This window comes from Nonomuraea sp. C10 (genome assembly GCF_008017515.1).
GTDB classification, from domain to species: domain Bacteria; phylum Actinomycetota; class Actinomycetes; order Streptosporangiales; family Streptosporangiaceae; genus Nonomuraea; species Nonomuraea ferruginea.
This window is the reverse complement of the sequence record NZ_VPFF01000003.1, coordinates 2079104-2134729: the sequence shown is the minus strand read 5'-3', so window position 1 is coordinate 2134729 and position 55626 is coordinate 2079104. Positions and strand designations below refer to the sequence as shown.

The window sequence follows — 55626 nt, the reverse complement described above, 5'->3', positions numbered from 1 at the left end:
AGGGCCTGAACGTCGCCGATGTGCAGGTCCTGCGTCGCCTTGGTGACCAGGCCGGGCTCGATGGCGATGAGGTGCGGGCCGTCCTGGCCGGCGACGGCTACGCCGACGAGGTCCGCGCCGACCGGCGCCGCGCGGCCGAACACGGCGTCACCGGCGTGCCCAGCCTGGTGGTCGACGGCCGACCGCCGGTCCCCGGCGTCCAGCCTGTCGCTGATCTGTACCGGTTCCTGGAGCATGGTCTCGCGGCCCTTGACTGGTCCGGCTGATCGGCGATCCGAGCGCCCAATCTGCCCTTGTCCCGCGCTCCGGCGGATCTCTGCAATGGAGAGCGCTGAGCTGGGCCGCACGGGACAAGGCGCTGAACTGGGCAGGGACCGTGAGCCGCTGAACCGGGCCCCACGGGACAGAGCGCCGAACTGGGCAAGGACCGGGAGCCGCTGGGCCGCACAGGACAGGGCGCTGAGCTGGGCAAGGATCGTGAGCCGCTGAACCGGGCCCCACGGGACAGAGCGCCGAACTGGGCAAGGACCGGGAGCCGCTGGGCCGCACAGGACAGGGCGCTGAGCTGGGCAAGGATCGTGAGCCGCTGAACCGGGCCCCACGGGACAGAGCGCCGAACTGGGCAAGGACCGGGAGCCGCTGGCCCGCACAGGACAGGGCGCTGAGCTGGGCAGGGACCGGGGAGCGCGAGGGGGCGGTAGCCCTCTCGCCCGGGGGCGCGGGGGCTTGCCCCCGCACAACATGCCTGAGCTGATCGGCGCGAAGCGCCACCCACCGCGAAGACCACGCCCTTGACCCAAGGACGCGAGGGCTCGCCCCCGCGCAACACAGCCCGAGCTGGGATCGCGCGGAGCGCGTCTGCCGCGAGGGCCATGCAGTTGGGCCAGGCCCCGGCTGAGGACCCCCTAGGGAGGGTCCTCAGCCGGACGTCACTTGATGGACCCCGCCGTCAACCCGCCGACCACCTTCCGCTCGATCAACGCGAACAGGATGATCACCGGGATGGTGGCGATGACCGACCCGGCGAACAGGTTCTGCCAGTCGACCTGGTACTGGCCGATGAACGAGTTGAGCGCCACCGTCAGAGGCTGGTTCTCCGGGGTGGTGGTCAGGGTCAGGGCGACGACGAACTCGTTCCAGGCCGCTATGAACGTGAAGATCAGCGCGGTGATCACCCCGGGCATGGCCAGCGGGAGCGTGATGCGGAACAGCGCGCCGAACCGGCCGTTGCCGTCAATGAACGCGGCCTCCTCCAGCTCGCGCGGGATCGAGGAGAAGTACGCGTTCAGGATCCACACCGCGAACGCGAGGTTGAACCCGCCGTTGACCAGGATCAGCGACCAGATCGAGTCGACCAGCCCGAGCTGGGAGAACTCGCGGTAGATGCCCACGAGCATGGCCGTCGGCTGGAACATCTGGGTGATCAGCACGAGGATCAGGAAGAACGTCCGCCCCCTGAAGTTGTGCCGGGCGGAGTAGTAGGCGGCCGGCAGCGCCACCAGGAGCACCAGGACGGTGGAGCCGGCGGCCACCTGGAGGGTGACGACGAGGTTGCCCGCGAGGCCGCTGCTCCAGAAGTTGACCAGGTTGGCCCATTCCCACTGCGTGGGCAGGATGGTGGCGTCGCGCAGCGTCTCCTGGGGACGCAGCGAGGTCAGCAGCATCACCAGGTACGGGAACAGGAAGATGAACGCGACCACGTAGGCGACGGCCGCGGTCACCGTGGTCTTGAGTCTGGGCATGGCGCGGTGCCCGACGGGCGCGGGCCGGCGGCGGGCAGGGCGGGCGGGCGCCTTCGGCGCGGTCTCGACTGCCATCACGCCACCGCCCTGTTCCAGCGCGAGATCTTGAGGAAGACCGCGGTGATCACCAGCACCATTCCGAAGTTGACGACCGACATGGCGGCGGACTCGCCGATGTCGGAGCTCTTGAGGATGAACATGAAGATGGTCGAGGTGGCCGTCGAGTATCCGGGCTGGCCGTGCGTCATCGCCCAGATGATCGGGAAGCTGTTGAAGACGTTCATCATGTTGATCAGCACGGCGACGGTCAGCGCGGGCCGGAGCAGCGGCAGGGTGATCGACCAGTAGGTGCGCGGCCGGGAGGCGCCGTCCATCTTGGCTGCCTCGTACACGTCACCGGGGATGGTGGCGAGGCCCGCGAGCAGCGCGTACGTGGTGAAGGGGACGGACACGAACACCGCGACGAACACCAGCCACGGCATGGCGGTGGAGGCGTCGCCGAGCTGGTCGGCGGAGGCTCCGCCGAGCGCGTCGATGAGCCCGAGTCTGAGCCTGATCTGGTTGATGACGCCGACCTCCGGGTCGAGCATCCACCGGAAGACGATGGCGGTCATCAGCACGGACGCGGCCCAGGGCGCGATCAGCGCCCAGCGGGCGACCTTGCGGCCGGGGAAGCGCTGGTTGAACAGCTGGGCGAGAGCGAGCGAGATCACCACGGTGAGGACGACGACGGCCACCACCCAGACCACGCTGCGGACCATGATGTCCGCGAAGTCCTTCTCGGCGAACAGCTTGTCGTAGTTGTCGAAGCCGTTCCAGCCTCGGACCACGCCGACCCGGCTGATCTCCAGGAACGAGGACCGGATCATCTCGACGACGGGCCAGAGCACGACGACGGCGATCAGCACCACCGCGGGCCCGATCCAGGCCAGCGGCTCCAGGGCGCGCAACCTTCTCATAAGTTCCTCCGTGGAGGTACGGCCGGCGCCTCAGGTGAGACGCCGGCCGTACGGGCCCCCGTCGTTCAGCCGGCCTCGGCGGTCTTCTGGAGTTCGCCGAGGACCGCGGCGGGGTCGTCCTTGACGGCGCCGCCGATGGTCTGCTTGATCGCCGGGTTCAGCTCGGCCCACTTCTCGTCCTGGAACGGGTAGAAGCTGGCGTTGGGCAGCGCGTCCAGGAACGGCTTGAGCTTCTCGTCGCCCGACAGCTTCTCGATGCCGCCGTTGGTGACGGGCAGCAGCTTGTACGTCTCGCTGATCTTCTCAGCGGCGGAGCCGGTGTAGAAGAAGTCGAAGAACTTCTTGATCTCCTCGGCGCGGCCGTTCTTGTTGAACGCCATGATCCAGTCCATGACGCCGAGGGTGGTGTCGAGCGGGCCGGTCTTGCCGGGGATGGGCGCGACGCCGTAGTTCTTCAGGCCGGCCGCGTCGAAGATCGGGATGGACATGGGTCCGCCGTTGACCATGCCGACCTTGCCGGCGCCGAAGTCCTCCCAGACCGTCTTGCGGTCCTTGGTGCCGGGGTTGGGGGTGGTGAGTCCGGCGTCGACGAGGCCCTTGACGTAGGTGAAGGTCTCGACGTTCTGCGGCGAGTTGATCGCCCACTTGCCGGCGTCGTCCTTGTAGCCGCCGCCGTTGCCGAGCATCCACAGGAACGACTCGGCCTGCGCCTCCTCCTGGCCGAGCGGGAGGCCGAACGGCTGGCTGACGCCGGAGGCCTTGAGCTTCTCGGCCGCGGCCTTGAGCTCGTCCCAGGTCTTGGGCGCCTCGGCGACGCCGGCCTTCTCGAACAGGTCCTTGTTGTAGAACAGGGCGCGGGCGGATGACACGAACGGGATGCCGTAGGCCGTGCCGTCGACCTTGCCGAACTCGGCGAACTTCTGCAGCATGTCGCCGGACACCTCGGGCGACAGGACCTCGTCGACCTTGTGGAGCAGGCCGTCGGCGACGAATCCGGAGTAGTCGCCGGTCTGCAGGATGTCGGGCACCTGACCGTTCTGGATCATGGTGGCGACCTGCTTGTCGATGTCGTTCCAGTTGATGACCTGGACGTCGACCTTGATGTTCGGGTTGGCCGCCTGGAACTCGTCGACCACGCCCTTCCAGAAGTTCTCTCCGGAGTTGGGCTTGCCGGGGCCGTCGCCGTAGTCGGCGGCGACCATCTTCAGCGTGACCTGGCCGCCGTCGGCCGCCTGGTCGCCGCCGCCTTCCGACGCGCCGGAGCCACAGCTGGACAGGACCAGCACGGTAGCCAGGCCGAGAGCGGCGCCGCCCACAAGTCTCATTCTCACCGTAAGTACCGCCTTCTCATCGGACAGGTCGTGCTGGTCCGTACCAGCTGCCAGACCCTGCCCAGGGGTATGGGGCCGCGAGCGTCACGGCCCCACGCGTTTGCGCAAGCGTAAGCCGGGGTTCGCCTGGCGGTCTATACCGGTAAATTGCAGAACGGCAACAGTAAGGGGAAGGGTTCTCCACTTGCGGTCTAGACCACTTGTCAGCGAATCTTCCTGCGGACGTTCTCGCCACCCTCCGGCCGGCCGATCCACGGTCCTTCGATGGACGGGTCGAGGATGCCCTCCTCCAGGAAGGAGTAACGGCCGTCGAGCACGTATCGGGCCAGCCGCACGTCGTGGTCGTCACTGTTGTCCCAGAGCCTGTCGAACAGCGTGTCCACCCGCCGCCTGGCCTGCCGGCAGAACGTGTCGGCCAGTTCCAGCGGCCGGCGTCCGAGGTCGCCCTCGTCCTCGGCGGCCTTGACGCAGGCCGCGGTCATGGCGAACAGCTCGGCGCCGATGTCGACGATCCGGCCGAGGAACGCCTGCTTGTGCTCCAGCCTCCCCTGCCAGCGGGACATGCCGTAGAAGGTGGACCTGGCCAGCTTGCGGCTGGTCCGCTCCACGAAGCGCAGGTGCGTGGCCAGCGGCCCGAACTCCGAGAAGGCGGTCGGCAGGTGCCCCGCCCCGGTGACCAGGGACGGCAGCCAGCGGGCGTAGAAGCGGCCGGCCCGCTTGAGCGCCTGGGCGCGCTCCTGCCGTGAGGAGTCCGGGTTGATCAGCTCGCCGGCGGCGGTCAGGTGGGCGTCGACCGCCTCACGGGTGATGAGCAGCCGCATGATCTCGGACGAGCCCTCGAAGATGCGGTTGATCCGGGTGTCGCGCAGCATCTGCTCGGCCGGGACGCCGCGCTCGCCGCGCGCCGCGAGCGACTCGGCGGTCTCGTAGCCGCGCCCGCCCCTGATCTGGACCAGTTCGTCGAGCGCCTGGTAGGACATCTCGGTCGCGTACAGCTTGGCCAGCGCCGCCTCGATGCGGATGTCGCTGCCCTCGCCGTCGGCCAGCCTGGCGGTCAGGTCGGAGACGGCTTCCAGGGCGTACGCGGTCGCGGCGATGAAGGCGATCTTCGTGGCGACGGCCTCGTGCTCGCCTACCTTGCGGCCCCACTGGACGCGGGCGTTCGCCCACTCGCGGGCGATCTTCACGGCCCACTTGGCGTGCCCTGCGCAGCTGGCGGGCAGCGACAGCCGGCCGGTGTTGAGCGTGGTCAGGGCGATCTTCAGCCCTTCACCCTCACGTCCGATCAGGTTCTTCGCCGGGACCCTGACCTGCGAGAACTCCGTGACCCCGTTCTCGATGCCGCGCAACCCCATGAACGCGTTGCGCCGCCTGACCGTGATGCCCGGCGAGTCGCCCTCGACCACGAAGGCGCTGATCTTCTTCCCCGTACGGGCCATCACCACGAGCAGGTCGGCGACCACGCCGTTCGTGGTCCACAGCTTGACCCCGTCGAGCACGTACGCGTCGCCGTCACGCACCGCGGTGGTCGACAGCCGGGCCGGGTCGGAGCCCACGTCGGGCTCGGTGAGCAGGAACGCGGAGATCTCGCCCCGCGCGCACCGGGGCAGGAACTCGCGCTTCTGCTCCTCGCTGCCGAACAGCTTCAGCGGCTGCGGCACCCCGATCGACTGGTGCGCCGACAGCAGCGTGGCCAGCGCCGGGCAGTACGAGCCGACCAGCATGAGCGCGCGGCAGTAGTACAAGTACGGCAGGCCGAGCCCGCCGTACTCCTCACCGATCGTGATCCCGAAGGCTCCCAGCCCGGCCAGGCCCTTGACGACCTCGTCCGGGATGACCCCGTCCCGCTCGATCCGGGCGGGATCCACGTGCGCGTCGAGATAGCGGCGGACGGCCCGGACGAACTCCTCGCCGCGTTTGGCCGCCTCGTCGGGCACGGACGGCACCGGATGCACCAGATCCAGCCGGAGATCTCCGAGGAACAGTTGCTTGGCGAAGCTCGGGCGGGTCCACTCTTGCTCGCGGGCCTGCTCGCCGAGCTCCCTTGCCTTGGCGTACTCGCTCATGGCATCCTCCCGCCGACAGTACGCCGAATCGACTCAGCGAGAAAGCGGCCGGCGCGGGAGCTCGACGACCAGGACGGTCGCGAGCAGGCCCAGCGTCGCGGGCACCAGCAGGTAGAAGCCGCAAAAGGCGAGCGACACAGCCGACAGGGCGGTGGCCGCGACTGCGATGGCGCGCTGCCTTCCGGCGGGCAGCAGCCGTACGGCGGCGGCCACCCCGACGGTGGTGACCGCGGCGAGGCAGGCGGCGGTGGCCCGCATGAGCACGTCCAGGTCGCCCGCGAGGAACAGCACCGGCACGCTCAGCGCGGCCAGCAGCGCCAGGCTGCGCAGCGGCGTCCGGCCGGGCTCACCTCCGCTGGCGAACCAGCCGGGCAGCGCGCCGGTCCTCGCCATGGCGGCGCCGAGCCGGGAGGCGCCGGCGATGTAGGTGTTGATGGCGCCGAAGGTGAGCAGCACCGCGACGGCGCCGGTCACCGGCCGGGCCCCCGGGCCGAAGCCGATCTCCAGGAGCGCGGCGAGCGGCACCGCCGTGGTGCCGGCCCGGTCGCCGAGCACGCCGATCGTGGTCAGGCAGACGCCCAGATAGAGCACGATGATCACTACCAGCGCCACGGCCGTGGCCCGCACCAGGCCGCGCCGGTCGGCGAACTCGGCTGACAGGTGGCTGGCCGCCTCCCAGCCGACGAAGGCGAACAGCAGCACCCCGGCCGCGCTCGCCACGCCCGCGGCACCGTACGGGGCGAACGGGGTGAAGGAGGTCGCCTCCGCGTGCGGCGCGGCGGTGACGACGGCGGCGGCGAGCAGCGCGACCAGCCCGCCGAGCAGGGCGAGCTGCAGCCGCCCCGAGGTGCGCAGCCCCGCCGCGTTGGCCAGGAACGCGGCGGCCAGCAGCGCGGCGGCGGCGGCCATCCGGTCGACCCCGAAGGCGTCGGCCACGTACCCACCGCCGACCAGCGCCGCGGCCACGGTGCCCAGCGGGACCGCACCGTAGAACCACCATCCGGTCATCGCCGCCCATCTCGGGCCGAAGGTGCGCGCGGCGAACGCGGCCACGCCGCCGCCGTCGGGGTGGCGCGCGCCGAGCGCGGCGAAGGTCAGCGCGACCGGCACGCTCAGCGCCAGCAGTCCCGCCCAGGCCAGCACCGACGCCGGCCCGGCCGCGGCGGCGGCGAGCTGGGGCAGCACGAGCATGCCCGGTCCCAGCACGCCGCCGAGGAGCATCGCGGTGCCCTGTCCGGCACCCATTCGCCCATTCATGCCGACAGACGCTACGCATCCGATCGGCACTCTCGGCGTTCCACCGACCGAACGTTCGATTCCGCTGCCAGAATCCCGTCATGGACGAACTTGATACGGCGATCGTAGGACTCCTTCAAACGGATGCGCGGCTTTCCAACCGCGAACTCTCCCGCCGCCTCGGCGTCGCCCCCTCCACGTGCCTGGAGCGGGTACGCGCGCTCACCCGCCGCGGTGTGATCCGCGGCTACCACGCCGACATCGACCCCGCGGCGCTCAACCGGAGCGTGCAGGCCATGGTCATGGTGCAGGTCCGCCCGCTGAGCCGGGAGGTGATCGACACCTTCAAGCAGTCCACGGCCGCGCTGCCGGAGGTGCTGAGCGTGTTCGTGCTGGCCGGCGGCGACGACTTCCTGCTGCACGTGGCCGTCCAGGACCTCGACCACCTGCACAACTTCCTGCTCGACCGGCTGAGCAAGCGGCGCGAGATCTCCGGTTTCCGCACCTCGGTGATCTTTCAGCAGGTGCGCGACCCGGCCCCCGCCCGGCTGCCTGACCCGGCCTAGCCGCACACGGTGCCCGGCGCGGGGAGGCGCAGGCTGATCAGGTAGCGGTTCACGTGGGCGATGACGCAGGAGTCGCCGCTCTTGTAGAGGCCGTGGCCGTACCCCTGACGCTGGACCGCGGCCGAGCCGGGCACCCGCCGTACGATGTCCGCCGACCCGTCGAAGTCCGTCAAGGAGCCGACGCCCAGGTAGGGCGGCAGTTCCCCGGCGGGCAGCGGCGCGGACCGGTTGGTCGCCGGGGCCGGCCAGCCGACGCAGGCGAGCGGGTGCCAGAGTTCGTTCCCCGCGAGGTTCGGCAGCAGGCGCTCGCCCTCCCGGCGCATCTCCTGATACTCCTCGTAGTCGCGGAAGCCGAGGCCGTCGAGGCAGTGGGTCATGTTCATCCCGGTGAACGCGGGGACCTTCGGGCTTTTCGTGCTCCGCCGGACGTAGTCGGCGAAGCCCGAGGCGTCACCGCCGGCGGCCCGCTTGATCGCGTCGGCGAGCTCCACCCATCGGGGGAACTCGGGATCCGGACCCGGTGAGACGATGCTGGGGGCGGCGGCCACCTGGAAGTCGAACCCGCTGTAGGCGGCCCGCGGCGGCTCACCCTTGACCGGCACAGGGACCCGGTCGGCCCGGGCCACCAGCGCCCGCCAGACCTCGCCGACGTCCTCGCCGTGCAGCGCGCACGTGGTGCTCGCCGCGCACCAGGCGGCGAAGCGGGTGAAGGACTCCTCATGCGGGAGCCTGCCGCGCACGCGGTCCAGGTACGGGCTGACCGAGCCGTCGAAGACCATCGCGCGCACCCGGCCGGGGAAGAGCCGGGAGTAGGCGATCCCCGGTACGCCGCCGTAGGAGGTGGCGATGAAGCTCAGCTTCTCCTCGCCCAGCGCGACGCGGATCGCCTCCATGTCCCGCGCCACGGAGGCCGAGTCCAGGTGGTCGAAGAACTCGGGGTCGGCGGCGCGGCATCGCTCCGCCGCCGCCCGGTTGCGCCTGCCCAGCTCGGCGTACTCCTCACGGGTGTCCGGCCGGGTGATCCAGGGGCCGGTGATGAGGCAGTCGTACGGCAGCACGCCCTTGTCGACGGTGTTGCGGGGCTCGACGCTGACCACGTCGAAACGGTCGCGCAGCTCGGCGAAGCTGCCCGCGCTCCTGCTCAGGTCCGCCACGCCCGAGCCGCCAGGCCCGCCGGGGATCGCAAACACCGTGCCCGTCCGGCGCTGGGCCCCGGTCGCCGGCAGCAGGCCGACGGTCAGCTCGATCTGCCGCCCGGCGGGCTCCGCCCAGTCCACCGGCACCTTGATCGAGGCGCAGCGCATCTCCTTGTGAAGGTTCTCGTCCGCGCAGTCCGCCCAGGCCGCCGCCGACGGGCCGGCGCCCGGCGGACCGGCCACGGCGGCGGGTGCCGCCGAGACGAGCACGGTCATGGCCGCACCGATCGCCAGCGCTCTGACCCGGCCCCGTCCTGGCGAGATCACCATGGCCCCCGCCGTCAGCGCGGCGACCACGTACGCGACCAGCAGCCCCGCCGCGACGGCGGGCGGCAGGACCCCGCCGCCGACCCCCGCGATCTGGAGCGGCAGGCTCTCGATCATGAACGAGCCGGCCTGCGCGCGCAGCGGCATGGGCAGCGTCCTGGCCGCCGTCGGCAGCACCACGATGATCACGGTCATGACGACCAGCGCGCCCGGGGTGGAGCGGACGGCGGCCCCCACGCCGAGCCCGATCAGCGCGACGGCGGCCATCGACAGTCCGGCGACGATCACCGAGGCGAGCACGCCCGGCTCCGACAGCGGCGTGCCCAGCGTCACCCCGTCGCGGAGCACCTGCCCGGCCCGGTCTCCGAGCACCGCCATGGCGGCCGCGTGCATGGCGAACGCCAGCGCCTGACCCGCCACCAGCGCGACCACGGCCAGGCCGGGCGCCTTGGCCAGCAGGAACATCGAGCGGCGCGGCACGGCCGCCAAGCTCGTCCGGATCATCCCGGTGCGGTACTCGGAGGTGATCGCCAGGGCGCCGAGCACGCCGAACACGAAGTAGGCGACCGCGATCCCGTTGCCGACGCCGTCGCCGTTTCCGGGGAAGGTCATCCTCTCTTCCATCGTCTGGTCGTCGAACCCGCGGCCGATCATGAACGCGATCCCGGCGCAGGCCAGGACGGCCGCCACCGAACAGGCCAGCAGGTAGAGGTTCGAGCGGAGCGAGCGGAGCTTCATCCACTCAGAAGCGATCACGTCGATCATCGGTCAGCGTCCTCCGGAGTGGTACTCGGTGCTGTCCTCGGTGAGCCGCATGAACGCCTCCTCCAGGGACGCGCCGCGCGGAGACAGCTCCGCCAGCGGGATCCCCTCGGCCAGCGCCAGCACGCCGATCTCGGCCGCGTCCAGGTCGTGGACGGACAGTGCGCCGTCGTCCTCGGTCACCACTTCCGCCCCCTGCGCGCGCATGACGGCGGTGAGGCGCTCCGGGTCGGGCGTGCGGACCAGCACGTCGCCACGGAAGAGCCCGGCCAGGGTGTTCATGGCGGTGTCCGCTATCAGTCGGCCCCGCCCGATGACGACGACGTGGTCGGCGGTGAGCGCCATCTCGTTCATCAGATGGCTCGACAGCAGGACGGTACGGCCCTCGCCCGCCAGCGACCGCAGCAGGTCGCGCAGCCAGCGGATGCCCTCCGGGTCCAGCCCGTTCAGCGGCTCGTCGAACATCAGCACCGGCGGATCGCCGAGCAGCGCCGCCGCGATCCCCAGCCGCTGCTTCATGCCCAGGGAGAACCCGCTGATCCGCCGGTCCGCGACCCCGGCCAGACCGGCCTGCTCCAGCACCCCGGTCACCCGTCCGGCGCCGATGCCGTTGCTGCGCGCCAGACAGCCGAGATGGGCGCGGGCGGTCCGGCCGCCGTGCACCGCCCCGGCGTCGAGCAGCGCCCCCATGGTGCGCAGAGGCCGGCGCAGCGACACGTACGCGCGCCCGTCCACCAGCGCCTCGCCCGCGTCGGGCGGCTCCAGCCCCAGCACGGCCCGCATGGTCGTGGACTTGCCCGCCCCGTTCGGGCCCAGGAAGCCGGTCACCAGGCCGGGTCTCACCGTGAAGGTCAGGTCGTCGACGGCTGGCGTTCTGCCGTACCGGATAGTCAGGCCCCTCACTTCGATCACATCGCTCCCTCGTACGTGAATTCAGACGTGATCGAGCCTGGTGGCCGGAAAGCCCGTCCTCCATGGGCGCCCGCCCACCGGAGCGGGTGGAGAATCCCCACCTTCGCCGGTGGGGCCGGCCCTACCGTCACAGACCGACGCACAGGGCAGACTGCAACCGTGACCCGGACACGACCCACGCCCGGCGACGCCCTGCGCAAGCCCGCCGGCGTGCCGTCGGCCCAGGCCCGGAACACGGCGGCCGGGCCGGCGGCCCAAGCCCTGACCACGGCCCGACCGGCGGCCCAAGCCCTGAAGACGGCCGGACTAGCGGCTCAAGCCCTGAAGACGGCGGCCGGCCTGGCGGCCAAGGCTCTGAGGACGGCGGCCGGGCTGGTGGACCTCGCGCTCAACGCCGTCACCGGGCTGGCCGCGCTCGCGCTGCTCGCGCTGGTCACGGTGAGCGCCGCGCTGGAGCCGGTGGCCGGCCCCCGAGCCGCGCCGCTGGCCCGCTCGCTCGGGCCCGCCCACCGCCTGGCCGCTTTCCAGCACCGCTGGGCGGGCCGGGTCCTACCCCGCGACGGGGACACGGACAGCAGGAACCGCGAAGCGGACCGCAGGGACCGCGACGCAAACGGCAGGGACCGCGACGCAAACGCCACGAACCGCGACCCGAACGCCAGAGACGGCGACGCGGACCGCAGGGACCGCGACGCGAACGCCAGGGGCGGTGTCCGGCGTTACCGCGGTGTCGGGGCCTCGCGTCCGGCCGCCCCGCACGGCTCGCGGCGGACGCTGCTGTGGCTGGCCGTGCACAGCGTCACGGGCCCGGCACCCCTTGCGGTGATGTGGGCGATGCTGGCCGCTCTGGACCACGTCTTCTTCAGGCTGCGCCCGATGGAGAACAGCAGCCTGAGCACGTTCGCCCTGTCCATGTCGGTCGCGTCCATCGCGGTGATCATCCTCATCTCCGTCCCCCTGTTCCGCACCGGTCAGGCGCGCCTGGCGCGGCTGCTCCTGGACGCCCGCCCGGCGCCGGACGCCAGGATCCGGGAGCTGGCCGCGTCCCGCGCCGCGGTGCTGGACGCGCGTGAGGCCGAGGTGCGCCGCATCGAGCGCGATCTGCACGACGGCGCCCAGGCCAAGCTGATCGCCATCCGCATGCACCTGGCGCTGGCCCGCGGCTGCCGCGACCCCGACGAGCTGCACCGGGCGATCGACGAGGCGCGGGAGGCCGCCGGGGAGGCCCTGACGGACCTGCGCGACCTGGTGCGCGGCATCCATCCCCCGGTGCTGGCCGACCGCGGCCTGGCCGGGGCCATCGAGGCGTCCGCGCTGCTCTGTCCCATGCCGGTCGAGCTCCACCTGGACCTGCCCGGCCGGCTGCCGCCGCCCGTCGAGTCCGCCGTGTACTTCGCCGCCGCCGAAGCCCTGACCAACGCGACCAAGCACAGCGGCGCCTCCCACGCCTGGGTACGGCTCCGCCACGTGGCCGGCGTGCTGCGCGTGGGCGTGGGCGACAACGGTCACGGCGGAGCCCGCCTGGACCGGGGCACCGGCCTGCGCGGCATCGAGAACCGCCTGTCCGCCTTCGACGGCTCGCTCACCGTGAGCAGCCCTCCCGGCGGCCCCACCGAACTGACCATGGAGCTTCCGTGCGCGTTGTCATCGCCGAAGATCTCGCACTGCTGAGGGACGGCCTGGTCCGCCTGCTGACGGCCCACGGCTGCACCGTGGTGGAGGCCGTCGGCAACGCTCCCATGCTGCTGCGGGCTCTGGTGCGGCACCGCCCGGACGTGGCCGTGGTCGACGTGCGCCTGCCGCCCGGCTTCACCGACGAAGGCCTGCGCACCGCTCTTGAGGCACGCCGCCGGGTGCCGGGGCTGCCCGTGCTGATCCTGTCCCAGTACGTCGAGCAGCTCTACGCCAGGGAGCTGCTGTCCGACCGCTCCGGCGGGGTGGGCTACCTGTTGAAGGACCGGGTGGGCGACGTCGACCGATTCGTGGACGCCGTCCGCCAGGTCGCGGGCGGCGGCACCGCGATGGACCCGGAGGTCGTCTCCCAGTTCCTGACCCACCGGGGCCGGGACGAGCCGCTGGCCACGCTGACGCGACGGGAGCGCGAGGTTCTCGCGCTGATGGCGGAGGGCATGTCCAACCTGGCGATCGCGGCCCGCTTCCAGGTGACCGACAAGGCGATCGGCAAGCACACCAACAACATCTTCGCCAAGCTCGGCCTGCCTCCGTCCGACGACCACAACCGGCGGGTCATGGCGGTCCTGGCCTACCTTCAGGCCACCCCGGGATCATTGCCGTCCGGGGGCTCCTGACGGCCACGCGATGTACTCCGGCGGCACCCGCTCGGCCAGCCACACCCCGTTGGCGCTGACCCGGAACTCGTGTCCGGCCTCGTGCATCGCCCCCGCGTCCACCGGCAGCACCACCGGCCGGCCGCGGCGGGCGCCCACCCGGGTGGCGGTCTCGCGGTCGGCCGACAGGTGCACGTGGTGGCGGTCCATCGGCAGCAGCCCCCGCTCCCTGATCGCGTCCAGGTTCCGCGCCACCGTGCCGTGATAGAGGTACGCGGGCGGCACGGTCACCGGAAGGCCGAGGTCGACGGTGACGGAGTGGCCCTGGTTGGCGCGGATCCGGTCGCCGTCCAGGGCGTAGCGCCGCTTGTCGTTGTCCCGTACCACCCGTTCCAGCTCCTCGCGGCCGATCGGGAAGCCGTGCGCCGCGGCGGCCCGCAGGAAGGTCTCGACGTCCACCCAGCCCTGCTCGTCGAGCGCGATGCCGATGCGCTCGGGCTGGTGACGCAGGTGCTTGGCCACGTACTTGGAGACGCGTACGAGTCGCCGCTCGTCCATGGGCACCCCCGTCGATAAATCGGTTGTGCCGCACCTTACGGGACATCTACCTTCGAGTCATGCGCCTTTACCAGTAATGCGCCGGGGCCGTCGAACGGCCCGGCCCACGAAGCCGATCCCTGCCATTACGTAAAGGAGCCTTCTTATGCGTGCCCATATTTCACGCAAATCCGATAAGTCGGGCAAGCGCCCTCCGGCCCCCAAGCAGATGCCGCGCATGCCGCAGCGCCCCATCGCGCCGCCCCGCCGCATCCCGCCCAAGGGCCGCTGAAGCCACTACCAGGATGGTGGTAGTCCGCGGCGTCGCCGCGACCCACGCGTGCCCCGCCTCTCCCGACAGGGGCGGGGCACGCGCCTTTCCCGGGACGTTAGGATCCACGGCATGTCTTGGCCATCGGACCCCAGTGAAGACACCCACTACCTGGATCAGGTCGTCGAGCGGACCCAGGCCGCGGTGCGCGACCTGCGCCGGGCCGAGCGCCTGATCGCCGAGGTCGAAGGCGTCGGCGAGGCCGCCCAGGGCATGATCAGGGCCCGGGCCGGCGGGCACGGCGCGATGCGCGGGCTGCACATCGACCCCCGGGCGCTCCGCCTCGACCCGCGCACCCTCGGCGCCGAGGTCACCAAGGCGATCCAGCAGGCGCAGGAGGCCGCCGCCGAGCGCACCGAGGAGATCGTCGCCGAGGCGACCGCCCGCGTCGGCGTCCTCCCCGAGCCGCTCGACGAGACGTTCGTCCGCCACCGGGTGGAGTCCGCCGCCCGCGACCTCTACTCGGGAGGGCTGTGATGTTCGGTTTCGACCTCGACCCGGGCGACATCCGCGAGCAGGACGTCGACAGGGCCGCCGAGCAGGCCGGGCGCCTGGAGGCGCTGCTCGCCGAGCAGGAGGAGAGGCTGGCCGGGATCGTCGGCACCGGCACGGGCGACCGCGTCCAGGTGAAGGCGTCCGCGGCGGTCGACGGGCGCGTGCTGGAGGTCGTCCTGGGCCCCCAGGCCGCCCGCGAGGGCAGCCACGTCCTCGCCGAGGAGATCCTCCTGGCCGTGCGGCGCGCACAGGACGACACCCGGCGTCAGGCCGAGGCGCTCCTGAGCGCGGCCGTCCAGGAGGCCGTCCCCGGCCTCGACCTCGCCGCGCTGGACGAACAACTGAACAGGCCCGGCTGACAACCGCAACGACTCACAACAACCACATAAGTCACCTTTCCTCGCTATCGTCACATCTATGAGTACGGGGTTCGAGATGGCGCCCGAGTCCCTGCGGCTGCAGGCGACGCGGGTGCACCAGCACGGGGAAGATTACGAGGCGGCGGTGGCGCGGCTCCGCGAGGGCGGCGGCCAGTGGGGCGACGACGGGCTCTTCGCCGCCCTGCAACTGGCCTGGACCGAGTGCCGTGAGGTCATACTCACCGCCGTGCCCGGCCTGTCCGGCTCGATCAACGGCGTGGGCGACGGCATGGTGGCGGCGTCCGCCAACATCGGGGCCGTGGAGACCGCGCTCACCGCACCGGAGCCGGACCGATGGGCATAGTGCTGCCGCCGGAGCTCCACTTCGCCCTCGATCTGGCCGGCGTCCCGTTCCCCAACGTCGACGAGGACCTGATCCGCGGCGACGCCGACGCGGTGCGCACCGTCGAGAGCGGGACGGCCACGGCCGGATCGGAAGCGGACGCGACCGTCCTGTCCTCCTCAGCCGTCTACCGGGGCGGCAGCGCCACCCAGTTACAGGGCTTCTGGCAGGCGACCGGCGCCGACTCCGGCCACCTGGCCCAGGCCGCGACGGCGATGCGGGTGGCGCCCGTGGCGCTGGACGGCATGGCGAACGTGGTGACCGCCACCAAGGTCGCGGTCGGCACGGTCGCGGCCGTCGCCACCGTGCGCCTGGCGCTGTCCAGGCTCACTCCCCCGCCCCACGGCAGCGTCATGTCCCTCGCCACGCTGCTCGCCACCAGGCGGGCCGGCACGAAGATCTACCGCGAGGCCTTCGAGGGCGCGACCAGGGAGCTCGCGCCCGGCATGGCGCGCCGCGTCACCGACCCGATGCGGCGCATCCTGGAGAACCTGCGCCGTCCCGGCGGTCCCGGCGGCACCGCCCTGGCGGGCGCCGGAGGGCCCGGCCGGATCCCGGTCTCCGGGTTCCGCAACCGCATGGACGACATGCCCGGCATCATGCAGATGGCCCGGGGCGGGCGCGGAGGCGGGCGCGGCCGTCCCGAGTCGCAGGCCAACCTCAACAAAGAGGAACTGGAGGCCGTGGAGGCGAAGGAGAACGGTCAGCCCTACGACCGGAGCGTCTTCAACAGGGCCGCCGGCAAGATACGCAAGGCCGAGAAGTTCGAAGGCGACAGGAACAAGCAGAAGAGAGGGCGAGGGAAATAACGATGGCAGACCGGGTCGGATTCGAGTCGCAGCACTTCTCGCTGAACAACCCGCGGGGCGAGGAGCAGGGCGACGTCCCCATGCTGCTGCGCCGGCTGGCCAGCACGCTGGAGGAGATGGGCGGGATCGAGATCCGCGACCTGATCCTGCACAGCGACACCGACGACGCCGGCGACCCCTGGCCCTACGTCACCGTCTACTACTCGCCCCTGCCCGACGACGGGGCCGAGCTCCCCTGACGCGAACGGCGCCCCGCCCCCCTTCGCGGGGAGCGGGGCGCCGTTCGCGTCAGGGCCGGGGGCGGGGTCGCCCGCCAAGGTCCCCGCCGCCTGCCCCGACGGGCCTCAGAGGCGCTCGATGATGGTGACGTTGGCCTGGCCGCCGCCCTCGCACATCGTCTGCAGGCCGTACCTGCCACCGGTGCGCTCCAGCTCGTTCAGCAGCTTCGTCATGAGGATCGAGCCCGTGGCGCCCAGCGGGTGGCCCAGGGCGATGGCGCCGCCGTTGGGGTTGACCTTGGCCGGGTCGGCGCCGAGCTCCTTGATCCAGGCGAGCGGCACCGGCGCGAACGCCTCGTTGATCTCCACCACGTCGATGTCGTCGATCGACAGCCCGGCCTTGCTCAGCGCCTTCTGCGTGGCGGGGATCGGCGCGGTCAGCATGTAGACCGGGTCGTCGCCCACGACCGTGAGCTGGGTGATGCGGGCGCGCGGGGTCAGGTTGTGGTCCCTGACGGCCTGCTCGGAGGCGATCAGCACGGCGCCGGAGCCGTCGGAGATCTGCGAGGAGGTGGCGGCGGTGATCTGGCCGCCCTCCTTCAGCGTCTTCAGCGACCCCATCTTCTCCAGCGTGGTGTCGGCGCGCGGGCCCTCGTCGTCCTCGACTCCGTTGATCGGCGCGATCTGCTCCTTGAAGTAGCCGTTGGCGATGGCCTTGGCCGCCCGCTGGTGCGACTCCAGGGCGAAGCGCTCCAGCTCCGCGCGCTCCAGACCCCACTTCTCGCACATCAGCTCCGCGCCGCGGAACTGGGAGATCTCCTGCTTGCCGTAGCGCTCGACCCAGGTCTCGCCGAACGGGAACGGCATGCCCTTCTCCAGCGCGGCGGAGACCGGCGAGCCCATCGGCACGATGCTCATCGACTCCACGCCGGCCGCCACGACCAGGTCCTGGGTGCCGGACATGACGCCCTGCGCGGCGAAGTGGATCGACTGCTGGGAGGAGCCGCACTGGCGGTCGATGGTGACGCCGGGAGTGGTCTCCGGCAGGCCGGCCGACAGCCAGGCATTACGGGCGATGTCCAGGGACTGGGGGCCGAACTGCATGACGCACCCCATGATCACGTCCTCCACCGCCGCGGGGTCTACACCGGTGCGGTCGATCAGTGCCTTGAGCGTGTGCGCGGCAAGATCGGTGGGGTGGACGGTGGACAGGCCGCCCTTCTTCTTTCCGACCGGGGTCCGGACGGCCCCGACGATGTACGCCTCTGCCACTGTTCCTCCTGTAAACCGAGCAATATTCGGTTCTCTCCCCGAGAGTACAGCAGAACGTTGCTCGGGTGCCTATGACGAAGGCGGCAGAAGATCCTCCGCCCGGTCGACGCGGAACCGCCACCGGTCCACGACCAGCCCGTTCAGCGCGTCCGACAGCGACAGCGCCAGCGTGGCCAGCTTCGCCTGGTCGTCGCCGCGCAGTTCGAGGGCGGTCAGCTCGGCCGCGAACGGCAGCAGCTCCTGGGCCGCGGGCGGCTGCCCCTTCTCCGGCACGACCAGGACCCGGACGCCGCCGGCGGTGAAGACGAACTCCTCCTCCTGCTCGACCTCACCCTCCAGCAGCTCCATCAGCTCTTCGGCGGCGGGCCTGACCGGCAGGATGACCGCGGGCCCGCCCGGCAGGCTCTCGTCGGCGGGATCGGTGACCTCGCCCCGGCAGACCGCGAGCCCGCCCAGCCGGAACGCCAGCCCCTCCGCCAGGAAGCGGTCGAAGTAGTCGACGGGCAGCGGGCCCTCCGCGGTCACCCGGCACGCCCACACCTGCTCCAGCTCGCCGCCGACCAGGCCGGGATCGGCCTCGACCGGCGCGTGCACCCGGACGTCGACGGCGACGACGTCGTCCCCGTCCTCCCGCGCGCCCGGGTCGGCCAGCCGCACCAGCCGCAGCAGCTCCGACCGGTCCGGCCTGGCGGGCAGAGCCGCCGTGGGGCCAGTACGTAGTCTCCGCTTCGCCATCCAGCCCATTGCGCGCCCTCCGCGATCAGCTTCGATAGGAGCTCGTCATCGTCGCGTACACGATGACGTTGTCGGTGTAGTGGCCGGTGTTGCGGTTGTAGACGCCACCGCAGGTGATCAGGTGGAGCTGGGCGTTCTGCTGCGGGCCGTAGACCCGCTGCGTCGGGAACGTCTTCTTGTCCGCCTGCTCGACGCCGCCGACCGTGAACACGGCCGTGACGCCGTCCTGCCGCTTGACCTCGATCTGGTCGCCGTTGCGGATCTCGGGCAGGCGGGCGAACACGGCGCTGCGCGTCCGGGTGTCCTTGTGGCCCAGCACCACCGCCGGGCCGGCCTCGCCCGGGGTCGACATGTTCCGGTACCAGCCGACCAGGTTGGGGTTGTCCGACGGCGGCACCTGGATCGTGCCGTCCTTGGCCAGGCCCACCGACTTGATCGGCGCGTCGATGCCCAGCCGCTTGACCTTCAGCCGCACCGGGCTCGACGGCAGCATCGCCGGGGCCGGCTGGATCTGCGGCAGCGGCGGCGGCACATCCGGGGCGGCCTGGAACATCGCCTGCTCCGGCTGCCCCGCCTTCCCCTCGGGCTGCGCGGTCAGGGCCAGCGAGTCACGATCGCTCGCCAGCCCGTACTCCTCGGGCGCGCCCAGCACGATCAGCATCCCCGCGACCACGGTCACCACCCCCGCGATCGCCGCGACCAGCAGTGTCGTGCGCAGCACCTTCCCGCCGTCGTCCGGCTGCGGGGGCGGCGGTACGGGTGAGCCGTACGGATACTGGTTGACCACGGCCGATCACCCCCTGGCGGCGCGGCGGCGCATCAGCAGCCCGCCACCCCCGGCGGCCAGGATCAGCATGGATCCGGCGAGGACGAACATCCGCCCGTCGGGCCCGGCGTCACCACCGGCCCCGGTGGCGACCCCGTCCTTCGGCGTCTTGGACGAGCGCGCCGTCGGGCTGGTGGTCCGCGTGGTGGGGGTCTCGGTGACGATCACCGTGGTCGTCTTGGTGGGGGTCGCGGTCGGCGTCGTGGTCGGGTCGTCGGTGGGATCGTCGGTCGGCGTGCCGGCGGCGACCTGGAACGTGAAGGTGGGCAGACCGGTCGTGGGAGCCGTGCACTTGAGGGCCGCCGCGGTCGCGCTCGTACCGAAGGCCAGGTCGCCTGGGGTGATGGTGACGGTGCCGGTGGTCGTGGGCCTCACCTTGATCGTCACGTTGGGCAGGGTCGTCAGGCTCTGCCCCGCCGTCCCGGTGATGGCCGCCTCGCCCGTCGCCGTGGCGGGCGCCCCGGCGCCGCTGGCCTTGACCGTGGCGAAGTACTTGCTGCCGGTCGGGAACCCGGTCGTCGGCACCTTCAGCTCGTCACCGGTCGTCTGGACGGCTGCCGCCCAGGTGATGGAGGCGTCCTGGTTGGCCTTGGCGCCCGTCGGCATGGTCGGCGTGATCTTGATGTCGACGGTGGCGGGCGTCTCGGTGCCGGCCGTGCACGTGTAGCTGACGATCTCCTCGGTGTTGCCGCCGCCACCCGTGCCGATCGTGACGTCGAGCGACTCGGTGGAGGTCGTGGTGCAGGTCGTCACCGTCGTCGCAGCCGAGGCGAGGGCCAGCGTCAGGCTCGCGGGCTTGATGGTGACCTTGCCGGTGGCGGCCGTTGTCACCTGGACGGGATATTCCACGTTCTTGGCCGGTACAGCGGTCTGGTTGACCGCGACGTCGGCGCCCGTCTTCGCGCCGGGGGTGGTGACCGTGCCGTTCGTGACCGTCAGCGTGGCGGCGGCCGAGACGGTCGTCGCGGTCGTCACCGCCTGCCTGAGGGTCAGGGCGGGAATGCCGACCGTGGCGTTGAAAGTGGTTCCCGCAGCCGCGGAATCAGGGGCGCTCAGCTTGACCGTGATCGAGGTGTTGCTGAAAGGCCCGCCCTGGCAGGTGTAAGTGAAATTCTTCTCGACCACCAGGGCCGCCGCGCTCGCGGGGGCGGCGCTGACGACCAGCGAGCCGGCAAGAAGGACGAATGTGCCCACCAGCCCTAAGGCCGAGGAGGTCTTCTGGACGAGGCGGCGCCTCGCCTGGGACGTCAGCACTGTCCTTCTCCAATACAGCGTGGTCTCATCGGTCACAGTTGGGGAAGAGCATACGGACTCATCCTGTCAGGCTTCTGTAAACAACCAAAACCAGCCCGTCAGCCCTTCTTCTTCGACAACGTCGCGTACACCACGATGTTGTCGGTGTAGCTGTGCGCCTTCTGGTTGAAGACTCCGCCACACGTGATGAGCCGGAGCTGGGCGTCGTTGGTGTTGCCGTACACCCGGTTCGTCGGGAACGTCTTCTTGCTGACCTGCTCGATCCCGCTCACGGTGTAGCGGGCCACCTTGCCGTCCGAGCGGTACACGTAGATGTGGTCGCCCTTGGCCAACTCGTTGAGGCGCTTGAAGACGGCCGCGCCCTTCTTGGTGCTGACATGGCCGTTGATGATCGAGGGCCCCAGCTCGCCCGGGAGCGGGCTCTTGTTGTACCAGCCCGTCACGTTGGGCTTGCTGAGCGGCGGGGTGCCGAGGGCGCCGGTCTTGGTCAGCTTGACCGGGTTGATCCGGGAGCTGACCTTGATCTTGGGGATGCGGATCCGGGTCGGCCGGGTCTTGGCCTTGGCCTTCTTCGACTTGACCGGCGGGATCGCCGCCACGGTCGGCACGGCGGCCAGGGGCGGCGGCGCCTCCAGGCGGGCCGGGGTGAGCGGCACGTTGTCGCCGCCGGGGCCGACGGTGGGCGCGAGCTGGAAGGCGCCCGCGTTCTGGAACTGCACCGGCGTGGGCTCGCCCTGCGCCAGCGGGACCGAGCCCGAGCCGTCGTCCACCGGCGGGATGAACGACAGCAGGCCGACCATGATGACGCCCACGCCGCCGAGCGAACCGGCGATCAGCAGCGCGGGCATCGCCCGGCTCGTCGGGGACTTCTGCGGCTGGGTCATCGGTCCATCCCTCCGGCATGCTCGGCCCGGCGGCGCCGCATCAGCAGGCCACCGGTGACGCTGCCCATCAAGAGCAGGCTGCCGCTCAGCAGCAGTGCTTGCGAGCCGGCCTCCCGTTCCGGAGCCTCACCCGTGTCCACACCGCCGGTGGGAGTCGCGACGACCTGCGCCTTGTAGTTCGTGACGGTGGGGTTGGCGGACGGAGTCGGCGTGGTGGTGCTTCCCGGCACCACCACGCTCACGTGACGCCCGCCGTCGTTCGGCAGGTCATGGTGGCCGGGCGGCGTGGTGCTGGGGGTCGTGGTGGGGGTTACGGTCGGCGTCCCGGTGTCCGTGGGATCGGGGTCGTTCGTGTCCGTCGGGTCAGGGTCATGCGTGTCCGTCGGATCGGGGCTGGCTCCGCCGACGTTGATCTCGACCGTGCCCGGGTTGTTGGTGATCGTGCAGGTCGATCGGTGCAGCGTCGGCGGGTTGATCAGATCCGCGGTGAGCAGCTTGAACGCGTCGAGGTGCACGTCCTTGCCGTCGTCGAGGGCCCGCACCGCCAGCCTGTGGTACCCGTAGGGGAGGTCGTCGCGCCGCCACAGGGTGGAGTTGCCCTCGATGACGTTGGTGGGCTCACCGCTCTCGGTCTTCGAGGTGTCCACGATCGCCGACTGGTCGTCGTCGATGATCACCCGGATCCTGCCGACGTCCGGCATCCGGCGGCCGATGACCTCGAACCCGGTGCCGTGGAACTTGATGACGGCCTCGTCGGTGCGGTTCGCGGTCGTGTGCAGGTCACGCCCGTAGTCGCCGTACTGCATCGGCAGGGAGCCCTGGTGGTACCAGCCGCCCTTGTACGTGATCCGGCTGACCTCGTCGTCGTTGACGATCTCCTCGCCCTCAGGCGGGACGAAGTCCACGGTGAGCCCCTGGGGCGTCAGCTGGATGACGCCTTCCTCGGTCATATGCGCCTCGGAGGACATGCCCTCGGGCACTTCCAGCCGCATGTTGGGCTGCAGGTCGCCCTGCTCCTCGACCCCGCGCGGCTGCAGGACGCCGTTCCAGGCGCCTTCGAGCTTGACGTTGCCGACGAGCGAGACCTTGGCCCCGGCCGGGAAGTAGTCGGGCGACATGAACCGGCGGGTGCCGGTGTACTCGACCGTCCAGCCGAGCGACAGCATGCTGCCCGTCTGCATGGTCGTCGGGATCTGCACACGAGCCCTGAGCGTCACCGGAGCACTGCCCGCGACCCCATTGGTGCAGCTGTAGTCGACGACCAGATTGAAGGTCTGCGCCTCCGCGGGCATCGTCAGCAGCCCGGCCGAAGCCGTTAAGCCGACTGATGCGGCTATCCATGCCCTACGCCACCGACTCACGGCGTTCTCCGATCACGCACACACGAAACCGAAGCTAGATCTTAGGGGCGGCAAGCCAGACAACAGGTGCATCTCATTGCACTTGTGATGAACCCGTGTCCAGGTCTCCAGAATCGTATTCTGGTGTCCGGAGAACCCACCTAGGAGGCGTCATGGAGCGAGACCTCTTCGACGAGGAACACCTGCTCTTCCGGGAGACCGTGCGCGAGTTCATGACCCGCGAGGTCGCCCCCCACCACGACCAGTGGGAGAAGGACGGCATCGTGCCACGGGACGTCTGGAAGAAGGCCGGAGAGGTCGGCATGTTCGGGTTCTCGGTGCCGGAGGAGTACGGCGGCGCCGGCATCAAGGACTTCCGCTACAACGCGGTCATCGTCGAGGAGCTCATCGGGAAGGGCGCCTCCGGCCTGGGCTTCTCGCTGCACAACGACGTCATGGCCCCGTACCTGGTGGATCTGACCGATGACGGGCAGAAGCAGCGCTGGCTGCCCGGGTTCGTCAGCGGGGAGCTGATCACCGCGATCGCGATGACCGAGCCGGGCACGGGCAGCGACCTGCAGGGCATCAGGACGACCGCGGTCCGCGAGGGCGATCACTACGTGGTGAACGGGCAGAAGACGTTCATCACCAACGGCATCAACGCCGACCTCGTGGTGGTGGTCGCCAAGACCGACCCGTCGGCCGGGGCCAGGGGCGTGACGCTGCTGGTGGTGGAGCGGGGCATGGAGGGCTTCGGCCGGGGCCGCAACCTCGACAAGATCGGCATGAAGGCGCAGGACACCGCCGAGCTGTTCTTCGAGAACGTGCGGGTGCCGGTCGCCAACCGCCTGGGCCCCGAGGACGGCCAGGGCTTCTTCCAGCTGATGAACAACCTGCCGCAGGAGCGGATGTCGATCGCGGTGGCGGCCGTGGCGGCGGCGGAGACGGTGCTGGCCGCGACGATCGAGTACTGCAAGAACCGCCAGGCGTTCGGCCGCAACCTCGGCTCGTTCCAGAACACCCGGTTCGTCCTGGCCGAGCTGGCCACCGAGACGGAGATCGCCCGCCACTACGTGGACAAGTGCGTCCTGGCACTCAACGCCGGCACGCTCACCGCGGTCGACGCGGCCAAGGCCAAGTGGTGGACGACCGAGCTGCAGACCAAGGTCATCGACCGGTGTCTCCAACTGCACGGCGGCTACGGCTACATGATGGAGTATCCGGTGGCCAAGGCCTGGCTGGACAGCCGGGTGCAGACCATCTACGGCGGCACCACCGAGATCATGAAGGAGATCATCGGCCGGTCCTTCGGCTTCTGACCCGCGCGGAACCCGGGCCGGCGGCGCATACTGGACTGCATGGACAGCGGCCTGATCCTCCTGGTCTTCCTGGCCCTGTTGTTCGCCTGGGGCCTCAACCGGGTGCGCCGGGCGATCCGGCTCGGACCCGTCGGCTACGCCGGAGTGGTGATCGTCTTCATCATCGTCATGCTGCTGCTGTGGGGGCAGACGATGCGCTAACCGCCGCTGCCCTCCAGCAGCACCCGCGTCACCAGCGCCGGGTCGTCGGTCATCGGCAGGTGGCCGCAGCCCTTGAGCAGCTTGACCCGCTGGCCCGACCACTTGGCGGCGCGCACGGCCTGGCGGCGCGGCAGCAGCCGGTCGTGCTCGCCCCAGGCGATGGTGATCGGCGACTTGGGCGGCGCGGGCGGCATCACGTTCGTGAACGACTCCAGCGTCTGGTCGAACCCGCTCGCCGAGGCGAGCGCCTGGGTGGCGGCGAGCAGCGCGGTCGGCGTCATCCGCGACGGGTGCGCGACCATCAGGCCGACCGACAGCGCCCGGCCGACGGGGTTCTCCGCCAGCTCGGCGGCCTGCTCGGGCGGCAGCGAGCGCGCCGTCTTCCGGGTCGCCCTGAGCACCGCCTGGCAGTAGAGCAGCTCCGAGCGCGACCAGAACCCGGCGGGCGAGAGCGCCGTCGCCGTGCGCACGGTGCCGCGCGAGGCCAGCTCCAGCGCCAGGTAGCCGCCGAGCGAGTTGCCCGCGACGTGCGGCTCGCGGACGCCCAGCAGCGCGCAGAACGACTCGACCGCGTCGGCCAGCGACTCCGGGGTGTACGGGACGCCGTCAGGCAGTCCGGGCGAGCGCCCGAACCCGGGCAGGTCGACGGCGATCACGTCGCGCGAGGCGGCCAGCCGGTCCATCACCGGCAGCCATCCCTGCCAGTGGTGACCGATGCCGTGGACGAGGATCAGCGGCTCGCCCGTGCCGCGGCGTTCGAAGGCCAGCTCCATGCAGGCAGTGAACCACTCACCGGCCCCTGGTGGGAATCTCGAACCAGACCGCTTTGCCTTCCCTGGTAGGACGCGAGCCCCAGCGCTTGGCCAACTGGTCGACGAGGTAGAGGCCGCGGCCGCCCTCGTCGTTCTCGCCCGCGCTGCGGATGCGCGGCAGCCGCAGGTCCTGGTCGAAGACCTCGACCCAGACGGACTCGTCACCGCGGCGCAGCCGGAGCGTGAACTCCTTGTCGCCGACCACATCGTCGTCGAAGCTGTCGAAGCCGGGCACGTCCCACGACTCCTCGAAGGGCAGCGGCGGCCCGTCGACGACCAGCTCCCTGCGCGGCACGGTGGCGGTCGAGGCGTGCAGCACGACGTTGGTGACGACCTCCGAGACCAGCAGGCAGGCCAGCTCGGCCCGCTCCTCGGGGACGTTCCAGTCGGCGAAGGCGTCGGAGGCCATCCGCCGCGCCTCCCCCACCATGATCGGCTGGGCCGGGAACGTGCGCTCCTCGACGTCGAGGTCCTCGTCGCTGGAGCGGATGACCAGGATCGCCATGTCGTCGTCGATCTCACCGGGCACGGCGACCGTGGCGGCCTCGGCGATGCGCTCGACCTCGGCCTTGGTCATCGTGGCGAGCTTCTCGCAGAGCAGGCCGAGCGTCTCCTCCTCGTCCTGCGCCGGACCGGTGCGGGTGGGGCGGCGGTCGACCAGGCCGTCGGTGTAGAGCAGCAGCGCGGCGCCGGGCGGGAGCGTGCGGGTCTCTTCCTTGTAGACCAGGTCGGCGTGCAGGCCCTTGGCGCGCACCCCCAGCGGCTGGCCGACCTCCTCTATGTCGAGCTCGACGCACTCGCCGTCGCTCAGCAGCAGCGGCGGCGCGTGGCCGGCGTTGGCGAACGACAGCTGGCGCGACCAGGCGTCGTAGACGAGGTACTGGCAGGTGACGATGGGCGGGATGCTGATGTCGGCGCCGGAGTCGTCCTTCTCCGGGGTGGCGATGATGCGGGTCCACTCGTCGAGCCTGGCCAGGATGTCGGCGGGCGACTTGTCGTCCTGGGCGAAGGCCCGCAGCGCGGCGCGCAGCTGGCCCATGATGGCCGCGGCCTTGGCGCCCCGGCCCTCGACGTCGCCGATCACGATGCCGACCCGGCCTGCAGAGAGCGGGATCACGTCGTACCAGTCGCCACCGACCTGGGTCTGGATGCCCTGACCGTGGGAGGCGAGCGGCGCGGCGGGGTAGTAGCGGACCGCGATCTGGAGCCCGTCGAGCTGCGGCAGCGCCCGCGGCAGCAAGTGCTTCTGGAACGACTCGGCGGTGTGGCGCTCCTCCTCGAACAGCAGCGCGTTGTCGATGGCGACCGCCACGCGGGTCGCGATGGCGCCGACGAAGTCGCGGTCGAAGGCGTCGTAGTGAGGGCTGCGGCGGTCGGTGAGGTTGGACAGCCCGAGGTACATCAGGCCCAGCGTCTCGCCGCGCACGGTCAGCGGCGCGACGATCGCGGAGGTCATGCCGATCTCGCCGCACAGCCGCGCGCTGCCCTCGCTCGGGGACGGGAAGCTGTTGCCGGAGAAGTCGTCGACCAGGATGGTCTCCTGGCGGCGCAGCGCGGCGTCGGCGTAGTGGCCGGCGGGGTAGCGGATCTCCGCGCCGACGGGCTTCCACGTGCCGGCCGGCGGCTCCCAGCCCTGCACGTGCTGGGAGATCCGGCGCACCAGCCGGTCGCCCTCCATCAGCTCGATGAAGCAGTGGTCGGCGAACTGCGGCACGAGCATCTCGGCCACCCGCTTGAGCGTCTCCTCGACGTACAGCGAGCCGGCCAGCCGCTCGCCGATGCGTTCCAGCAGGCCGAAGCGGTCCTTCTCGCGCTCGTTGCTGCGGAGCGCCTCGCGGGCGGTGATGACGACGCCGGTCACCGAGCCCGACGGGTGGCGCAGCGGCACGGCCTGGGCGCGGACGTAGAGGATGGCGCCGTCGCCGCGGCGCACGTCGAACGTGCCCTCCCAGACGTTGCCCTTGAGCACGTGTTTGGCCAGCTCGATCGCCTGCGGATGGTCCTTCTCCATGATGCCGAACGACAGCACGGAGGAGTCGCGCGCCGACTTGCCGGGCCGGCCGAACAGCTTCTCGGCGAAGGGGTTCCAGTAGAGGAGATTGCTGAACCGGTCCGTCACCACCACGGCCATGTCGGCATGGTCGAGAACGGACTCGGCGGCAAGGCGATCAGCCGCGTCGTGAGACAGATCCCCCCAGCGTGTCATCCGGAGACCACTCCTCGGGGAAGCGTGCGGGAAAAGACCACGGGCGCTCCTGCAACAGTGTTGGCCGGGGGGGAGTGGAGGATCTCCCGGATGGGATCAGCGTCTGGACACGAAGACGTGCACCGCCACATCACGCGGGATCTCCGCGAGAGAGTCGTTCGCGTCACCGTCACCTGTCACCCGCACACCGTCGTCGCTCGCCGCGAGCGTCACCTCGCGTCCGGGTTGTATCCCAACTTGCTTGAGTTTAAGCATGAGAGCGGGATCGCTTTGCACTTGTTCGCTAATTCGGCGCACGGTCACGGACACACCCTGAGAACCGGCGAGTTCGGTCATGGGGGTCAGCTGGGACTCGGTCGCGTCGGCGGCCTCCTCGGCGCCCAGCTCGGCCAGGCCGGGAATGGGGTTGCCATGGGGGCAGAAGGTGGGGTTGCCCAGCAGCTTGACGAGGCGCTGCTCCACCGACTCGGACATCACGTGCTCCCAGCGGCAGGCCTCGATGTGCACCTCCTCCCAGGGCATGCCGATCACGTCGATCAGCAGGCACTCGGCGAGGCGGTGCTTGCGCATCACCCGCGTGGCGAGGGCGCGGCCCAGGTCGGTCATCGCCAGGTGGCGGTCGCCCTCGACGCGGACGAGACCGTCGCGCTCCATGCGGCCGACGGTCTGGCTCACGGTCGGGCCGCTCTGCTGCAGGCGCTCGGCGATGCGGGCGCGGAGGGGGATGATGCCCTCCTCCTCGAGCTCGTAAATCGTCCGGAGATACATCTCCGTGGTGTCGATCAGGCCGTGTGCGGTCAAGGCTCCTCCCTCATGCCATGCTAGCCGGTCGTCTCGGGACTGAGCCCTTCCGCTTCGGGCACAGGATCAGGCTCGAAGCCTATGGGGAGAACGACCGGCGATGACAACCAACGTCAACAATTCCGCAGCCCGCTTCCTTCCCGAGAGTCACGATCTGGGATCGTTGCGTAGCGCGGCGGCCGGCTGTGAAGGATGCGATCTGTTCAGGAACGCCACCCAGACGGTGTTCGGCGAGGGGCCGGGACGCGCCCGTTACATGCTCGTCGGCGAGCAACCGGGCGACCAGGAGGACCGTCAGGGCCACCCGTTCGTCGGCCCCGCCGGGCGCATCCTGGACCGCGGCCTGGAGGAGGCGGGGATCGACCGCGACGAGGTGTACGTCACGAACGCGGTCAAACACTTCTCCTTCACCGAACGCGGCAAGCGGCGGATCCACCAGAAGCCGACGGCGGCCGAGATCGAGGCCTGCCGGCCGTGGCTGGACGCCGAGCTGGCCGCGGTGCGTCCCGGGGTGGTCGTGGTGATGGGCGCCACGGCCGCGCGATCGCTGCTCGGGAGGGCTTTCCGGGTGACCAGGCAGCGCGGCGAGCCGGTGCCGATGGGCGACGCGCTCGCGGTCGCCACCATCCATCCGTCGGCGGTGCTGCGCGCCCCCGACCGTGACGCGGCGTACGCGGGCTTCCTCGCGGACCTGCGCGTCGCCGCCGGAACGGGCGGGCACACCCGCTGACCCGGACGTACGGTCAGCGTGACCGGTAGTTCCTGAAGCTCGCCACCGACAGCCCGACGACCAGCACCGCGGCGGCGCACGCGAGCCCGCCGCCGACCCAGGCCGTCGTCAGCCCGAACGCGGTCGCGGTGGCCCCGGCGCGCACGTCGCCCAGCCGCGGCCCGCCCGCGACCACCACCATGAAGACGCCCTGCAGCCGCCCGCGCATCTCGTCAGGCGCGTAGAGCTGCAGGATCGACTGCCGCCACACCGACGACACCACGTCGGCCGCTCCCCCGACGGCCATGAACACCAGGACGAGCCAGAGCTGGTCGGCCAGCCCCGCCGCCGCCACCGCCAGCCCCCACAGCGCGATGACGAAGGTGAGCGCCAGCCCCTGGCGCTTGACGCGGGTGACCCAGCCGGAGAACAGCCCGCCGAGCACCGCGCCGATGGCCATCGAGGAGTTGAGCCATGCCAGCGCGATCAGCGAGCCGCCGAAGCGCTGGTCGGCCAGCTCCGGGAAGAGCGCCCTGGGCAGCGCGAACACCATGGCGATGATGTCCACGGCGAACGACATCAGCAGGATCGGGCTGGTGACGATGAAGCTCAGCCCCTCCGCCACCGACCGCCAGCCCGGCCTGGACACCTCGCCGAGCGGGGCCAGCGACGGCAGCCGGAAGGCCGCGTACAGGCCGGCCGTGAACAGCACCGCGTCCACCGCGTACGCGGCCGCGAACCCGCCCTGCGTCAGCAGCACGCCGCCGACCATGGGCCCGCCGACGGCCCCGAGGCTGTAGACGAGCGAGTTGAGCGCGTTGGCCGACGGCACCAGCTCCGGAGGCAGCAGCCTGGGGATGATCGCGCCCCTGGTGGACGAGCTGACCGCGAACCCGGCCGCGCTCAAGGCCACCGTGGCGAGCAGCGCGTACACGCTCGGCACGCCGACGATCGACTGCACCAGCAGGAGTACGGTGCCCGCCCAGGCGACCAGCGACCCGGCGACGAGCAGCTTGCGCCGGTCCACGGCGTCGGCCACGGCCCCGCCCCACAGCCCGAACACCACCAGCGGGAGCAGGTTCGCCAGGCCGAGCATGCCGACCCAGAACGAGGAGTCCGTCAGCTCGTAGACCTGCTGGCTGACCGCGACCACCGTGACCGCGAGCCCGACGTGCGAGACCGCCTGTCCCATCCAGAGCCGCCGGTAGGCGGGCACCTTCAGTGGCCGGGTGTCTACCAGATGACGTTTGACGAACTCCCCGAATGACACAAGCGGTCAGATTAGGGCGCAAGCCTGTCAAGCACCCACCCGGCCGGGCTACGGCGGTACCGGAGCCGGTCGTGCATCCGGTCCAGCCGCCCCTGCCAGAACTCCACCTCGCGCGGCGTCACCAGGAAACCGCCCCAGAAGTCGGGCACCGGCGGATCCTCCGGCCAGCGGCTCGCGAGCTCCTCGTAACGGGCGTCCAGGTCCTCCCGCGAGCGCACCACGGCGGACTGGCGCGAGGCCCACGCCCCGATGCGCGACCCGTACGGCCGGGAGGCGAAGTAGGCGGCCGACTCCTCCTGCGGCAGCCGCGTCACCGTGCCCTCCACGCGCACCTGGCGGCGGATCGGATGCCACGGGAACAGCAGCGAGGCCCACGGGTTCTCGGCCAGGTCGCGGCCCTTGCGGGACTCGTAGTTGGTGTAGAAGACGAACCCGCGCTGGTCGTACTCCTTGAGCAGGACGGTCCTGGCGCTCGGCCGGGCGCCCGCGGAGGCGGTGGCGAGCACCATGGCGTTCGGCTCCGGCAGGCCGGCGTCGAGTGCCTCCTGGAACCAGGTGGTGAACTGGGCTATGGGATCGGCGGCGACAGCGGTCTCGAGCAGCGGTTCGCCCACGTACGAGCGGCGAAGCCCCGCCAGTGAGGGCGGTCGCGAGGTGGCATCCACGAGAAGGTATTCTTGCGCGCTTGGTGGAGAAGCCCATACTAGGCCCCCTACCTGCGGTTTCGGTCTATCGGCGGGTCCGGCGACCGGCCACGAGAGGGGAGAGGGTTAAATTGACCCGCCGGTATCTCGACATCAAGCAATTGCCGGAACATGGCAGGAAAGGGAGGCGGCCGACGTGTCCGACTTCAAACCCGGCCTCGAGGGCGTCGTAGCTTTCGAGACGGAGATCGCGGAACCGGACAAAGAAGGGGGCGCCCTTCGATACCGGGGCGTCGACATCGAAGAGCTGGTCGGCCGTGTCCCCTTCGGGCACGTTTGGGGCCTGCTGGTCGACAACAAGTTCCAACCGGGCCTCCCCCCGGCGGAGCCTTACCCCATTCCTGTTCACTCCGGCGACATCCGCGTAGACGTGCAGAGCGCGCTGGCCATGCTGGCCCCCGCCTACGGCTTCAAGCCGCTGCTCGACATCTCCGACGAGGAGGCGCGTGACCAGCTCGCCCGCGCCTCGGTGATGGCGCTGTCCTTCGTGGCCCAGTCGGCGCGCGGCCTCGGCCTGCCGATGGTGCCGGAGCAGCGCGTCGACGAGGCCAAGACCATCGTCGAGCGTTTCATGATCCGCTGGCGCGGTGAGCCCGACCCCAAGCACGTCAAGGCCATCGACGCCTATTGGACCTCCGCGGCCGAGCACGGCATGAACGCTTCCACGTTCACCGCCCGCGTCATCGCCTCCACCGGCGCCGACGTGGCGGCGGCGCTGTCCGGAGCGGTCGGCGCCATGTCCGGCCCGCTCCACGGCGGCGCTCCCGCCCGGGTGCTCCACATGATCGAAGGTGTGGAGCAGATGGGCGACGCCAAGAAGTACGTGCAGAGCGAGCTCGACAAGGGCCAGCGGCTGATGGGCTTCGGCCACCGCGTCTACCGCGCGGAGGACCCGCGCGCCAGGGTGCTGCGCCGCACGGCCAAGGAGCTGGACGCGCCGCGCTACGAGGTCGCGGCGGCCCTGGAGAAGGCGGCCCTGGAGGAGCTGCACGCCCGCAAGCCCGACCGGGTGCTCGCCACCAACGTCGAGTACTGGGCCGCTGTGGTGCTCGACTTCGCCGAGGTCCCCTCGCACATGTTCACCTCGATGTTCACCTGCGCCCGCACGGCCGGCTGGGCCGCGCACGTCCTGGAGCAGAAGCGCACCGGCAGGCTGGTCCGCCCGAGCGCCAACTACACCGGCCCGACGTCCCGCCCGCTGTCCGACGTCCCCGGCGCCTCCGAGGTCGCCGGCACGATCTGACCTGATGACGACAACGGCCCGCCGGCCCCCGGCGGGCCGTTCTCGTGCGGCCGTACGACCCGGGTGACCGGGCACTTTCACGCGCGCCGCGCCCGACGTCTCACAATCCGGACCCTGGACGAGCCAGTCCTCGCACGTCAGTAACCTGGTGAGGTGGCTGACATCGTGATTCCCGCTGACATCAAGCCCGCCGACGGCCGCTTCGGCTGCGGGCCCTCGAAGGTTCGTACCGAGCAGCTGGCCGCGCTCGCCTCGTCCGGCGCGAGCGTCATGGGCACCTCCCACCGCCAGAAGCCGGTCAAGAGCCTGGTCGGCCGCGTCCGCTCCGGCCTGGCCGACCTGTTCTCGCTGCCCGAGGGCTACCAGGTCGTGCTCGGCAACGGCGGCACCACCGCGTTCTGGGACATCGCCGCCTTCGGGCTCATCCGCGACCGGTCACAGCACCTGTCGTTCGGCGAGTTCTCCTCGAAGTTCGCGACGGTCGCCAAGAAGGCGCCGTGGCTCTCCGACCCCTCGGTGATCAAGTCCGAGGTCGGCACCCACCCCGAGGCGGTCGCCGAGGACGGCGTCGACGTCTACGCGCTCACCCACAACGAGACCTCGACCGGCGTCGCCATGCCGATCAGGCGGGTCGGCGGCGACGACGCGCTGGTGCTGGTCGACGCCACCTCCGGCGCGGGCGGCCTGCCCGTCGACGTGTCCGAGACCGACGTCTACTACTTCGCCCCGCAGAAGAGCTTCGCCTCCGACGGCGGCCTGTGGATCGCGCTGATGTCGCCGCGCGCCCTGGCCCGCGTCGAGGAGATCGCGGCGAGCGGCCGGTTCGTGCCGGAGTTCTTCAGCCTGCCGGTCGCGATCGACAACTCCGCCAAGGACCAGACCTACAACACCCCGGCGGTGGCCACGCTGTTCCTGCTGGCCGACCAGCTCGACTGGATGAACGGCAACGGCGGCCTGGCCTGGACCACGGCCCGCACCGCCGACTCGGCGCAGCGGCTCTACACCTGGGCCGAGAAGTCGTCCTTCGCCACCCCGTTCGCCGCCCCGGAGTTCCGCTCCCAGGTGGTCGGCACGATCGACTTCTCCGACGACGTCGACGCGGCGGCGGTGGCCAAGGTGCTGCGCGCCAACGGCATCGTCGACACCGAGCCCTACCGCAAGCTCGGCCGCAACCAGCTGCGCATCGCGATGTTCCCGGCCATCGACCCGGCCGACGTCGAGGCGCTGACGGCCTGCGTCGACCACGTGGTCGGACGCCTCTGACCCGCCCCGGGGCCGTCCGCTAGCGGATGGCCCCGGCCGGCCGGCGCAGGACCCACGCGGCCACCAGGCCGCCGATGAGCCCGAACAGGTGGCCCTGCCAGGAGATGTACGGGTCGCTCGGCAGCACGCCGGCCAGGATCGACCAGTACGCGATGACCACGCCGATGCCGATGACGATGTCGAGCGCCCGCCGGTCGAACAGGCCGCGCGCGACGACGTACCCGAAGTAGCCGAACACCAGCCCGCTGGCCCCCACCGTGACGGTGCCGGGGCCGCTGGCGAACCAGGTGCCGATGCCGCCGATGACGATGATCAGCAGGCTCGCCGCCAGAAACCTGCCGATGCCGCGCAGCCCCGCCAGGAACCCGAGCACGAGCAGCGGCAGCGAGTTGGCCATCAGGTGGCCGAAGCCGCCGTGCAGGAACGGCGCCGTGAAGATGCCGATCAGCCCTTGCGGGTCCCAGCCCCTGATGCCGTAGGCGAGGTCGGGAGTGCCCGGCGTCAGGTAGTCGAAGATCTCGACGGCCCACATGACGCCCACGATCGCGAGCATCGTCAGCAGCGAAGCCAGGGCGCCAGAGAGCAGCGAGGCCAGCCCGCTCTTGGCTGACTCGAAACGCGGCCGCGAGTAGTCGCTCATGCCTCTCCCAGATGACGTCGTCCTTTTACCGTACGCAGGAACTACCGCAAGCGCGCATAAAAGAACCCCCTCCCGGTGTCCGGGAGGGGGTGCGGAGTCGGGTTATTCGCCCTTCCACTGGGGCGCGCGCTTCTCGGCGAAGGCCGCGGCGCCCTCCATGGCGTCCTTGGAGCCGAACACCGGCTGGACGATCGCCCCCTGCTTGCGGAACATCTCCTCCAGCGACCAGTCCTGCGACTCGATGACCACCCGCTTGGTCGCGGCCAGCGCGAGCGGCGCGTTCGCGGCGATCCTGCGGGCCAGCTCGATCGCCCCCGCCAGCGCCTCGCCGGGCTCGGTGACCCGGTTGACCAGGCCCAGCTCGTACAGGCGCGCGGCCGGGTAGTGGTCGCCGGTGAGGGCGATCTCCATGGCCACGTGGTACGGGATGCGCCGCGGCAGCCGCATGATGCCGCCCGCGCCGGCCACCAGGCCCCGCTTGGGCTCCGGCAGGCCGAACTTGGACTCCGAGGAGGCCACGATGAGGTCGCAGGACAGGGCCAGCTCGAAGCCGCCCGCCAGCGCGTACCCCTCGACGGCGGCCACGATCGGCTTCTTGGGCGGCGCCTCGGTCATGCCCCCGAACCCGCGTCCTTCCACGACGGGGAAGTCGCCGGACAGGAACCCCTTGAGGTCCATGCCCGCGCAGAACGTGCCGCCGGCGCCGGTCAGCACGTAGGCGGAGACCTCCGGGCGGGCGTCGAGCGCGTCCAGCGCCTCGGCGACGCCCCTGGCCACCGCCCCGTTGACCGCGTTGCGGGCCTTCGGACGGTTGATGGTGATCACGGCGACGCCGTCGGACTCCTCGACGAGCACTTCGTCAGACACGGGACCTCATTTACTTGGGCTGGAATCGGATGCCGCCGTCGAAGCGGATGACCTCGGCGTTCATGTAGTCGTTCTGGATCAGCGAGTGAACCAGGTGGGCGAACTCGTCGGCACGGCCCATGCGCTTGGGGAACACCACCGGCGCCACCAGCTTGGCCTTGAACTCGTCGGCGTTGGCCGAGAAGCCGTAGATGGGGGTGTCGATGATGCCCGGGCAGATCGTGTTCACCCGGATGCCGACGGCGGCCAGGTCGCGGGCGGCCGGGACGGTCATGCCGACGATGCCGCCCTTGGAGGCGCTGTAGGCGAGCTGCCCGGTCTGGCCCTCCAGCGCCGCCACCGAGGCGGTGTTGACGCACACGCCGCGCTGCCCGTCGGCGTCGACCGGCTCGGTCTTGGCGACGGCCGCCGCGCCGATGCGCATGAGGTTGAACGTGCCGATCAGGTTGACCTCGATGACCTTGCGGTAGGTGGCCGGGTTGTGCGGCTCGCCGTTGCGGTTGACGGTGCGCTCGGCCCAGCCGATGCCGGCGCTGTTGACCAGCACCCGGAGCGGCTTGCCGGTGGCGACGGCGGCGTCCACGGCGGCCTGCACCTGGGCGTCGTCCGACACGTCCGTCCTGGCGAAGACACCGCCGAGCTCGTCGGCGACGGCCTTGCCGCGCTCCTCGTTGAGGTCGGCGATGACCACGGTGGCGCCGGCGCGGGCCAGCTCGCGGGCCGTGGCCTCACCGAGGCCGCTGGCGCCGCCGGAAATGATTGCTGAGGATCCGTTCACGTCCATAGCACGGACCCTAACCCCCAACCGAATGAAGTTCTACTCGGGGTGGGGTCAAATTCCCCCCACGGCGCTGTCGACGTCGGAGTAGACCTTGATGCGCCGGTCGAGACCGGTGGTCCGCAGGATGCGCGCCACCGGGGCCTGGGGCGCCGCCAGCGACACCCCGCCGCCCTCGCCGGTGGCCAGCCGCCAGGCCTCGATCAGCACCGACAGGCCGCTGGAGTCCATGAACGAGAGCTGCTGGAGATCGAGGACGAGCCGGGCGCCGTCTTGCTTGATGGCATCACGTACCTCGTCGCGGAGGACCGGCGCGGTGAACAGATCCAGCTCTCCCGCAACGGCCACCACCACGGCGTCACCGAGGGAATGTCGCGCAAGCCGCAGCTTCATTGGCCCCTCCTCGATGAGCCACTGTACTTCGACTTGCCCGGGTAGAGGGCACCCACAAACTACGATCAGCAGTATGAATGAGGACGAGACGGCGCTGCGCGTTCGCCTGCCGTCCGTCCGTCTGAGCCCGTTGCGCGCGGTGTTGCGGAGGATGGCCATCGCGCTGGCGATGCTGCTGGCCATGTTCGCGCTGGTCGCCATGGATCTCGACGGCTACCGCGACAACGTCGACGGCCGCGTGTCGCTGCTCGACGCGCTCTACTACGTGACCGTCTCCATCTCCACCACCGGGTACGGCGACATCACCCCCGTCACCACGGCGGCCAGGGTCGTCAACATCGTGGCCGTGACGCCGCTGCGGATCGCGTTCCTGGTCGTGCTCGTGGGCACCACGCTGGAGGTGCTCACCCGGCGCACCAGGGACGCCATCCTGACCGAACGCTGGAGGGCCAGGTTGCAGGACCACACCGTGATCGTCGGCTACGGCACCAAGGGCCGGGCCGCCGCCCGCACGCTGCTCGACAACGGCAGCCCCAAGGAGTCCATCGTGGTCGTGGACCCGGACCCGGCGGTCGTGGACGAGGCCGCGTCCGACGGCTTCGCCGGCGTCCTGGGCGACGGCACCCGCAGCCACGTCCTGGGCCGGGCCCGGATCAGGACCGCGGGCCAGATCATCATCGCCACCCGGCGCGACGACACCACCGCCCTGGTCACGCTCACCGCGCGCAGCCTCAACCCGGGGGCGACGATCGTGGCCGCGGTCCGCGAGGCGGAGAACGACCCGCTGGTCCGCCAGAGCGGCGCCGACGTGGTCATCACCTCGGCCGAGGCGGCCGGGCGGATGCTGGGCGTGGCCACGCAGAGCCCCGCGGTCAGCGCCCTGATCCAGGATCTGCTCACCTACGGCAAGGGCGTCGACCTGCGCGAGCGTCTCGTACGTCCCGAGGAGGTGGGCGGCCCGCCGGTCAAGGGCGAGGAGCTGCCCGTCGCGGTCGTCAGGGACGGCCACATGTTCACCTACGCCGACCCGCGCGCCGCCGAGCTGCGCCAGGGCGACAAACTGGTGGTCATCCACGTTCCGCCGCAGCCGGGATAGCGAACCCGTAGGGCAGTTCCAGCCGGTGTCTGGCGAGCTGCTCGGCGTCGCCGAGCAGCTCCCGCGTCGGCCCGTCGGCCACGACGACCCCGTCCGACAGGATCATCGCCCGCTCGCACAGCTCCAGCGCGTACGGCAGGTCGTGGGTGACCATGAGCACCGTCACGTCCAGGGAGCGCAGGATCTCCGCCAGCTCCCTGCGGGCCGCCGGATCCAGGTTGGACGAGGGCTCGTCGAGCACCAGGATCTCCGGCTCCATCGCCAGCACGGTCGCCACGGCCACCCGGCGGCGCTGGCCGAACGACAGGTGGTGCGGCGGGCGGTCGGCGACGTCGAGCATGCCGACCCGGTCCAGCGCGTTCTTGACCACGGCCGCGAGCTCCTCGCCGCGCACGCCCGCGTTGGCCGGGCCGAACGCCACGTCGTCGCGGACGGTGGGCATGAAGAGCTGGTCGTCGGGGTCCTGGAAGACCAGGCCGACGCGCTGCCTGATCTCCTTGAGCGTGTCGCGGCGCACCGGGGTGCCGGCCACCGTCACGGTGCCGTGGCCGGGGGTGAGTATGCCGTTGAGATGCATGACCAGCGTGGTCTTGCCGGCGCCGTTGGGGCCGAGCAGCGCCACCCGCTCGCCGCGCCGGATGGTCAGGTCGACGCCGAACAGCGCCTGCGTCCCGTCGGGGTAGGCGTAGGCGAGCCGGCTGACTTCGAGCGAGTTCGGGATCATACGGCGAGTCCCAACAGGAGCACGGCCAGAGCCGCGAGCGGGAGAGCGAGCGCTGTCCCCCATTGTCGCGCCGTGGCCGACAAATCATGAATCATCGGCATCTGGCCTGAATATCCGCGGCTGAGCATGGCCAGGTGCACCCGCTCACCGCGCTCGTACGAGCGGATGAACAGCGCCCCCGCCGAGCGCGCGATCACCGGCGCGTGCCGGAGGTCGCGCGCCTGGAAGCCCCGCGACTCCCTGGCGACGCGCATCCGCCGCATCTCGTCCATGATCACATCCAGGTAGCGGAGCATGAACATGGCGATCTGCACCAGCAGGTCCGGCACCCGCAGCCGCTGCGCCCCCACGAGCACGTCACGCGGCTCGGTGGTGGACGCCAGCAGGATGGAGACCGTGACCCCGAGCGTCGCCTTGGCCAGGATGTTCCAGGCCGCCCAGAGCCCGGGGACGCTCAGCGACAGCCCGAGCACCTCCGTCCGCTCCCCCAGCCCGATGACCGGGATGAGGAACGCGAACAGCACGAACGGCAGCTCGACGACCATGCGCCGCAGGATGTGCCCCGGCGGGATCCGGGCCACGGCCGCCACCGCCGCGAGCATGCCCGCGTACAGTCCGAAGGCCCAGAACCACTCGCGCGGCGTGGCCACCATCACGATCGCGAACGCCAGGACGGCGAGCAGCTTGCACTGCGGCGGCAGCCGGTGGACCGGCGAGCCGCCCGGGAGATAGAGCCGCTGCCCCACGCCCATCGGGCCCTCTCAGACCCTCTCGCCGGACGAGGCCCGGCCGCGCGCCCGTGCGGCGTAGGCGATCACACCGGCCATTATCAGGGTCAGCGCGACGCCGACGATGCCCGCGACGCCCACCGGGATGCCGCCCACCTCGCCGTAGTCGGCCAGCGCGAACCCGCCGAACACGTGGTCGGTCGCCTGCCCCAGGAAGCCCTGCTCCTCGGCGACCGACTCCAGCCCGTCGGGGTGCGGCGAGGCGAAGAACGACACGACCCCGGCCAGCAGCAGCGTCACCCCGAGCCCGCCGAGCAGGAACGGCAGGCTGCCGACCCCGGCCGCGGGCTCCGGCGCCCGTCCGGTGACCGTGCTGGTCCCGTCGGCGCTTCGCAGCACCAGTGGCGCGGCCAGTTCACGCGCCCCGTACACCAGGTCGGGACGGACGGCCAGCACCGCGGCCACGGTCAGCGCGGTGATCAGGCCCTCGCCGATGCCGATCAGCACGTGCACGCCGGTCATCGCGGCGGCCACGGTCGCGATGTCGATCGGCGCGGTGCCGCCGATCCAGAACAGCAGCGTGAACACCAGCGCGGAGGCGGGCACCGACAGCAGCCCCGCCGCGAAGGACGCCGCGATCACCCCGCCCCGGCCCGGCACGACCCGCGTGACCAGCCGGAACACGCCCCAGCCGACCAGCACCGTGACCAGGCCCATCAGGATGATGTTGACCCCCAGCGCGGTCAGCCCGCCGTCGGCGAAGAACAGCGCCTGCACCAGCAGGACCACGGCTATGGCGAGCACCCCCGTGAAGGGCCCGGCCAGGATGGCCGCCAGCGCCCCGCCCAGCAGGTGGCCGCTGGTGCCGCCGGCGACCGGGAAGTTCAGCATCTGGACGGCGAAGACGAAGGCGGCGACCAGCCCGGCCACCGGGGCCGTCCGGTCGTCGAGCTCCCGGCGGGCGCCGCGCAGGCAGACCGCCACTCCGGCCGCCGCGACCACGCCCGCGGAGACGGACACCGCGGCGGTGAAAAAGCCATCGGGTACATGCACGACGAGCCTCCAAGCAGAGGGGCCGGACAACCCCCACTTTAGGTCATCGATGTGCAGTTGCATATGGATTGCATTAGCGCATGATTCTTCTCAGGAGCGCCCGCGCGGACAGCCGCCGCACGACCGCGCTGAGCCGCCCCCTGTTCGAGGTCGCGTACGGGCGCGCGACGCACGGCTCGGTGCCCAGCAGCCAGCGACGGGGCCCGGCGACCGACTCCGCGCCGGCCTCGATCCTGAACCTGGCGGGCGGCCCGCCCAGGTCGAGCTCCAGATAGGCGTCCCAGACCCCGGGGCCGAACCGCCCCACCGCCGGCCTGGCCACGAAGCCGCCTCCCGCCAGCCCGACCACCCGGTCGGCCCGCTCGCTCCCGCTGCCGCGCTCGCGCCACACCAGCCGCCGCACGGCCTCGGGCGGCGGCGCGGCCCCGGCCACCGCGATCTCGCCGTCGAGCACCAGCCGCCGCCCGAGCGACCAGCGGGTGCCGACCAGGCGTGCGCTGCCTGGCACGCCGACCGCGTGCCCGCCGACGTCCAGGCTGAGGTTGTCGTGATCGCGGGTGAAGTACGGCAGCACGGCCACCTCGCCGACCAGCCGGGCAGGCGGCCGGGCCAGGGCGGTGTCGCGGTCGGCGCCCAGCCTGGCCGAGCGGGTCACCCCGGCCAGCTCGACCGACACGCGCAGGTCCCAGATGCCCGAATCCAGCAGCGCCGGGTCGACCCTGGCGACCCACCGGCCGCCGGACCGGACGGCCGGCACGACCAGCTCCCGCCGGGGTTCGTGCCGGGTGCGCAGCACCAGCGCGACGCCGTCGGGCTCGGCGCATCCCGTCAGCGCGGCCTCGCAGGCCACCACCAGCGTCCGGCCGTCCCAGCACAGCCCGGTCAGCCGGCGCTCGACGGGCGCCGCCTCGATGACGGCCAGCAGGGCCAGCCGCTCCACGTCGCCGAGCGCGGCCAGCCGCTGCCGGTCGGCGCTCCCCAGCCGCTCGCGCACGCCGTCCGTGAGCCACCGGTCGCACAGGGCGGCCACCGCCACGGCGACGTCCTTGCGCTTGACCTCGTCGGCCTCCAGGAAGGGCCGGCCGAGCTGGGCGAGGATGTCGAGCTTGAAGTGACGGGCCAGCAGGTGGTCGCGGAGCGGGCCGGGCGGGACGTGGTCGGTCATGAGCCGGATCGGCTCGTGGATCATGGCCAGCCAGGCGAGCGGGTCGCGGCTGGCGGGCCGCTGCATGACGCTGCTGCCGTCGGGCCTGGCGACCAGGTGGTAGCAGTCGTGGTCGGCGACCACCGAGATCGTCCCGGCGTGGCAGTAGGCGTGCACGGTGAAGTAGATGTCCTCGCCGACGAACACGCCCTCGCGGAACCGGATGCGGTGGCGCTCCAGCATGTCCCGGCGGAACAGCTTGAAACAGCTCAGGCTGTTGTAGACGGCGCTCTCGCCCAGCTCGGCCCGATCGGCGTTGCGCTGGAACATCGACTCCGGGACCCGCCGCCCGTGTCCGACGATCTTGCCGAGCACGATGTCGGCGTCGTTCCTGTCGGCCGCGGACAGCATGTGCTCCAGCGCGCCGGGCCCGAGGTAGTCGTCGGCGTCGCAGAAGAAGACGTAACGGCCGGTCGCGTGGCCGAGGCCGACGTTGCGCGGCCGTCCGGCGCCGCCGGAGCTCTCCACCCGGACCACCTTGACCGTGCCCCGGTGGTGGGCGGCGTAGAGGCCGAGGAGTTCGGCGGTGCCGTCGGTGGAGCCGTCGTCGACGACCACGATCTCCTTGGCGACCCGCTGGACGAGCACGGACGTGAGGCACCGGTCGAGATAGGGCCGGCAGTCGCGGGCCGGGATCACGATGCTGACGTCGACCGGAACTTCGCCGCCGACCTCCATGGAAACCTCCCGCGGGTCGTCACCGTGTGCTCCTGAGCGGTATCAGTATGTGACCATCGCGCGGCGTGGGTGGGTGGATTCGGCGGTCTTCATGCCTTCCTTTTGCAGAGTGCGCCTATTCCGACACATTCTGAGAATTGTGCAGGTAAGGTCACCGATTACGGCATATAACCCGCACCGAATCAGCTTCAGGGACGCAGTTATCCCCCGCGGGAGAAGAGAACTTCCCCGGAGGAGCAGTGCCGTACCTCCAGGTCCTCCCGGATGATCGGCGGGGCCCGAGCGCGCGTCTACAGTGAGGCAATCTTGACGTGGAGGTGGCGGGGATGGGATCGGATCTGCGCAGGCGGACGGCAGGCAAGGGGTCGATCGTGCACACAGCGGAATTCATCGTCTCCTCGGCAAGGCTGACGGAGCTCCACGAATGCTCGGCGCTGCTCCGCCACACCCGGCAACGGGCGGAGGAGATCGTGGACGAGGCGCGCACACTGCTGTCGGAGGCCGAGCAGGCGGGCGACGGCGAGCGGGTGCTGGAGCTGACCGTGCAGCTCGACCAGGCGCGCCGCTCCTACTGTCAGGTGCTGAACGCGTACATGGTCATCAGCCGCCGGATCACCACCGAGCGCCAGGCGATCCTCCAGGCGCAGATGGAAGCCGACCGGCACGCCGGCCTCACCGGTGTGGCCTGATTTTCTTGTGAACTTTTCTGGGATGAGAGACGTCAAAAGGACATAACGGCTAGCCGCCGCATGAACGGGCTCCAGCTCCCCGGTGTTCTCTCCCGGGGAGCTGGAGTAGGGGGCGCTTTCATGCCTCGACGCGGGGCAGGTCGGGGCGGGCGGCCTCTTGCAGACGCTCGACGAGCTGACCCTGCTGCTCCGGGGTGAGGCGCACGGGCCAGACCGCGGGCAGCATCAGCACGTCGCCGTTGGAGAGGCCGACGAACTCGACGGGGAATGACGGGGAGGAGATCACAGTGCTGACATTCTGGCACGTCATCGGGCTCCGCGAGCTGGGTTCGCATCCTGGTACTCCCGGAGATCTTGCAGGTCAGGGCGACATTTACCGACTTATGGGGTCTTGCTCCGCGCTCTGAAGGCCGCCGTCTTCACCCGGTTCTGGCACGCCGTGGAACAGAACCGCCGGGTCCCGTTGCGCGAGACGTCCACGTACACCCGATCGCAGTGCGGCGCGGTGCAGACCCCGAGCCGGTCGTGGAACTCGCTGCCGAGCACGTGCGCGAGCCCGGTGGCGCAGCTCGCGGCCCAGTCGCCCGCGAGGGTGCCGCCGGGGCCGTGGTAGTGCAGGTGCCACGGCTCGCCGTCGTGCCGCATCAGCATCGGCCGCGCGCCGGTCTCCGCCAGCAGGGCGTTGATCCGCTCCGCGGCGGCGTCGACGTCGCCGGCCGCCACGGCCTCGAACACCGCGCGCAGCCGCTGCGCGACCTCGGCCAGCTCCGACCCCTCGGCCTCGGTGACCGGCTTGTGGCCCGGATAGCCCGTACGCAGGCCCTCGGTCGCGGCCTCGGCCAGGCCGGCGGGCGGCGGGGCCGGCCGCCCGCGCCGCTCGCCCGGCGTGAGGCTGTTGACCAGCCCCACCGCCACGCGGATCACCGCATCGCCGTGACTGTTGAAGTCCACTTGACCAGTTACGCCCTTACGTTCTAGTTTGTAACTGCCCAAAGCTTACAAGACAGTCACAAGGGGGATCGTCGTGTTGGACCACGATGCCGCACTCGCCTGGATGGCGCGCTGGGATCGCCAGCAGGAGGGCTACCTGCCCGACCGCGAGGAGCGCTTCACCGCGATGATCGACGCCGTCGAGGCGCTGGGCCGCCCCGACCCGCTGGTCGTCGACCTCGGCTGCGGCCCCGGCTCGCTGGCGGCCCGCCTGGTCGAGCGTCTGCCCGGCGCGCGGGTGGTCGGCGTGGACGCCGACCCGCTGCTGCTCGGCCTCGGCCGGGCCGCCTACCCGCACCTCACCCTCGTCTCCGCCGACCTGCGCAAGCCCGGCTGGACGGCCGCGCTCGGCCTGGACGGCCCCGCCGACGCCGCGGTCAGCACGACCGCCCTGCACTGGATCGACCCGGAAGAGCTGAAGGCGATGTACGCGGACGTCGCGTCCATCCTGCGCCCGGGCGGCCTGCTGCTCAACGGCGACCACCTCGACACCGACGACGCCACCCCCGCGCTGGCCGCCCTGGAGCGCGCCGTGCACGACAAGCAGACCGCCCGCGTCTTCGGCGACGACCGGCCGGAGGACTGGCGCACCTGGTGGGACGCCGTGGCCGCCGACCCCGCCCTGGCGGAGCTGAACACCGCCCGCGCCACCGCCGGGCCAGACCACCGCGGCTCGGAGTCCCACCTGCTGTCCCATCACGCCGACGCCCTGCGCGCGGCCGGCTTCGCCGAGGTCGGCACCCTCTGGCAGCGCGGCCACAACCGCCTGCTCTGCGCGGTGCGTTGACCTCTCGGAAGTCCGCACGGCCGGGGCCGGGTCCGATCCCGGCCTCGTGGAGCTCACTCTGTGACACCCACGGAAGGACGCACATGCTGCCCTGGTCACCCGATTTCGCCGGCCGGATGGACCACGCCGTCATCGACAGCCCGGCGCTGCGCGGCAACCCGCTCGGCGACCCGCACGAACGACCGATCTGGGTCTACCTGCCTCCGGGGTACGACGACGACACCGACAGGCGCTACCCGTCCGTCTACGTGATCCAGGGCTACACCGGCCAGCTCACGATGTGGGCCGGCCGGACCCCGTTCCGCCGGCCGTACCCGGAGATGGCGGACGCCATGTTCGCGCGCGGCGAGGCGCCGCCCGCGATCGTCGTGTACGTGGACGCGTGGACGTCCGTCGGCGGCAGCCAGTATCTGGACTCGCCCGGCACCGGCCGCTACCACACCTACCTGTGCGAGGACGTGGTCGGCTGGGTCGACGCCCGCTACCGCACGATCCCCGCACGCGACGCGCGGGCCATCACCGGCAAGTCCAGCGGCGGCTACGGCGCCATGGTCAACGCCATGCTGCGGCCCGACGTGTTCGGCGCGCTCGCCACCCACGCGGGCGACGCCCTGTTCGAGGCCGCCCACCAGCCCACGTTCCCGGCCCGCGCCCGCGAGCTGCGCGACCTGTACGAGGGCTCGTACGACCGGTTCCTCGCCGACTTCCGCGGCCGGATCCCCGGCACCAGGAGCAGCGACATGCAGCTCATGGAGATCTACGCGTACGCGAGCGCCTACTCGGCGGACGACGACGGCACGGTGCGCATCCCGTTCGACGCCAACGGCGCGCTCGTCCCCGAGGTGTGGGAGCGCTGGCTGGCCCTGGACCCGGTCCGGATGGCGCGGCGCCCCGAGTACGCCGAGGCGCTGCGCTCGATGCGGGCCGTCTGGATCGACGCGGGCACCCGCGACGAGTGGTATCTGGACCTGGGCGCGACGGCCTTCCGCGAGGCGGTGGCGGGGGCGGGGGTGCCCGACGACCGGGTGCGCTTCGAGCTGTTCGACGCCGGCCACATGGCCATCGAGTACCGCTACCCGCTCGCCCTCGCCTGGCTGTGTCACCGTCTGACCGGATTCTCCGGATAGCGCTTCTCGGTGACGAGCAGCCGGATCACCTGCTCGTCACCGTGACGGACCACGTCCGCCGCCCAGACCACGTAGTCGGCCTCGTACGCCGACTGCTCGTACGCGTACACGACGAAGCCCTCCGGGGCGTCGGGGTCGGGCCGGATGACGTTGACCATCACGGGCAGCCCGTGCTTCCACAGCTCACGATCGAGTTCGGCCACGGTCCTCCCCTCGACCCGCACGCCCTCCAGCGGCCCGCCCTTCCCCGTCGCCGGCTTCCCGGGGTCGAGCTCGACCCGCCTGTCGTCGGGGACGAGCTCGCACGGAGCGACCGGATCGCGCATGAGGATGGTGCTGGTGCTGCTGGCACCGCGCGGGTTTACGGTCATCGTCCACACGAAGGTCTGGCCGGGCTCGAACCGCTTGGTGTCGATCCGCATCTGCCAGCCCTCGCGCTCGCCCGGGATGGTGGTCGGCGCGTGATACAGCCCCGGGGGGACCTGCTCGACGACCTGCGCCCGCGGCTCGCGGCACATCATCCCGTACGGGACATAGTCCACGATGGCCGGCACCCCGAGCTCGTGCAGCTGCTCGGTCAGGCCGCCGGTGTCCCGGAAGTCCCGGACCACCACGTCCACGACGCCGTCGGAGCCCATGGTGACGGCGTACGCGGGGTCGCCGCCGCCCGCCGTCATCACCGCGACACCGCCGGCCGTCATCATGGTCACCGCGGCGGCCGCCGCCAGCAGGAGGCGTGGGCGTGGCCGCCGCCTCGCCCGCGCCGCCACGTACTCCTTGAGCTCGGCGAGCCGCCGCTCCTCGAAACCGGCGAGTGGTGCGCTCATCATGATCCTTCCATGCTCGTGGCGAGATCCGGGAGGGTTGCATCCCTGAGCAGGCGGCGCGCGCGATGCAGCCGGACCCGCGCCGTGCCGAGCCGGATGCCCAGCGCGGCGGCGGCGTCGGCCACCGGGATCCCGTCGGCGTCCACCAGCTCGGCGATGGCCCGCAGACTCTTCGGCAGGGCCGCGATGGCCGCCACCAGCGGGCGCGCGGCCCGCTCCGCGTCGATCCGCTCCTCCAGCCTGGCGATGTCGTCGGCGTCCAGGTCCCTCCGGCCCGCCGCCCGCCCGGTCTTGTGCAGCTCGCGCGCGGCCCTGCGCTGCTCGATCGCCACCACGTTCCTGGCGATCCCGAACAGCCAGGCCACCTCGCTGCCCCGCTCCGGCCGGTAGCTGCCCGCCGTGTCGATCGCCGCCAGGAAGACCTCGGTCGTCACGTCGTCCACCGTGTGCGGATCCGTGACTCTCCTGGCCACGAACCGGCTGACGGACTCGGCGTGTCTTCGGTAGAAGACCTCGAACGCGGCCGGATCACGCGCGATCCGCCGGAGGTCATCGGTAGTGCCTGCCATCCAGGTGCGCCTTCTTGTCGGGGTTTTCCCCTTCTTGTGCATGAGGGCCGCCCGGCATTACATCGGGATTTCCGAAACCGCGTAATCCACAGCGGTGCACCCACTCCTCTCTAGTGAACGAGAGGAGCTCTTATGAGCAGGAACAGACTGACGCTCGCGTTGTCACTCATAGCCACGGTGGCCGCGAGCGTCCTGGTCGGGACGGCGCCGGTCGCGTCCGCGACCACGCAGGCGGCGCCCAAGGCCGCCACGCCCGGGTTCGCCTGTGATGCCACGGACGCCGCGGGGAAGGGATGGGTGCTTCCGGTCTACGCCCATCAGCCGGGCCAGAGCCAGTACGCCACCGAGCTCGCATCGGTCGAGCGGACGCTGTGGGAGACCGACCAGACCTTCGACGCGAGCGCCCGCCGGTTCGGGGGCTCGCTGCGGATCAGGTACGTCCAGGACGGCGACTGCCGTCCGATCGTGGCCCAGATCCCCTTCGTGAAGGGCCGCAACCGGGCCGAACTGGGCACGGCGTTCTCGGAGAACCTCGCCGGCCAGCCCGCGCGGGTGCGTGAGCTCGTGGCGACCAAGCGGGTGAAGCTCATGTTCTTCGTCCGCGACAACGAGATCACCAACTCCTGCACCGGCGGCGGCGCGGACGCCGGGCTCAGCACCGGCGGCGTCATCCTGCCGCGCTGGTGCTGGAGCGAGGCCGGGTTCACCCACGAGATGATCCACGGCTTCGGGCTCGGCCACTGCAACGTGGACGGCACGTCAGAAGGCAACGGCGACGACCCGGTCTGCCGCAACATGGGCAGCAGGCCCGAGTGCACCGCCGACACCGCGTCCAACTACCACCTCGACTCGTGCCGTACGGACAAGTTCCGCTACTTCGAGCCGACCAGGGCCTCTCAGCCGGCCGGGGAGCCGCTGGCCGAGAACAGGAACGTCGCGTTCAGCCCGTACCTGATCAAGGACCAGCCGACCCCGGCGGCGGACTTCCGGATGCGCGTCGTGGAGAGCGGGCTGTGCCTCGACGGCGGCGCCCAGCAGGTGACGCAGGCGGAGTGCTCGAACAGTGACAAGCAGGTCTGGCGCCGCAGCATCGACGCCCAGGGCTACCTGACGATCCGCAACGCCGGAACCGGCCGGTGCCTGCAGCTCACCGCCAAGGACAAGGACGCCGTCCCGGTGATCACCGCGCCGTGCGTGGCGAAGCAGAAGTCGCAGCAGTGGATCCCGGACGCCGACCAGGACAAGACCAACTTCTTCAACCGCTCCGGCGGGAAGTCCGGCGCGAAGCTCACCGTCCAGGGCGTGAAGGACGGCGCCGGAGCGAAGGTGGTCCGCGGCGGCGGCACCCCGATGGTGGCCGAGTACCTGAGCACCGGCTCCTCGCCCGCCCCGGCCCCGACCAAGACGGCTGCCCCGGCCCCGACCGCGACCCCGACCAAGAGCGCGACCGCGAACCCCACCCCTCGCCCGACGCGGACGTCGCTGCCGGTGTCGCGCAATATCCGCATCGAGAGCGCGTCGGGTCGCTGCCTGACCTCCTTCCGTACGAACGTGCGCCTGGGCTCGTGCCGGGCGGCGAACTGGCGGCTGGTGCCGACCACCGGCGAGGCCGTGCAGATCCGTAGCCAGGGCCGTTGCCTGACCCTCGGCTCGGCCCGCAGGGGCCTGCGCTCGGTCGTCCTGACCAGGTGTGGCAAGACGAGCACGAGGCAGCAGTGGGTGGTTGAAACCCAGCAGAACGGGACCGTTACCCTGAAGATCGCCGCCACCAGGGCCACCCGGCTCGTCGGCGCCGGGCACACCCGCGTGCACGCCAAGACCGCGCACCCGAGCAGGTCGCTCACGTTCACGATCAGGTAAGTGGAAGATTCGCAGCGCGAGGACGCGGCCCTGACCAGGCTGGTCAGGGCCGGAGACAGCCGTGCCGTGGCCGAGCTGTACGAGCGGCACCACGCCGCCGTCCTCGCCTTCGCCCGCCGCCTGTGCCAGGACCCGCACATCGCGGAGGACCTGGCCAGCGAGGCGTTCACCCGCACCCTGCGAACCGTCCGCAGCGGCGAGTCCGGCCCGTCCGGCGCGTGGCGTCCCTACCTGTACGCGGTCGCCCGCAACACCGCGGCCGAATGGGCGCGCACCGATCAGCGGCGCGTCCTCACCCCCGAGTTCCGGGACGACGAGCTGACCGTGGCCGAGCCCGAGCCGCCCGACGATCTCGTCACCCGCGCGTACCGGTCGCTGCCGCCGCGCTGGCAGACCGTGCTGTGGCACACCGTGATCGAGGACGAGCGGCCCGAGCAGGTCGCGGAGATCCTCGGCACCACCCCCGGCAACGTGGGCGTGCTCGCCTTCCGCGCCCGCGAGGGCCTGCGCAAGGCGTACCTGGCCGCCCACGTCGCGGGCGCCTCGGGCGACTGCCGCAAGTACGCCGACCCGCTGGCGGCGGCCGTACGCAAGAAGAGCGGCCGCCTCCCCCGGGCCCTGCGCGCGCACCTCGACTCCTGCCCGAGCTGCGCGCGTGCCCACAGCCGGTTGCTCGACCTCAACGCCACGCTGCGGGCCGCGCTGCCCATCGCGCTGCTGCCGTTCGCCGTGGAAGGGCTGGGCAAGGCCGCCGCCTCGAAGAGCGCCTCCATGGGGATGCTGGGGTGGGCGATCCCGGCGACGGCGGCGACCGTGATCACCACCGCGATCGTCTTCACCGTGCCACCGGAGCCCTCACCCCCGCCCGCGGCCGCCCCGCCCCCCTCCTCCACTCCCACGCGCTCGCCCTCCGGCTCCCCCTCTGCCTCGCCCTCCGGCTCCCCTTCGCCTTCGCGCTCGCCCTCGCCTTCGTCCTCGCCTTCACCTTCGCCTTCGCCTTCGAAGACCCGTAAGCCCACCCCGGCAGCGGTCGCCGGCACCCGGATCAGCCACGCGGGCCGGTGCGTCGGCACGAAAGGGACCCAGGTCGCGGCACTGAGCTGCACCGACCCGGGGACAGCCTGGCGGGTCAAGGGCGACGCGTCCCGGTTCCAGCTCGTCAACGCCGTGACCGGGCGCTGCCTGACAGCCGGCGCCAAGTACGACACGGTCTCCTTCAACGGCGGCGGCATCCGTACCGTCCAGCTCACCCCCTGCTCGGCCGCCCCGGCCCAGCGCTGGAACAGACCTGCCTTCAGCGACGGCGTGCCCCGCCTGGTCAACGTCTCCACCGGCATGGCCCTGTCGATCGGCAAGGAGTTCGGCAGCAAGCGCCCGCCCACCGCGTTCATCCTCTACGGCGCCTACACCGACTCCGCCGACCAGCGGATCACCTTCCGCACCGGCTCATGACCCTGGACCGGCTCCCCACCGGTGACGCGGACGCTCCGCAGCCACGTGCGTGCCTCCTCGGTGTCGCCGGCGGCGACCCGCTCACCATGGCGTCGGGGTCGACCGACGTACGGACCCGTCAGACGAAATCGGCCGCCGTCATCCCGGGCGGATGGCCCGGCGGCCACTGCACGAGCTCGATCCTGTAACCGTCGGGGTCGGTCAGCCAGGACGTCCGGAACCCCGGCCCGAGCTCCGCGGGCGGCTCGGCCGTGACGCCCTTGGCCGCGAGATCGGCGACCGTCGCATCCAGATCGTCCACCTGCACCACGAGGTGGTTGACGGCCCCGGTGTCCTCGACCGGCCGCGCGGGGTCGTACACGAGCTCAAGGCTGACGAACGGATCGTCAGGCAACTGCAGCATGGTCAGGCTGCCGAAGTCCGTCTCGGGGACGAACCCGAGCTTGGCGTACCCGAGCGCGGTGTAGAAGGCGAGCGAGCGCTCCAGGTCGGTCACCCGCAACCCGAGGTGCAACATCCGCATGCCCGGCAGACTAGTGGCCGGCCGCGGGTCCGGGGGGACGGCCGGGACGATCGAGGACGGCGCCTGGTGCCAGGAGCGGCCGACTCTCGCTACGACGCTTTCCCCGCCGGATAGACGAGAATGAGATCCACTCCTGGGCGTGTGTACAGGCGCAACCGGTAACGGCCGGGACCACTGCGCGCGAGGTTGGGGAAGCGCACCTTGCTCGCCGACAGTGTCTGCATCACCAAGCGACCAGATTCGCTAAGGATGTCCGCCTCGACCACCTTGTCCCAGCCCTTGCGTCGCAGGGGCGGCGGGGCCGAGCGCAACGCCTTCGCCGTGACGCAGGTCGCCCAGTCCTGAGCGGGCGTGAAGATCAGTGCCAGCTGGCCATGAGTCACCAGAGGGCTGGACGACCCCGCACTCCACATCGCCTCGATATCTTCTCCGGTGTCCGCTTCCGCGTCGTAGATCCCGTACGGCTGACTGTCCCAGTCGTAATAGGACGCGGTCGCCTGGAAGCGGGTGCGTAGCGCGGGCCACGGGTCGCGGCACAGGGCGTCCTCCTCGCGCGCCTCGCGCGCCGACTGTTCGCGCCGGAGCTTCTCCTTCTCGGCCTGCTGCTGTTCGATCTGAGCGGACGACAGCAACAGGTCAGGATATTTCCCTCCAATCACGTCCGGGCAGATCAGCGCCAGCAGCGCAGGACGAGCCTTGACCGGCTCCCCTGCCGCGAACCTGACGCACGCGCCTCTGCCCCTGCTGAGCAGTTCCTGGTCCGAAACCTCCCGATCAGGCTTCCGCACGGCGCACAGGTAGGCTCGATCACGCTGGTGGGCCGGGACATCGGCGACACGTGGTGGCTGCCTGACCCAACAGTCCGTGAGGTCACCGTTCCGCCAGGCGTAGGTGAGACGCGGAGCGCCCTCGGGTCCGACGACCATCAGCAGGAGGACCGCGGCCACGGGCGCGAACGCCGCGGGCACGCGCAGGGGCGCCCTCCGCCTCGGCTCATGGTTCAGTTCATGTGCCGTACGCGCCATCCAGACGATGTGGAGCACATCCATCGCCTCGGCGATCGACTCGATCGCGCTGCCGCTCGTCAGGCTGTCCACGAGCTCCACCAGGAACGGGCTCACGAACGTGCCCCACCCGATGAGGAGCGTCACCCGGCTCCAGCGTCCATCGCGCCACTGGGCGAGCAGGAGCAGCGCCATCACGACGAGCGCCGCCGCACCCACGGCCATGACGGTCGCTTTCGCGGCCGGTCCCAGGAAGAGCTGGGGCCTCGCATCGCTCACCAGGCCGCTCGCGAGCAACGCGACGGGTTCCACCAGCCCGAAGAGGAGCAGAGCCAGCCGGAAGGGCAGACCTGAGCGGGTGAACACCACCGTGAACAGCACGAGCAAGGACAACCGGAGCACCACCCCGATGACCGTCTCGACCAGATCCGGAAGGAACGAGGGGATCAGCAACCACACCACGTTGGCGTACAGCAGCAGCCTCAGCCACGTGGCCGCCGAGCGCATCGGCAGAGCCATCGGCGCGGGCACCCGCAGCACCTGCCACAGCATCCACGCGTTCACCAGCCCGAGCAGCAGCAACCAGGCCAGCACCGGCACCAGAGGAGACCTCCCGACGATCTCGTCGGGTGGATACCACATGGTGACCAGCCATGCGGGCGTCGCGGTGCCGATCACCAGGCCGAGAATGATCGAACCAATGGTGAGGACTAAAGAGGCACAAGCCGCCAAACGGTATAAGGGCACGATGAGGCTTGATCGTAGTACGTGCTCACTGCCCGGAAAGTCGTGAACGCGGACCCGGTGCAGCCCTGTAGTTGATCGCCGACCGCGGAGGTCCTTCCGCACCTACTCCGATCACGCAAGTCCGCATCGATCGCGCCCGCGCCCAGTGACTCTACGATCATCATCGCGCCCGTTCCTCACCCGATCCTGCGTTCCTCGGCCCGCGTCCTGCTACACCAGCGTCGGCGACTGGGTCCGTCACCTGGTGGACGTTGACCGACCTGCGCGCCACGGATGAATGCGTGCTCCCTGCTGCTGGAATGCCTACTGACTGGAGAGGTCCCATCCGAACCGGTGGTCATGTCCTGGAATTGAGCGGACAGGATGGCAACCTCCTCTGCGGCGCTCACACCGACTCCGCCGACCAGCGCATCACCCTGGTGTGATCAGGGATTGCCCCTCTGCCAGGTGCCGAAGGGAGGGACAGGCCTGTCCATGAACTCCTTCAGCTGCTTCACCTTGTCGACGCAGTCGGGGCAGACGTACGCCTCGACCGCTCTCGCGGTCGCCTCCGGCGTCGGCTCACGGAAGGTGCCCGACACCGTCATGCCCAGCGGCAGGCGGGTCTCGGGATCCATCATGACCGTCATGACCTGCGCGGGAACGAAGCTGAAGGTGCGCTTGCACATGTGGCATCCGCCGATCGTCCTGATCTGCTCGTCCGCCATGGGCTCCCCACCTCCAACCGCACCGTACAACGTCGCTCTTACTGGCGCACCCGCCCGGCGATCTGCCGCGCGCACTCCAGCGACTCGGTATGCGTGGTGTCCACCACCAGGTCGTAGACCACGCCCTCGTGAACCACCTCAGCCTGCAACGCGGCCATCCCCTCGGTCCGGTCGCCCCGGGCGATCTCGCGCCCCGCGGCGACCTCGCTGTCGCACCGCACACCGACCCACAGCACGTCCAGCCCGGCGAGAGCCTTCTCCCACCGCTGCTTGGAGCCCGCCCCACCGAGGAACACGTCATCCACGACGATCCGGGCACCCGCGCGGGCCATCGCCGCGATCCCCGCGGTCCACGCCTTGTCCAGCGCCTGGAACTCCGGCCCCACGATCACCTGGCCGTCGGGAGCGAACTCGATCCCCTCCTCCGACGCCCGCATGGCCGCGGGCATCGCGTCGACCAGGTCGTCCACCGAGAAAGCGAGCCAAGGATCCGGCAGCACCGCCTGCAAGCACCGGGCGATCCCGGACTTGCCCGAACTGGAGCCACCGTTAAGCACGATCACCTGAGTTGTCACCGCGCCACCCTAGAGGCCCGCCCCGCACTCCCCAACCTGTTTTCCCGTTCCCCCACCGGCGAGGGAGCCGCCTCCCTCGCACGGGGGAGGGCGCCGGACCTCGTCCCCGGAAAGCTCGTACCCATGAGCACCACACCTGCGACCTACCAGCCCGCGTTGTCCGCACCCCCCAGCCGGCTCACCATCTGGGCCGGCCGAAGCATGATCGTGATCGCCGTGGCGCACACCGCCGTCTTCGCCCTCCTCGCCCCCTGGTCCAGCTGGCTCGCCGGAGACCTCCGCGACGGGGTCGCCGACGCCGACTCCCTGGCGATCTTCTGGGCACTGCCGGGCGGATTCGTCGTGGTCCTCGCCCTGCTGGGACTGCTGGTGGCACGGTTGGGACGGCAGGGACAACACGTACCCGGATATGTCGGCTGGGCGAGCCTCGCCTGGGGAGCCCTGGCCGTCACCCTGATCGGACCGAGCGGTTTCCTGCTCACGGCCGTCCCCGCCGGCCTGCTCATCACGGCGAACCTCACCGCCAGGCGGTAGGGCCGGCCCTACCGCAAGACGGGGGTGCGCGGCAATGCGGCCGCGGCCGGCGACCGGGACTCTGGCCATGAATCCGTCGCCCCCCAGGAGGTTCCGTGTCCACGGTCCTTGGTACGCCGCTTCGCCGGGTGATGCAGTGGCATCGACCGCTGATGCTGATGGTCGCCTCGATGCTGCTTCTGCTGGTCGTCTCGACGATCGGGCTCGTGCTCGACGACCGGGTGCTTCTCGGCGCCCCCGTCTGGCTCAAGCCGTTCAAGTTCGCCGTGTCGATGGCCGTCTACGGAACCACCCTGGCCTGGATGCTGTCCCTGCCTCACCGGGGCAGGAAGTGGACCTCCGGCCTGGCCACCGTCTTCGCCGTCACCGGGTTCGTCGACACCGTCATCGTCGCCGTCCAGGCCGCCCGCGGCACCTTCAGCCACTTCCACAAGTCCACCGCACCGGCCGAGAAGATCATGCTGGTCGTCTTCGGCAATGCCGTGCTCCTCATCATGCTGGCCAACCTCGCGCTCGCGATCATCCTGGCCTTCCAGCGCGTCCACGCCGACCGCGCCATGAGCCGCGCGATCCACACAGGTCTGGCCCTGGCCGTCGCCGGCATGGCCCTGGGCTTCCTCATCCCCATCCAGGGGAAGGCGGAGACCGCCCTGACCACCAGCGGCCAGCGAGTATCCCTGAGCAGCGGTCACAGCGTGGGCGTCCCCGACGGCGGCCCCGGCCTCCCCCTGACGCAGTGGAGCACCACCGGCGGCGACCTGCGGGTCCCTCATTTCGTCGGCATGCACGGCCTGCAGGTCATGCTGATCGCCGCCCTGCTCCTGGCGGCACTGGCGGCTCGCTACCCCCGCTTACGCGACGACCGGACCCGCGCCCACCTGATCGCCGTGCTCGCCACGAGCTACACCGGCCTGATCGCCCTGGTCACCTGGCAGGCCCTACGCGCCCAGCCCCTGATCCACCCCGACGCCCTGACCCTGACCGCCGCCGCCCTCCTGGCAGCGCTCACCGCCGTGGTCACCGCCACGGTCCTGGCAACGCGGCCAGGCCCTGATCGGAGGATCTAACACCGGAGCCAACGTGAAGTCCGTCTTCGCAAGACATCAGCTCATAGCAGTCGTCTTTGCACGACATCGGCGATGACGGCGTTCACGACCTTGCCGACTTCCTCAGGCTCCGGCGGGACCCCCTCCCGGCCGGCGAACAACATGTGCCCGGCCCCGATCAGGGAAAGCGCCAGCGCCTCCACATCGGCGTCCGCCGCGATGCGGCCCAGTTCGCACTCCTCGTTCAGGTAGGCGGCGATCATGGCTGCAGCATCCGTCAAGACCGGAACACCGGGAGCCGAACGGGCCTGACGCAGCCGGGCACGCAACTCGTCCCGGAAGATGACGAGAGCGACGATCGCCACGGCGACCGAGTCGAACAGGTCGACAAGCGCCCCGGTCAGGTTGCCGGCGACGTCGCCGGTCCCGGCGGAGCCACGAAGGGCGCCGGCCTGGCTCTCGAGCCGGGCGATGCGGTCCCGCACGAGTTCGGCGAGGAAGGCGTCGAAGTCCTCGAAGTGCCGGTGCAGGACGCCCTTGGCGACGCCCGCCTCCGCCGTGACCGCCCGGCTGGTCAGGTCGTTCGCCCCGTCCCGGAGCAGGACGCGTTCGGCGGCGTCGAACAACTGCTGCCGCACATCCCGGAGGGCCACTCCAGTCGGCATCGCCCGTTCCTCCTTACCCGCCTCCGCCCGCCCTTCGCTCACCGCGA

Annotated in this window: 58 protein-coding genes (1 of these 58 running past the window's edge); 22 read left to right on the top strand and 36 right to left on the bottom strand. The window is 71.0% G+C overall.

From position 1 onward, the window contains the following. Positions 1 to 266: the end of a DsbA family protein gene (locus FR742_RS42125; RefSeq protein ID WP_148036757.1), read on the top strand. It extends 373 nt beyond the left edge of the window; only the last 266 of its 639 coding nucleotides appear in the window; its start codon lies beyond the left edge, outside the window; the stop codon is at positions 264 to 266. 663 nt (positions 267 to 929) lie between these two features. Here FR742_RS42125 and FR742_RS42120 read toward each other — a convergent pair. The 5 genes from FR742_RS42120 to FR742_RS42100 form a co-directional block, all read right to left on the bottom strand. Next, positions 930 to 1817 (bottom strand): carbohydrate ABC transporter permease, encoded by an 888-nt coding sequence (locus FR742_RS42120; RefSeq protein WP_148036756.1) that lies wholly within the window; start codon positions 1815 to 1817, stop codon positions 930 to 932. Further along, positions 1817 to 2701, bottom strand: coding sequence for a carbohydrate ABC transporter permease (locus FR742_RS42115; RefSeq protein ID WP_148036755.1), 885 nt, complete (start codon positions 2699 to 2701; stop codon positions 1817 to 1819). Before FR742_RS42115 ends, FR742_RS42120 begins: the two co-directional genes overlap by 1 nt. A gap of 65 nt (positions 2702 to 2766) precedes the next feature. Then, entirely contained in the window at positions 2767 to 4026 is a 1260-nt protein-coding gene (locus tag FR742_RS42110) for an extracellular solute-binding protein (RefSeq protein ID WP_148036754.1), read from the bottom strand. A 209-nt stretch (positions 4027 to 4235) separates the two neighbouring features. Beyond that, positions 4236 to 6098: an acyl-CoA dehydrogenase family protein gene (locus tag FR742_RS42105; RefSeq protein ID WP_148036753.1), complete on the bottom strand. Its 1863-nt coding sequence runs from the start codon at positions 6096 to 6098 to the stop codon at positions 4236 to 4238. Positions 6099 to 6131: 33 nt separating this feature from the next. Then, entirely contained in the window at positions 6132 to 7343 is a 1212-nt protein-coding gene (locus FR742_RS42100) for an APC family permease (RefSeq protein WP_222709294.1), read from the bottom strand. 92 nt (positions 7344 to 7435) lie between these two features. On the opposite strand from FR742_RS42100, the gene FR742_RS42095 reads away from it, so the two are divergent. Further along, complete coding sequence (locus tag FR742_RS42095; RefSeq protein WP_148036751.1) at positions 7436 to 7900, top strand: Lrp/AsnC family transcriptional regulator; 465 nt, start codon at positions 7436 to 7438, stop codon at positions 7898 to 7900. Here FR742_RS42095 and FR742_RS42090 read toward each other — a convergent pair. Further along, positions 7897 to 10128 (bottom strand): alpha/beta fold hydrolase, encoded by a 2232-nt coding sequence (locus tag FR742_RS42090; RefSeq protein ID WP_187281612.1) that lies wholly within the window; start codon positions 10126 to 10128, stop codon positions 7897 to 7899. The two genes, FR742_RS42095 and FR742_RS42090, sit on opposite strands and share 4 nt — an antisense overlap. Before the next feature lie 3 nt (positions 10129 to 10131). Beyond that, the gene (locus tag FR742_RS42085) at positions 10132 to 11037 is read right to left on the bottom strand and encodes an ATP-binding cassette domain-containing protein (protein WP_148036750.1); all 906 of its coding nucleotides are present in this window, start codon (positions 11035 to 11037) and stop codon (positions 10132 to 10134) included. A 159-nt stretch (positions 11038 to 11196) separates the two neighbouring features. Between FR742_RS42085 and FR742_RS46310 the strand changes: the two genes are divergently transcribed. Beyond that, a complete protein-coding gene (locus tag FR742_RS46310; protein ID WP_261809066.1) occupies positions 11197 to 12708 on the top strand; it encodes a sensor histidine kinase in 1512 nt (503 codons plus the stop codon). Next, entirely contained in the window at positions 12672 to 13346 is a 675-nt protein-coding gene (locus FR742_RS42075; protein ID WP_148036749.1) for a response regulator transcription factor, read from the top strand. The genes FR742_RS46310 and FR742_RS42075 overlap by 37 nt, the downstream gene beginning before the upstream one ends. Here FR742_RS42075 and FR742_RS42070 read toward each other — a convergent pair. Beyond that, positions 13323 to 13883, bottom strand: a complete 561-nt coding sequence (locus tag FR742_RS42070; protein ID WP_148036748.1) for an RNA 2'-phosphotransferase — start codon at positions 13881 to 13883, stop codon at positions 13323 to 13325. The genes FR742_RS42075 and FR742_RS42070 overlap by 24 nt on opposite strands. Before the next feature lie 382 nt (positions 13884 to 14265). Here FR742_RS42070 and FR742_RS42065 point away from each other — a divergent pair, with 382 nt between their 5' ends. Genes FR742_RS42065 through FR742_RS42045 form a run of 5 tightly spaced genes read left to right on the top strand, consistent with a single transcriptional unit; the run spans position 14266 to position 16498 of the window. Beyond that, positions 14266 to 14670 carry a YbaB/EbfC family nucleoid-associated protein gene (locus FR742_RS42065; RefSeq protein ID WP_148036747.1) on the top strand — a complete coding sequence of 135 codons (405 nt, stop codon included), beginning with the start codon at positions 14266 to 14268 and terminating at the stop codon, positions 14668 to 14670. Continuing rightward, positions 14670 to 15047, top strand: coding sequence for a YbaB/EbfC family nucleoid-associated protein (locus FR742_RS42060; RefSeq protein ID WP_148036746.1), 378 nt, complete (start codon positions 14670 to 14672; stop codon positions 15045 to 15047). Before FR742_RS42065 ends, FR742_RS42060 begins: the two co-directional genes overlap by 1 nt. 58 nt (positions 15048 to 15105) lie before the next feature. Beyond that, positions 15106 to 15411 carry a hypothetical protein gene (locus FR742_RS42055; RefSeq protein WP_148036745.1) on the top strand — a complete coding sequence of 102 codons (306 nt, stop codon included), beginning with the start codon at positions 15106 to 15108 and terminating at the stop codon, positions 15409 to 15411. Next, positions 15402 to 16259: a hypothetical protein gene (locus FR742_RS42050; RefSeq protein WP_148036744.1), complete on the top strand. Its 858-nt coding sequence runs from the start codon at positions 15402 to 15404 to the stop codon at positions 16257 to 16259. Before FR742_RS42055 ends, FR742_RS42050 begins: the two co-directional genes overlap by 10 nt. Before the next feature lie 2 nt (positions 16260 to 16261). After that, positions 16262 to 16498, top strand: a complete 237-nt coding sequence (locus FR742_RS42045; RefSeq protein ID WP_148036743.1) for a hypothetical protein — start codon at positions 16262 to 16264, stop codon at positions 16496 to 16498. A 105-nt stretch (positions 16499 to 16603) separates the two neighbouring features. Here FR742_RS42045 and FR742_RS42040 read toward each other — a convergent pair whose 3' ends face one another. The 6 genes from FR742_RS42040 to FR742_RS42015 all read right to left on the bottom strand — a co-directional run bounded on the left by FR742_RS42040 (position 16604) and on the right by FR742_RS42015 (position 22740). Then, the gene (locus FR742_RS42040; protein ID WP_148036742.1) at positions 16604 to 17749 is read right to left on the bottom strand and encodes an acetyl-CoA C-acetyltransferase; all 1146 of its coding nucleotides are present in this window, start codon (positions 17747 to 17749) and stop codon (positions 16604 to 16606) included. Between the two features lie 69 nt (positions 17750 to 17818). Then, positions 17819 to 18484 (bottom strand): hypothetical protein, encoded by a 666-nt coding sequence (locus FR742_RS42035; RefSeq protein WP_148036741.1) that lies wholly within the window; start codon positions 18482 to 18484, stop codon positions 17819 to 17821. Between the two features lie 25 nt (positions 18485 to 18509). Beyond that, positions 18510 to 19271: a class F sortase gene (locus FR742_RS42030; RefSeq protein ID WP_148036740.1), complete on the bottom strand. Its 762-nt coding sequence runs from the start codon at positions 19269 to 19271 to the stop codon at positions 18510 to 18512. 6 nt (positions 19272 to 19277) lie between these two features. After that, positions 19278 to 20564 (bottom strand): hypothetical protein, encoded by a 1287-nt coding sequence (locus FR742_RS42025; RefSeq protein ID WP_148036739.1) that lies wholly within the window; start codon positions 20562 to 20564, stop codon positions 19278 to 19280. 98 nt (positions 20565 to 20662) lie between these two features. Next, entirely contained in the window at positions 20663 to 21448 is a 786-nt protein-coding gene (locus FR742_RS42020; protein WP_148036738.1) for a class F sortase, read from the bottom strand. After that, the gene (locus FR742_RS42015; protein ID WP_148036737.1) at positions 21445 to 22740 is read right to left on the bottom strand and encodes a hypothetical protein; all 1296 of its coding nucleotides are present in this window, start codon (positions 22738 to 22740) and stop codon (positions 21445 to 21447) included. The genes FR742_RS42020 and FR742_RS42015 overlap by 4 nt, the downstream gene beginning before the upstream one ends. A 221-nt stretch (positions 22741 to 22961) precedes the next feature. On the opposite strand from FR742_RS42015, the gene FR742_RS42010 reads away from it, so the two are divergent. Together FR742_RS42010 and FR742_RS44970 are read left to right on the top strand one after the other, a co-directional pair. Further along, positions 22962 to 24107 (top strand): acyl-CoA dehydrogenase family protein, encoded by a 1146-nt coding sequence (locus FR742_RS42010; RefSeq protein WP_148036736.1) that lies wholly within the window; start codon positions 22962 to 22964, stop codon positions 24105 to 24107. Between the two features lie 39 nt (positions 24108 to 24146). Continuing rightward, positions 24147 to 24308: a hypothetical protein gene (locus FR742_RS44970; protein WP_187281611.1), complete on the top strand. Its 162-nt coding sequence runs from the start codon at positions 24147 to 24149 to the stop codon at positions 24306 to 24308. Here the strand turns inward: FR742_RS44970 and FR742_RS42005 are convergent. The 3 genes from FR742_RS42005 to FR742_RS41995 form a co-directional block, all read right to left on the bottom strand. Then, entirely contained in the window at positions 24305 to 25081 is a 777-nt protein-coding gene (locus FR742_RS42005) for an alpha/beta fold hydrolase (RefSeq protein WP_148036735.1), read from the bottom strand. The genes FR742_RS44970 and FR742_RS42005 overlap by 4 nt on opposite strands. Before the next feature lie 16 nt (positions 25082 to 25097). Further along, positions 25098 to 27326 (bottom strand): SpoIIE family protein phosphatase, encoded by a 2229-nt coding sequence (locus tag FR742_RS42000; protein ID WP_148036734.1) that lies wholly within the window; start codon positions 27324 to 27326, stop codon positions 25098 to 25100. Positions 27327 to 27422: 96 nt separating this feature from the next. Next, entirely contained in the window at positions 27423 to 28127 is a 705-nt protein-coding gene (locus tag FR742_RS41995) for a metal-dependent transcriptional regulator (protein ID WP_148036733.1), read from the bottom strand. Positions 28128 to 28227: 100 nt separating this feature from the next. Here FR742_RS41995 and FR742_RS41990 point away from each other — a divergent pair, with 100 nt between their 5' ends. Beyond that, a complete protein-coding gene (locus FR742_RS41990) occupies positions 28228 to 28857 on the top strand; it encodes a UdgX family uracil-DNA binding protein (RefSeq protein ID WP_148036732.1) in 630 nt (209 codons plus the stop codon). Between the two features lie 13 nt (positions 28858 to 28870). On the opposite strand, the gene FR742_RS41985 is transcribed toward FR742_RS41990, so the two are convergent. Beyond that, positions 28871 to 30106, bottom strand: coding sequence for an MFS transporter (locus FR742_RS41985; RefSeq protein WP_148036731.1), 1236 nt, complete (start codon positions 30104 to 30106; stop codon positions 28871 to 28873). 11 nt (positions 30107 to 30117) lie between these two features. Next, positions 30118 to 30771 (bottom strand): pyridoxamine 5'-phosphate oxidase, encoded by a 654-nt coding sequence (gene pdxH / locus FR742_RS41980; RefSeq protein ID WP_148036730.1) that lies wholly within the window; start codon positions 30769 to 30771, stop codon positions 30118 to 30120. A gap of 175 nt (positions 30772 to 30946) precedes the next feature. On the opposite strand from pdxH, the gene FR742_RS41975 reads away from it, so the two are divergent. Together FR742_RS41975 and serC are read left to right on the top strand one after the other, a co-directional pair. Continuing rightward, entirely contained in the window at positions 30947 to 32053 is a 1107-nt protein-coding gene (locus FR742_RS41975) for a citrate synthase 2 (protein WP_148036729.1), read from the top strand. 153 nt (positions 32054 to 32206) lie between these two features. After that, positions 32207 to 33316: a phosphoserine transaminase gene (serC, locus tag FR742_RS41970; protein WP_148036728.1), complete on the top strand. Its 1110-nt coding sequence runs from the start codon at positions 32207 to 32209 to the stop codon at positions 33314 to 33316. 19 nt (positions 33317 to 33335) lie between these two features. Here serC and FR742_RS41965 read toward each other — a convergent pair whose 3' ends face one another. The 4 genes from FR742_RS41965 to FR742_RS41950 form a co-directional block, all read right to left on the bottom strand. Next, on the bottom strand, positions 33336 to 33956 hold the full coding sequence (locus FR742_RS41965) for a rhomboid family intramembrane serine protease (RefSeq protein WP_148036727.1): 621 nt from the start codon (positions 33954 to 33956) through the stop codon (positions 33336 to 33338). Positions 33957 to 34058: 102 nt separating this feature from the next. Beyond that, on the bottom strand, positions 34059 to 34823 hold the full coding sequence (locus FR742_RS41960) for a crotonase/enoyl-CoA hydratase family protein (RefSeq protein WP_148036726.1): 765 nt from the start codon (positions 34821 to 34823) through the stop codon (positions 34059 to 34061). A 10-nt stretch (positions 34824 to 34833) separates the two neighbouring features. Next, complete coding sequence (locus tag FR742_RS41955; protein WP_148036725.1) at positions 34834 to 35607, bottom strand: SDR family NAD(P)-dependent oxidoreductase; 774 nt, start codon at positions 35605 to 35607, stop codon at positions 34834 to 34836. A gap of 48 nt (positions 35608 to 35655) precedes the next feature. Continuing rightward, positions 35656 to 35994, bottom strand: coding sequence for an STAS domain-containing protein (locus tag FR742_RS41950; RefSeq protein ID WP_148036724.1), 339 nt, complete (start codon positions 35992 to 35994; stop codon positions 35656 to 35658). A gap of 73 nt (positions 35995 to 36067) precedes the next feature. On the opposite strand from FR742_RS41950, the gene FR742_RS41945 reads away from it, so the two are divergent. Continuing rightward, positions 36068 to 37090, top strand: a complete 1023-nt coding sequence (locus FR742_RS41945; protein ID WP_148036723.1) for a TrkA family potassium uptake protein — start codon at positions 36068 to 36070, stop codon at positions 37088 to 37090. On the opposite strand, the gene FR742_RS41940 is transcribed toward FR742_RS41945, so the two are convergent. From FR742_RS41940 to FR742_RS41925, 4 genes are all read right to left on the bottom strand, one after another. Beyond that, complete coding sequence (locus FR742_RS41940) at positions 37062 to 37814, bottom strand: energy-coupling factor ABC transporter ATP-binding protein (RefSeq protein ID WP_148036722.1); 753 nt, start codon at positions 37812 to 37814, stop codon at positions 37062 to 37064. The two genes, FR742_RS41945 and FR742_RS41940, sit on opposite strands and share 29 nt — an antisense overlap. Next, positions 37811 to 38566 (bottom strand): cobalt ECF transporter T component CbiQ, encoded by a 756-nt coding sequence (cbiQ, locus tag FR742_RS41935; protein ID WP_148036721.1) that lies wholly within the window; start codon positions 38564 to 38566, stop codon positions 37811 to 37813. The genes FR742_RS41940 and cbiQ overlap by 4 nt, the downstream gene beginning before the upstream one ends. 9 nt (positions 38567 to 38575) lie before the next feature. Next, positions 38576 to 39595 (bottom strand): energy-coupling factor ABC transporter permease, encoded by a 1020-nt coding sequence (locus FR742_RS41930; protein WP_148036720.1) that lies wholly within the window; start codon positions 39593 to 39595, stop codon positions 38576 to 38578. Between the two features lie 73 nt (positions 39596 to 39668). Then, positions 39669 to 41477, bottom strand: a complete 1809-nt coding sequence (locus FR742_RS41925; protein WP_148036719.1) for a glycosyltransferase family 2 protein — start codon at positions 41475 to 41477, stop codon at positions 39669 to 39671. A gap of 371 nt (positions 41478 to 41848) precedes the next feature. Between FR742_RS41925 and FR742_RS41920 the strand changes: the two genes are divergently transcribed. Continuing rightward, complete coding sequence (locus FR742_RS41920; protein ID WP_148036718.1) at positions 41849 to 42166, top strand: hypothetical protein; 318 nt, start codon at positions 41849 to 41851, stop codon at positions 42164 to 42166. A gap of 118 nt (positions 42167 to 42284) precedes the next feature. On the opposite strand, the gene FR742_RS41915 is transcribed toward FR742_RS41920, so the two are convergent. After that, positions 42285 to 42452, bottom strand: a complete 168-nt coding sequence (locus FR742_RS41915) for a hypothetical protein (protein ID WP_219546184.1) — start codon at positions 42450 to 42452, stop codon at positions 42285 to 42287. 95 nt (positions 42453 to 42547) lie between these two features. After that, complete coding sequence (locus FR742_RS41910) at positions 42548 to 43117, bottom strand: CGNR zinc finger domain-containing protein (protein ID WP_148036716.1); 570 nt, start codon at positions 43115 to 43117, stop codon at positions 42548 to 42550. A gap of 73 nt (positions 43118 to 43190) precedes the next feature. On the opposite strand from FR742_RS41910, the gene FR742_RS41905 reads away from it, so the two are divergent. Both FR742_RS41905 and FR742_RS41900 read left to right on the top strand, forming a co-directional pair. Beyond that, positions 43191 to 43943 (top strand): trans-aconitate 2-methyltransferase, encoded by a 753-nt coding sequence (locus FR742_RS41905; RefSeq protein ID WP_148036715.1) that lies wholly within the window; start codon positions 43191 to 43193, stop codon positions 43941 to 43943. Between the two features lie 83 nt (positions 43944 to 44026). After that, complete coding sequence (locus tag FR742_RS41900) at positions 44027 to 45070, top strand: esterase family protein (RefSeq protein WP_148036714.1); 1044 nt, start codon at positions 44027 to 44029, stop codon at positions 45068 to 45070. Here FR742_RS41900 and FR742_RS41895 read toward each other — a convergent pair. Together FR742_RS41895 and FR742_RS41890 are read right to left on the bottom strand one after the other, a co-directional pair. Then, positions 45043 to 45900 (bottom strand): hypothetical protein, encoded by an 858-nt coding sequence (locus tag FR742_RS41895; protein WP_148036713.1) that lies wholly within the window; start codon positions 45898 to 45900, stop codon positions 45043 to 45045. The two genes, FR742_RS41900 and FR742_RS41895, sit on opposite strands and share 28 nt — an antisense overlap. Continuing rightward, positions 45897 to 46466 (bottom strand): RNA polymerase sigma factor, encoded by a 570-nt coding sequence (locus FR742_RS41890; RefSeq protein ID WP_148036712.1) that lies wholly within the window; start codon positions 46464 to 46466, stop codon positions 45897 to 45899. The genes FR742_RS41895 and FR742_RS41890 overlap by 4 nt, the downstream gene beginning before the upstream one ends. A 132-nt stretch (positions 46467 to 46598) precedes the next feature. Here FR742_RS41890 and FR742_RS44965 point away from each other — a divergent pair, with 132 nt between their 5' ends. Both FR742_RS44965 and FR742_RS41870 read left to right on the top strand, forming a co-directional pair. Beyond that, positions 46599 to 48326: a ricin-type beta-trefoil lectin domain protein gene (locus FR742_RS44965; RefSeq protein ID WP_187281610.1), complete on the top strand. Its 1728-nt coding sequence runs from the start codon at positions 46599 to 46601 to the stop codon at positions 48324 to 48326. Continuing rightward, entirely contained in the window at positions 48327 to 49778 is a 1452-nt protein-coding gene (locus FR742_RS41870) for a sigma-70 family RNA polymerase sigma factor (RefSeq protein ID WP_148036710.1), read from the top strand. Between the two features lie 118 nt (positions 49779 to 49896). On the opposite strand, the gene FR742_RS41865 is transcribed toward FR742_RS41870, so the two are convergent. The 4 genes from FR742_RS41865 to cpt form a co-directional block, all read right to left on the bottom strand. Continuing rightward, on the bottom strand, positions 49897 to 50301 hold the full coding sequence (locus FR742_RS41865; RefSeq protein WP_148036709.1) for a VOC family protein: 405 nt from the start codon (positions 50299 to 50301) through the stop codon (positions 49897 to 49899). An 89-nt stretch (positions 50302 to 50390) separates the two neighbouring features. Further along, the gene (locus FR742_RS41860) at positions 50391 to 51983 is read right to left on the bottom strand and encodes a hypothetical protein (RefSeq protein ID WP_148036708.1); all 1593 of its coding nucleotides are present in this window, start codon (positions 51981 to 51983) and stop codon (positions 50391 to 50393) included. 494 nt (positions 51984 to 52477) lie between these two features. Beyond that, positions 52478 to 52759 carry a hypothetical protein gene (locus FR742_RS41855; RefSeq protein WP_148036707.1) on the bottom strand — a complete coding sequence of 94 codons (282 nt, stop codon included), beginning with the start codon at positions 52757 to 52759 and terminating at the stop codon, positions 52478 to 52480. A gap of 38 nt (positions 52760 to 52797) precedes the next feature. Continuing rightward, positions 52798 to 53334 carry a chloramphenicol phosphotransferase CPT gene (gene cpt / locus FR742_RS41850; RefSeq protein WP_187281609.1) on the bottom strand — a complete coding sequence of 179 codons (537 nt, stop codon included), beginning with the start codon at positions 53332 to 53334 and terminating at the stop codon, positions 52798 to 52800. A gap of 123 nt (positions 53335 to 53457) precedes the next feature. Between cpt and FR742_RS41845 the strand changes: the two genes are divergently transcribed. Both FR742_RS41845 and FR742_RS41840 read left to right on the top strand, forming a co-directional pair. After that, positions 53458 to 53868: a DUF6463 family protein gene (locus FR742_RS41845; RefSeq protein ID WP_222709293.1), complete on the top strand. Its 411-nt coding sequence runs from the start codon at positions 53458 to 53460 to the stop codon at positions 53866 to 53868. A gap of 95 nt (positions 53869 to 53963) precedes the next feature. Then, positions 53964 to 54935, top strand: coding sequence for a hypothetical protein (locus FR742_RS41840; RefSeq protein WP_222709292.1), 972 nt, complete (start codon positions 53964 to 53966; stop codon positions 54933 to 54935). 41 nt (positions 54936 to 54976) lie between these two features. On the opposite strand, the gene FR742_RS41835 is transcribed toward FR742_RS41840, so the two are convergent. Next, on the bottom strand, positions 54977 to 55579 hold the full coding sequence (locus FR742_RS41835) for a TetR/AcrR family transcriptional regulator (protein ID WP_148036706.1): 603 nt from the start codon (positions 55577 to 55579) through the stop codon (positions 54977 to 54979). Between the last annotated feature and the right edge of the window lie 47 nt (positions 55580 to 55626).

What these genes read in the sequence shown, in the direction of transcription:
- FR742_RS42120 (WP_148036756.1), bottom strand. Translation starts at nt 1,817, where the DNA reads ATGGCAGTCGAGACCGCGCCGAAGGCGCCCGCCCGCCCTGCCCGCCGC.
- FR742_RS42115 (WP_148036755.1), bottom strand. Translation starts at nt 2,701, where the DNA reads ATGAGAAGGTTGCGCGCCCTGGAGCCGCTGGCCTGGATCGGGCCCGCG.
- FR742_RS42110 (WP_148036754.1), bottom strand. Translation starts at nt 4,026, where the DNA reads ATGAGACTTGTGGGCGGCGCCGCTCTCGGCCTGGCTACCGTGCTGGTC.
- FR742_RS42105 (WP_148036753.1), bottom strand. Translation starts at nt 6,098, where the DNA reads ATGAGCGAGTACGCCAAGGCAAGGGAGCTCGGCGAGCAGGCCCGCGAG.
- FR742_RS42100 (WP_222709294.1), bottom strand. Translation starts at nt 7,343, where the DNA reads ATGGGTGCCGGACAGGGCACCGCGATGCTCCTCGGCGGCGTGCTGGGA.
- FR742_RS42095 (WP_148036751.1), top strand. Translation starts at nt 7,436, where the DNA reads ATGGACGAACTTGATACGGCGATCGTAGGACTCCTTCAAACGGATGCG.
- FR742_RS42090 (WP_187281612.1), bottom strand. Translation starts at nt 10,128, where the DNA reads ATGATCGACGTGATCGCTTCTGAGTGGATGAAGCTCCGCTCGCTCCGC.
- FR742_RS42070 (WP_148036748.1), bottom strand. Translation starts at nt 13,883, where the DNA reads ATGGACGAGCGGCGACTCGTACGCGTCTCCAAGTACGTGGCCAAGCAC.
- FR742_RS42065 (WP_148036747.1), top strand. Translation starts at nt 14,266, where the DNA reads ATGTCTTGGCCATCGGACCCCAGTGAAGACACCCACTACCTGGATCAG.
- FR742_RS42060 (WP_148036746.1), top strand. Translation starts at nt 14,670, where the DNA reads ATGTTCGGTTTCGACCTCGACCCGGGCGACATCCGCGAGCAGGACGTC.
- FR742_RS42055 (WP_148036745.1), top strand. Translation starts at nt 15,106, where the DNA reads ATGAGTACGGGGTTCGAGATGGCGCCCGAGTCCCTGCGGCTGCAGGCG.
- FR742_RS42050 (WP_148036744.1), top strand. Translation starts at nt 15,402, where the DNA reads ATGGGCATAGTGCTGCCGCCGGAGCTCCACTTCGCCCTCGATCTGGCC.
- FR742_RS42045 (WP_148036743.1), top strand. Translation starts at nt 16,262, where the DNA reads ATGGCAGACCGGGTCGGATTCGAGTCGCAGCACTTCTCGCTGAACAAC.
- FR742_RS42035 (WP_148036741.1), bottom strand. Translation starts at nt 18,484, where the DNA reads ATGGCGAAGCGGAGACTACGTACTGGCCCCACGGCGGCTCTGCCCGCC.
- FR742_RS42020 (WP_148036738.1), bottom strand. Translation starts at nt 21,448, where the DNA reads ATGACCCAGCCGCAGAAGTCCCCGACGAGCCGGGCGATGCCCGCGCTG.
- FR742_RS42015 (WP_148036737.1), bottom strand. Translation starts at nt 22,740, where the DNA reads ATGCCCGCGGAGGCGCAGACCTTCAATCTGGTCGTCGACTACAGCTGC.
- FR742_RS42010 (WP_148036736.1), top strand. Translation starts at nt 22,962, where the DNA reads ATGGAGCGAGACCTCTTCGACGAGGAACACCTGCTCTTCCGGGAGACC.
- FR742_RS44970 (WP_187281611.1), top strand. Translation starts at nt 24,147, where the DNA reads ATGGACAGCGGCCTGATCCTCCTGGTCTTCCTGGCCCTGTTGTTCGCC.
- FR742_RS42005 (WP_148036735.1), bottom strand. Translation starts at nt 25,081, where the DNA reads ATGGAGCTGGCCTTCGAACGCCGCGGCACGGGCGAGCCGCTGATCCTC.
- FR742_RS42000 (WP_148036734.1), bottom strand. Translation starts at nt 27,326, where the DNA reads ATGACACGCTGGGGGGATCTGTCTCACGACGCGGCTGATCGCCTTGCC.
- FR742_RS41990 (WP_148036732.1), top strand. Translation starts at nt 28,228, where the DNA reads ATGACAACCAACGTCAACAATTCCGCAGCCCGCTTCCTTCCCGAGAGT.
- FR742_RS41965 (WP_148036727.1), bottom strand. Translation starts at nt 33,956, where the DNA reads ATGAGCGACTACTCGCGGCCGCGTTTCGAGTCAGCCAAGAGCGGGCTG.
- FR742_RS41955 (WP_148036725.1), bottom strand. Translation starts at nt 35,607, where the DNA reads ATGGACGTGAACGGATCCTCAGCAATCATTTCCGGCGGCGCCAGCGGC.
- FR742_RS41950 (WP_148036724.1), bottom strand. Translation starts at nt 35,994, where the DNA reads ATGAAGCTGCGGCTTGCGCGACATTCCCTCGGTGACGCCGTGGTGGTG.
- FR742_RS41945 (WP_148036723.1), top strand. Translation starts at nt 36,068, where the DNA reads ATGAATGAGGACGAGACGGCGCTGCGCGTTCGCCTGCCGTCCGTCCGT.
- FR742_RS41940 (WP_148036722.1), bottom strand. Translation starts at nt 37,814, where the DNA reads ATGATCCCGAACTCGCTCGAAGTCAGCCGGCTCGCCTACGCCTACCCC.
- cbiQ (WP_148036721.1), bottom strand. Translation starts at nt 38,566, where the DNA reads ATGGGCGTGGGGCAGCGGCTCTATCTCCCGGGCGGCTCGCCGGTCCAC.
- FR742_RS41925 (WP_148036719.1), bottom strand. Translation starts at nt 41,477, where the DNA reads ATGGAGGTCGGCGGCGAAGTTCCGGTCGACGTCAGCATCGTGATCCCG.
- FR742_RS41900 (WP_148036714.1), top strand. Translation starts at nt 44,027, where the DNA reads ATGCTGCCCTGGTCACCCGATTTCGCCGGCCGGATGGACCACGCCGTC.
- FR742_RS41895 (WP_148036713.1), bottom strand. Translation starts at nt 45,900, where the DNA reads ATGATGAGCGCACCACTCGCCGGTTTCGAGGAGCGGCGGCTCGCCGAG.
- FR742_RS41890 (WP_148036712.1), bottom strand. Translation starts at nt 46,466, where the DNA reads ATGGCAGGCACTACCGATGACCTCCGGCGGATCGCGCGTGATCCGGCC.
- FR742_RS44965 (WP_187281610.1), top strand. Translation starts at nt 46,599, where the DNA reads ATGAGCAGGAACAGACTGACGCTCGCGTTGTCACTCATAGCCACGGTG.
- FR742_RS41865 (WP_148036709.1), bottom strand. Translation starts at nt 50,301, where the DNA reads ATGCGGATGTTGCACCTCGGGTTGCGGGTGACCGACCTGGAGCGCTCG.
- FR742_RS41855 (WP_148036707.1), bottom strand. Translation starts at nt 52,759, where the DNA reads ATGGCGGACGAGCAGATCAGGACGATCGGCGGATGCCACATGTGCAAG.
- FR742_RS41845 (WP_222709293.1), top strand. Translation starts at nt 53,458, where the DNA reads ATGAGCACCACACCTGCGACCTACCAGCCCGCGTTGTCCGCACCCCCC.
- FR742_RS41835 (WP_148036706.1), bottom strand. Translation starts at nt 55,579, where the DNA reads ATGCCGACTGGAGTGGCCCTCCGGGATGTGCGGCAGCAGTTGTTCGAC.